The sequence below is a fragment of the Leptolyngbya sp. FACHB-321 genome (assembly GCF_014695975.1).
In the GTDB taxonomy this organism is placed as follows: Bacteria; Cyanobacteriota; Cyanobacteriia; order Leptolyngbyales; family Leptolyngbyaceae; genus Stenomitos.
This window is the reverse complement of the sequence record NZ_JACJPI010000042.1, coordinates 288357-345119: the sequence shown is the minus strand read 5'-3', so window position 1 is coordinate 345119 and position 56763 is coordinate 288357. Positions and strand designations below refer to the sequence as shown.

Sequence of the window (56763 nt, the reverse complement as noted above, 5' to 3'; positions counted from 1 at the left end):
GCCCCGCAGGATTACCAACTGCACGAGATTGAGTGCCGGATCATCGGCATTCAGCACGGATTGTCCATACAAGCCATAGAACAGAATGGGTGGACGGGCGATGCGAATTAACCGTGAGCCGCCGGATGGCTGCACTGAGTCGATAAAGAGCTGTACAGCATCTAAAAAGGCTGTAAACGGAGGAGCGGGAGGATTGACGGCTTTGTTGCCCACAATCACTAAACGACGTAGTTGTTCAATGTCAATTTGGAAGGTTGCCCCCAATTGTCGTAACCCCTCTGAACCACCCCGCCCTGCTCGTTGCAGCAGACTATCCATGACTCGTGCCAATTCTGTTTCTACTAACAGAGATCGCAAATCTCCCTGAGCATTTGTCTCTAAATATTTGTAGAACAAACGATAGGCATTGAGTCCCCGCTGCCACTCACTGGGGTCATACGCTTCCTGCACCGTACCTGTGAGGTTGCGTAAGGCGGCAATCACTGCATCTCGACGAGACTGTAAATCGCTGTAAGCAACCTGAAGCAAATAGCGACCACTATTAAACCCAATGCTGGAAATAGCTTCTCCCATTTTGACTAACATCACTGCCGCCACTTCATCCAGACTTTGAGCAAGTTTGCGATAGTTGATGTTGACAGTAGGAGTCAACGCCCCAATTAAACGAGCCACCCGCGCAAAATCTCCCAGTGTACGCCGGATACCAAAGGCTTTGTCACGCTGACGAGAATCGATCGCAAACTGAGCTGCATTTATACCTTCAGTAATGGCAGTACGAATGGCGGTTGCCCATCCTTGTAGCTCGGGCGTAATGTCCTTCAGGATGGCGTTGGTGGTGAGTTCTCGTAAATCTCGCTCCACATCATCGATCGCCTGCTGGAGTTCTGCTTGAGAAGACATACTCGCTTGAGCGATCGGGGTTGCACTACTAGATGTGGAAAGGGCAAACGGCACCCCCTCAGCTTCGCGAGCAATGGCTGCGGCTTTGGGTGTGTCTTTGTAGCGTGAGAGTAAGGCTTGGGCGATTTGCTGAGAGTCATTTGGGTCGCTGACCTTAAGCTCTCGCCGAATTAAGTTATCTAATGCCATGCGACCGCTGCTTGGTGGCACTGCGCCATTGTTTTGTGACATTGCGTGGCTCAAAGGATTGCTAGAGGGGGTTGCCATCGTTTTAACTCACTTCCAGAGCAAAATAGGTGAATCTTTATGCGACAGTCGAAATCGCTGTGCGAACCGCTGCCTGAGCCTCTGCTAACGTACTAGCAGAGCGCGTATTCAACCGAGTGAGATGGGTAATCACCCGTTGAGAGAGTTGACGAGGTGAGGTTTGCCCAGTTGCCAGCGCATAGCTAGAGGCACCAACCAGAAAGCGCGGCGGTAGATCGGTGGGCACTCTCCCTTGCACCAGTTGTCTGGCGCCCGCCTGAATTGCCCGCTCGTCGTCGCGGCTAAAGGGAATAATGTTCACCAGTGCTTTTTGTCCCAGGTTGCGCCGAGTTTGAAAGGCAATTTCATCCACAATTTGCGGAATTACAGTGTCGGCAGTCTGCAAGAGAGTGGCAGGAATGCGATGAGCGCGATTCGGGTTATACAGTGTTTGCCAAACTCGCTGGAGGCGATCGCCCTCCGCCCCAAACCCAATCTGCCGCAGCATCTCTGCCAGAATTAGAATCCGCAGATAGGCAGTGGGATGGGCACCCCCTGGTCGAAACGTCATTGTACGTGGAGCCGGATGGGCAAGAAACACCGCCATGCCCCAAGCAGCCGACGGACCACCTAACAAAATCGCTGCCAGATCAGCAAAGATTTCTTTATGCCAGGTTGCATACGTGCGAGTAACCGTTGGGTCGCCAGTAAACCGCAGAGTGCGTTCCAGCACAGCACGTCGATTTTCTTGCCAGATGCCCAAATCTGCCTGAAGATTATGCGCGACCTCGTGCAGAAAGACTGCCTGCCAGGGATTATCGCGATCCCACGGAATCCGAATGATGGGAAACGGATTTTGCTCTCCCAATAACCGATTCAACTGGATACCTCGCCGCATGGTTGCGGGAGAAAAGCCATGCTCCATGTAGCAAACTGGTTTCAGCAGGGGACCGCGAAAAAGAGCAGGAGCCGCTTGTCGAATTGGGGCATAGCAATCAACCGCAATGACATCGTGCGCTGCAAGAGCCGGGGCAAAGGTGGTGCCTCGTTGCCCAAAGACCTCAAAGAAGAGTCCGAAAGCACGCCGCGATCGATCCACTTCTCGCTCCACTAGCGCAATATCTCGCAAGACCCGATCAGGTGGAGCTGTCTTCCAGGTTTGCTTTACCTGCTCTAAACGGCGCTGTGTTTCCTGGTCAATTTTTGCCAGTCGACGATTAGCGGCTCGAAAGTGTGCGGGAGACGGCGCGTAAGGGATGTCTTGTGGACGAATGCCCACCGAGGCATAATCCACCTGCACCAGTCGGCGTGCCCGTGCTGCCAGTGCCAGAATTTTGGTATGTAGGAACAAACGCGTTTCCATCACAGCTTCCTCGCATAGGATTCCTGTTGACCAACAGCACGGTACCGCTTACATGGCACCACGACGGGCTGCTGCTGGGCGAGTACGACGACTGCCACAGGCAGCACAGATATGTTGACGAATCGCAGGGCTGGCGGAGCGAATCAGACGACGAATCATTTGAGGATTGCGGCTGAGACGCTGCCCCACTTGCTGAATAACCCGTGGTAAGGCTGTGGGAGGAACGCCCTGCTGGCGAGCAACTCGTTGGGCGGTTTGCACCACAGCAGGCAAGACTCGTACCGCTTGAGTTCCTTGCTGGCGGGCGATCGTGCGAGCCGTTTGAGTCGTTGCCCGGACAAGCTGTTGTCGGGTTGCTTGGGGCAGTCGTGCCGCTTGAGGCATAGTGCCATGAACCGCCATCGTGGCGATCGCGGGAGCCGCTGCATCCATCAAATCTTCTGCCTCTGCCAAATCTACCAGTGCGTCTACTGCTTCAAATTCATCAGCACCATCTGCTAACAAACGTCCGGCAACGCGGGCAACACGAGCAATTGCCTGTGCCTGTGGTAAGGGAATGGCACTGGCGATCGGTGCAACCACACGAGCAACACTGCCAATGCCGCGTCCAACCTGACGAGCCACTCTAGTGACACCCCGAATGCCACGCGCTACGCGCCGGAAAAACTCATCGCTATCTTCTGCTTCCAGGGCATCTGCCATCGCTTCTTCAAACGCATCGCCCTCATCGTAAGCATCATAAGCATCGTAACTATCATAAGCATCGTAACCATCGCCCTCATCAAACGCATCGAATGAATCGTCGTACGCATCATAGGCTTGGGCAGAACGGCGCGTTTGGGATGGACCTTCTGCCTCGTAGAACAAATCATCCATAACATCGGCTTCAAAGGCTTGATACATAGTTTCCCTCTCGATAATTGTAGAAAGACAGGATTAGTAGGACTTCTAGCCCTTAATTAATTCACACCGTTTCAAGCTGACTTAAAAGAATGTTGCAAAAGCATCAAAGCTACGCTGCCCTCTAGTGGGACGACGTTGTTGAGGATGGCTCTGGGGCGATCGTTGTCCTCTAGCTGGACGACCTTGTTGGGGACGGCTCTGAGGTGAGCGCTGTCCTCCAGTTGGACGTTGTTGCTGCGGAAGACCTTGCGGTGGACGCTGCCCTCCGGCTGGACGCTGTTGCTGCGGAAGACTCTGGGGCGATCGTTTTGCCCGTTGTTGTTGCGATGGCGAATGTCTTGGAGTGTGAACATCCTCCTCTCGCAGTGGTTCCGTACTCTGTGTTGTTCTTCTAGTAGTAGGATCGTAGACACGCTTCTCAACAAGTCGTCCCTCTCTAATTGGGCGGTTGTTCCCATCAAGTTGAGGCTGATGTATTAAAAGTACGCTACGTGCAGTTGGATCATTCTGTACTACCCGTTCAAATTGCCTGATTGCCGCTGCGCGGCTTTCCCTACGACGCTGAGGATTTAGAACCTCGACTTCAACATTTACGTGTTCTCCAGTTCTTAGATCGTTTGCTTGATGATCTGGCTGATTAGACGTTGTAGTCAGTGGTCCTTGATTTTTTGGATTCGGTCTTGTATTGGGAACTACCTGAGGCTGATGTGCCCGAATATCAGTAAGTCCCCATTGTCGCAATTGCCTATCCACCTGAGCATTTATTGTTGCTTGAATTGTGTCTCTAGACACTCCATCATTAGGTTCTGTTGGCGCAGTACCACCTCTAGCGTAGTCTACATCCTCATCCTCAAATCCATTCCACTCAGCAAGCCAATCGAATTCGTTTAAGCCCTCGAAGGCATCAAATTTGTTTGTATGGGAGTGAGTTTGTGGCGACACATAGTAGAACAAGTTATCCATCAAATCACTATCAAACGCCTGATACATCTTTTGTTCTCCCTAACGGCTTCTGATAGTGATTTCGACCGGACCGCGAATCACTAAGCGTTGTGGAATGCCTGTACTGCTTCCCGTCACATACCGACGGGTTACAGTTGAAGCGTGTTGGGTTGCCTGCGCTAACCGACTTACCAAGCGAGGGTTTCTAGCAACGCTGGCAGCGGCACGACGAATGGCTTGAGGAAGCTGTTGAGCAGGCATTTGGCGGCGTTGAGCAGTCCGTTGAACAGCTTGTACTACGCGGGGAACAGCTCTGACGGCTCGTGCCCCCTGACGACGAGCCAGAGTTTGCGTAGACTGACGCACACTATGAACCAGTTGCCGTCGTGCTGTTCGATTCAACCGAGCGGCACGGGGCATCATGGTACGAACAGTGAGTCCGGCAATGATGGGAGCAGCGGCATCTACCGCATCTTCTTCTTTGGCGAATGATAGTATTTCGTCCAGTGCCTCAAACTCATCGGCTCCATCTGCCAACAAGCGTCCAGCAATGTTGGCGATCGCCCCAATTGCTTGGGCTTGCGGCAGTGGAATCATGCTGGCAACAGGACCGACCACCCGTGCCACTTGACCAACACCTCGACCGACCTGACGAGCCACCTGTGCTGCCCGACGCACTCCCTGCACAGCACGACGTAAGAACTCGTCACTGTCTTCAGCTTCTAGGGCATCGGCGATCGCTGCTTCCATCGCATCCATGGCATTGATTGAGCCATCCTCAGCAAAAGCATCACCTGATGCAAACTCATCTTCAAAATTCTCCTCAAAGCCATCTTCAAATTCGTTCACTTCGTCGAAGAACGATTCATCTAAGAAGGAATTTTTGCGTGGTGGCCATGGTCCACGGTGTCCTGATGGTCTGCGGCGCGGCACCTGACGGCGATCGTCACCCCGCTCTCCCCCGCGATCCATCCCTCGGCGGCGTTGTCCCTGCTCATGTTGCGTTCGGTTAGACTCTCGCTGATTTGTGCGATGGGGGTTAAACTCGTCACCAGATGCCATCTGGTCATCCCACAGATCGCCCTCCAGATTGTCTCCGAAAGCATCTTCCTCAAAGGCAGCAGCACCCTCCGCTGCAAATTCATCCATACCATCGGTAAACGCATGATCATCACCAAAGGCATCAAAGCCTTCTTCCTCCATCGCGTCATACTCGTCAGCCGATGAAATGGGTGTCTCTGCCGACAGATCATCCATTACATCACTCTCAAAGGGTTGATCCATGGGATACCTTCCTTGCAAAGTTAGTACACTGCTACGGGCAGTAACGGGTAGAACTCACGCAGCAAAAGTGTTACATACTGATCACTTTCAATTAGCGCAGCACTTGCGGAAGCGATTGAAAGTCTTTGCATTTAAAGTACGCCGTTCCCAATCAAGTCACTAGTCACATAAACTAGGTCACTCAAATGAAGTAACTGGATCAAGGGAGGCGAATGCCCAAAGAAAAGCCATGTTGTGTTGCAGCTATTTTGTATGATTCCGTCTGCCACACTCTTTTTCGGAAGAAGGAACACTGGGCAAATGGTTCTAGCAGTTGGGTGCTCATTAATGCGTGTGAGCACCCTGAAGATGGCTGTTAGGCTTTGAACGCAGTCCTTTAGCTTTTAACTGACCGTTGCAGGCGAGGTGCCATTGGTAGAACCGTTTGTCGAAGCGGTTGGCACAGAACTTGTGGTTGAGGGCGTGGAAGGGCTGGCACTGCTAGTACGGCGGTTCACCTTCCGGCGAGAACCACCTGCCATTTCATATTCCTGACTGGTTTTACCGTAACGACTGCCAACACCCAGCAGCATTTTTTCGGACATTGCCATGACAAGTTGCTCGGCACTACTTACATCATCTGCCAGCTTGTCGATTGAAGATAGAGCCGTGTTATATGCGGCAAGTTTAGACCGCAAGCTATCAATGGTGCTGGTATAGGCTTTCAGAGTGAGCCCACTGCCAAAATCAAGCTCTGCGCTGATGGAACGCAAACTTTCAATGCGTCGATCGGCGCGTTCTAACACTTCAGAATTCCGTTTGCGACGTGCCATAATGCCCCCTGTAATTAGCTGTACAACCACACTGTAGACACGCGATCAAGTGTCTAACCTGAGCAAAAACCAGCAGGATTCAGACCAGGGAAAAGTGGTCGCCGTAGAAAAATAGGGATGTTTACGGAGGACAGTGCTTTGGTTGCAATCGCTGCCTTTGATACCAATGCCAAAAAACACCAGAGGCATACACCCCCGCAAAGACTTGTGAAGGAAATTGCAAGCATTGGTGTGAGCGCTTGCCAAAGCCGTTACATCAATCAGCCTATTTCAATCATTGTAGGCATGGCTTAAGCCCGGCTTATGAATGCTTGAACCGTTGTAACAACGGTTTAAATAATTGCTGCAACGACTTATATGTTTCTTGCAAACGCTTAATTCTTTCTTATACGAGTAGTAACCGTCGCTGCAAGGATTTGAATCGGAGTAACGGAGGCTTGAATCAGAGTAACGAAGACTTGAATCGGAGTAACAAAGATTCAAATCGTTCTAGCTTTGCAAGCAATGTTTGCTACAACGGTTCAAATTTGTCTAGCAGCGGCTATTTTCTCATCTACTGCACAATTCTCAGCTACTGCAAAATCTAGCGTGGCTGCGTCCTGGAGTGCATGGCAAATCATCTCCCCACTCAGCAGCGCCTAGAATGTTAGTCACCTCAAAGCTGTGTGGAAGCCAAAGCATACTGTTAGCTCAACACTCGATCGCTGCTTCGACCTCAACTCAAGTGCGGTATCAGACTCGTCTCTGTGTTTGTGCAAAACTAGGGCGTATGTCGCCTTTACGCCCTCCTCTAACCTCGTAGAGCGCTTGAGAGCAAGAGCAAGCTATGGTGAAGCTAGTTCTTCTAAATACCCATCATTGCCCCTTCCCATCCTGCTCGATCGCGCCAAAACCCCTCTTTCTTTTATCTTGCTGTGCCGATGATTCACTAGAAGTTGACTAACCATAATCATGGTCACATTGCCATCCGGTTTACTGCCATGCTCGATGCCCATTTAGACAATAGTGGCTGTATAACAGGCAATTCTGGCATTAAGGTGAATATTGTTGAAACCAATAACTATATGAGTTTAGCCATCAGGGTTTAAAGCCAAGCTAATCTAAAGTTTTCTGTGGAGGTATTATGTCAGCTTTAACCGATGCTCTGAACCGGATTATAGAATGGCTTCAACAAAATAGTCCTACTTGCGCATCAGGTTTCCTGCCAGGTCTATCATCCAGAGAAATTGAAGAAAAGCTTAGTGAGCTACCTTTTTGTGTCTCTCGTGAAGTCTACGAGCTGTATCAATGGCGTAATGGCATTAATAATGGGTGTGGTGTTTTTGTGTATCACTGCTTACTAAACCTAGAAACTGCTTTGAGAGATTCACAAGGTATTAACGATTCTTTTTGGCTCGAAGCTCGAGAAGAAGATGGAAACCCTAAATATCTCTTTCTAATCTTTGATTTTGATGGTGAGTATTTTGCTGTTCCAGGTAGTGATAGTCTAAATGACACCGCCCCCATCTTTCATGTAGATGGTGATGATGGTTCGTTAAGCTTTGCTTTCACAAATCTTACTCATATGATGTTGGCAATAGCTGAGTGCTATGAAACAGGAGTTTATTCAGTAACTTCAGATGGAAATGTAGAAGTTACAGATGAAGCTAAGTTTGGTGAGATTCGCCGCAAGCATAACCCTGGCTCTGTTGAGCAGCTATATGCTAACGGTTGGTAAAATAGATTGGCATCGGCTATCTAACAAGTCGATGAAGCGGACAAACGAGAAGTCTTGTGATGCCAAATTATTTGCAACCGCTTATCCTGGTCATTAGCCTAGGGAAAAGTTGTATAGCTAAAGAAATGTCAGTAGACTTAGATTTAATCAATCAGATTTCAGTTCATTAGATTCTACAAATTGACGAGCTAAATCTTATGCTGGGAATCTCTATACTTACACTTCTGCTAATTGCTGGAAGTATACTCTTTACTACAGCTATAATTTATAACGCTCTACATCCAATCTCTAAAATCAAGCAGATTAAACGGCAAGTTGTACTAGAGTTTGACCTTGTTGCCTTCATGAGCTTTCATAAATACTCATGGCACAATCTACCGTTAGGACAGCTAGGTATAGTAACTGAGAGATTTCAATTAGATTCTGTTTCTGGCTCTTATTACAATCTTTATAAAGCTGAGATCATCGTTCCAGTGCTGACTGATGATGGAGAGCTTAGACTGCACTCGACCAGTTATACCGTTGCTAGAGAGCCAACTGGCATTCCTAGACTTATTTTTTTGAAATGGCTGCAAAGAAGCCACATTAAGTTTGATCCTAATTGGTATGGCGAAAAAGATATTTACAAAGGCTCTCTTCCAGTTTCAACTAAATTAGATTCTACAGAAGAAGTAAGGTACAGAGTAGCCCAAGAACTAAGACCTTTAATTAAAGAACATCATGAACTGCAATTAGAAATAGTGCGCGTTGATTCTGAGCGTAGCAAAGCGAAAAGGCTACTTAATTTAACAACCAAGTCTGATGTTTATGCAAATCAACGAGATCGTTACGAGACAGTATATTCAGAAGTGAGCGGAGTACTAGCCAAGGTAAAAGAATTAGAGCAACTCTACAGGCACTTTATTAGAGAGTCATTAATCGGTGTTCAACTGGCGACGAGTCATCCTACTATGCTGTCGGGGAGCAATTTATCAATTAAAGCTATTGAGGCAGAGTGCGAAAAACAGAAAGAAGAGTATCAGTATATGAAGGATAAGGTTGCAGCTTATGTCAACTTGTTAGATGCCGAAACCTGACATCCCGCTACTGTTATGCTTGCCAAGCCGTCTATTACTCTGGTTTCCGACATCTTGAATCAGCCGGAAACCAGAAAATGAGAGATTCAAAATCACAGATTGAAATTCAGAGATCTAAATCAAGTCGAAGCTTAACGGCGATCGCCCTGGTTTACTGCCATAGGCACTGGCACAGACACAGGCGCTTCCGCATGGTCACCAGTTACCTCTTTAAGCGTAAAGGCATTTATAAACGCCACAATGAGCGCAACACAGCCCAACATTTGAAAAAATAGCTTGTCGCCAGCTACGCCCTGGGGCAAAAGGCTATAGACCGTTAGATAAATGACCGCGCCAACATTACCATAGGCTCCTACATTACCCGCGATCTGCCCAGTAATTCGGGCCTTTACTAGGGGAACGATCGCGTAAGTTGCGCCTTCCGCTGCCATTACAAAGAACGATGCCAACATAGTCATCAGCACCACAAAAATGATGGGTACGCCTTGACCGAACATACTAAACAATAGATAGCCAATGCCTGTGCCACCAATAGTTGCAGCAAGCGTCCATTTGCGGCTACCAATCTTGTCAGAAAGCCAGCCGCCACCTGGACGCGCCACGATGTTCATAAAGGCGTACATCCCTGCCACTGCCCCCGCCACTGCTGCCGTCAAGCCAAACCCGCGTTCAAAATAAGTGGGCAGCATAGAGACAACCGCAAGCTCTGACCCAAAACACGCAACATATGCCAGTTCAAGGTTGGCAACTTGAGCAAACTTATAGCGCTCCTCCGGTGCATAACGCTTTGCTCCCGTCATCAGTGGCTTGTTTGCCTGCCAGATGTTGTATGCCTGATAGAGATAAAGACCAACCAGAAAGACACCAATCAGCAAGAGTACTGTGTTGTCAATGAACTTCAATTTTGTCAAACGCCATGCAATTAAGCCTAAGACACCGACTAGCGGAACATTCATGACTAATAAAAACCAAAAATCGCGCTTGCTAGTAACTTCCATACCAGCGTTGCTAGGCGGACGTTGATACACCTTGCCAGGAGGAGTGTCAGTGACATTGAAGTAATAGATTACGCCATAGACTGCTGTTATCACACCTGTAAGGGCGATCGCCAACCGCCAGTTGAACTGTCCAGCCGCCAAAAAGCTTAACCCAGCAGCAATGGCAGGCAACGTAAAGGCAGCGCCTGCTGACCCAAAGTTGCCCCAACCCCCGTAAATGCCCTCTGCTAGACCAATATCTTTGGCAGTAAACCACTCTGCCACCATCCGAATGCCGATGACAAAACCACAGCCTACAATGCTCAAGGCGAGGCGAGCATAAACCATTTGCTCAAAGTTTTGTGCCAGCGCAAAAGCAAGGCAAGGAAACACCGCGTAGATCAGCAAGCAAGAGTAGGTAAGGCGAGGACCAAAGCGATCCAAAATCATGCCAACCACAATCCGGGCTGGCACTGTAAGTGCCACATTGCATATAGCGAGCGTTCGCAGTTGCGGATCGGTTAAACCTAACTCAGCCTTTGCGGCTGTTGCTAACGGTGCAAAGTTAAACCAAACAACAAAGGTGAGAAAAAAAGCAAACCACGTCATATGCAGGATTTTATACCTGCCCGTAAACGACCACAATCCAGCCATGACAGCTTTACTCCAAAATGCAGGTGTATGAATTTACTTCAATGCCTTGGAGCGCAACGAGACTGCAAACAATGTGCTGTTTGAAAGCCGTAGATGCTTTAGCAACCGAGCCTTAGCAATCTACCGTGTGGATGCAGATGCATTGAGTTCAAAGCGGGACAACGCTGGATAAGCGCAACCAATAGTTGACTCAAAACTATTCGTAAAACTGAGTGATTGAGTCATGAACTTCAGCAAAAAACAGGCTTGCAGTAAAACCCCTTGAGCTTAACCACATCAATCTGTTTTTGCCTGAATGCCACAAGCAGCAATATCACAGAGGCAAAAAGAGCTTGTAGAAAGGTTACCGATCTTCATAGCGTTACTCTGTGTAAACCATCACAAAAAATGAGGGCAAACAAGTTCTACGCCTTGAAGCGATGCTATTGTGGCAAGGCAGAACGGTTGATTGAAGCCTTGCACTTAGGGCTGCTCGAAGTTGCCATCTGCACAGCTTATTCAAAAAGAACAGATCGCACCTCTAGGCAAGATCGCGCTGTTTGATGGATTTTACCTTTCTGCCAAGCCAGCGATCGACAGCGACCAGCAACAAGCCCATGAGGATAAAGCCGATCGCCACGAAAACGCCATTGAGCAATGCCTGCGGATAGCCCAGCGTTGTTACATCAATAAACGGATAGGGATAGAACCCAAAGATTGCGCCCCAAAACAGCGCCCACAGCAAGTACACAAAAGGAAAGACTGCCCACCGAAAGGTATCGTGCCAGCGCAACTGTCCTTTAGGTGTGAAAAATAGCCATTCAACGCCATAGAGCACAGGCATCACGTAATGGAGCACCACATCTGCTAACCACCACAGACCAGTCGGAGTCCATGTCTGCCTTAGGAGCAAAAAGTAAACAATCCCCGTAATGAAGATGTAGACGCTTACGCCAGTCTTTACTTTAGGATGAGTGAAGAAACTACCAGCGTCACGTCGTTGTAACCATATTGCTGTAAAAACCGTGGCAACTAGAATGTTGCTGAGAATCGTGAAGTAATCGAAGAACTTCATCACCCCAACAATTCCAGGCAAGCCCTTTTCCATATTGCTGACAATCAGCAGGTAGAGTTGTAGTGCCAAAGCGCTCCAGCCTATGATCGCGCTAACAAAAACAAACGGTAACCTGGTCGTCATCACTGTCTCTACTATTTTCTCTGTAGATACAAATACCACGTGCAGGTTAACTTATAACGGGTAATTTATACTGCTAAAAGGTTTCCTGGTAGTGCTTGCAAAACTCGTTGAAAGGGAGCCGTATCGCCTAAGCCTTTCGCCAAAATAAGTGCGCCTTGAATTTGCAAAATGGCATCTTCAGCACGCTGTCGGGCGATCGCTGCCTCCACGCCTGCATCCATTGCCACGCCTGCCAGAGAATCGATCCAGCGATTCAGCGCCTGTTGAATTTGGGTTTGAAACAACCCATTGGCTTCACCCAGTGCCAACATTGCTAGCAAACAGGCTTGCTGACCATGATTGTAGTAAGTATCCACACTACGAGCCATTGCCTGAAGCCGTTCAGAAGGATCGCCCTCGCTACGTAGTGGTGCCAGCATTCCCGTTTCTAGCTTGTGTCGGAGATAGTCCAACACGGCTGCTGCCATTTCTTCTTTCCCGCCAGGAAAATGGTGATACAGGCTCGCTTTACCCAATCCCGTTGCGCTTGACAACCGCGCCAGCGTTGCCCCTTCGTAACCATACTGGCGAAAGACCTCAACCAGTTGGGCAACGGCATCCTCTCTCAACATTGCTTCAGCTTCATTGCAACTATTGACAGTATACCGAACGATCAGTACAGTGATTATGTACCGAACGATTGGTACAGACAAGAGGTACAAAGCAACCGAAGTACAAAGCAACCGCTGTTGAACGATCGCTCTATGCTGAAACTGTACGATTTTTTGCTATCTGGCAATTGCTATAAAGTGCGGCTACTGCTGTCTTTATTGGGGTTAGAGTACGAGTCGATCACCGTTGATTTAAAGGCAGGTGAACATAAGAAACCGCCGTTCTTAGAGTTAAATCCGTTTGGACAAGTGCCTGCTTTAACTGATGGGGAGGTCGTGCTGCGCGACTCGCAGGCAATTTTGGTTTACATTGCGCGTCGCTATGGGGGAACAGATTGGCTTCCCGAGGAGGCTGCGGCGTTAGGCAACGTGATGCAGTGGCTCTCAACCGCGTCGAAAGAGATTGCCAATACGGTGGCGACAGCACGACTGCACTATTTATTTGGGACAGCGATCGACATAACCACTGTAGAGAAACAGTCGTATGCGCTACTGCAAGTGATGGATCACCATTTGGCAACCCGGCACTGGTTGGCAAGCGATCGCCCTACGATCACAGACATCGCCTGTTTCCCCTACATTGGGCTAGCCGCCGATGGCAAGCTTTCGCTAGACGCATATCCTCACGTCGTGGCTTGGGTCGAGCGGATCAAGCAACTACCCGGTTACGTGGGGATGCCTGGTTTGTAGAACGCTGCGTCAAAGCCAGACAAGAAGTAACGCTACAAAGGAGGTTCTGATGACATCCTTTCATCCTGGAGAACAGGCAGTGCAGTCAAGGGTCGGTGTGCGGGCAGAAGCCGATCGCCTGGGTCATCTGCTGAACGCTACCATTAAGCCCGCTGCTCAGACATTTTTGCAGAGTCAGTCATGGGCGATCGCCAGCAGTGTTGATACCAATGGTCACGTGTGGGCATCACTATTAACGGGCGCACCGGGCTTCGTGCAGCCCATTACAAACCAAAGCATCCAGATTAACGCTATGCCGATCGCGGGTGATCCGCTGTGTGCTGCGTTGCAATCTGGTAACGCGATGGGTTTGCTAGTCATTGATTTAGCCACTCGACGACGCTTGAGGCTCAACGGCACCATTGCCATGCAGCCCGATGGAGCAATCCATCTCCATACCAAGCAGGTGTATTTCAACTGCCCTCAATACATTCAACTGCGCCAGCTTGAGGCTTCAGCGATCGCCCCAACCGGTCTGGCAGAGGCGATCGTCAGTTCAACACTGTCACCCTCTCAGCAGCAATGGCTTGCCCAGGTGGATACCTTTTTTATCGCCAGTAGCCATCCTGATGGTGCTGATGTATCCCATCGCGGCGGCAATCCAGGCTTTGTTCAGGTCGTAAAAGCGAACAAGTTGGTGTTTCCAGACTACGCTGGCAACAATATGTTCAACACATTAGGCAACCTGTTTCAACAGCCGCAGGCAGGCTTATTGTTCCTTGATTTTGAGCAGGGCAACACGCTGCAACTGACTGGCACCGCTCAGATTATCTGGGACTCTGAAGCCCTTGCAGCCTTTGCAGGTGCCCAACGGCTCATTGAGTTTGAGGTCAGTCAAGCGATCGCCACCACCAACGCCCTGCCATACCGCTGGCGCTTTGTCGAATATTCACCGTATAACCCGATCTAGCATGGAACCCAGCATGGAAACGAAACCACCTCTACCACCGTTCACCTTAGAAACTGCCAAAGCAAAAGTGCAGGCAGCTGAAGATGCCTGGAATACACGTGACCCCAAGCGTGTGGCAAGTGCCTACACACCAGATTCGCAATGGCGCAATCGCTCAGAATTTTTGAGCGGTCGTGAGGAAATCGCCCTCTTCTTGCAGCGCAAATGGGACAAAGAACTGGATTATCGCCTCAAGAAGGAACTATGGAGTTTCACCGAAAACCGCATCTCTGTGCGCTTTGAATATGAGTGGCATGATGAAGCGGGTCAATGGTATCGCTCTCACGGCAATGAGCAATGGGAGTTTGCCGACAACGGCTTGATGCAGCGTCGCGAAGCAAGTATTAACGATGTGCTGATTCAAGAATCAGAACGAAAGTTTCGCTGGGAACGGACGTGAAAGAGCGGTTAGCCGTCAGCAGTCAGTGGGCAGGCTCGCATTCATTGCTACTTGATCGCTAATTCATTGCTGATTGCTGATCACTAATTGCTGATCGCTAATTCATTGCCAAATCAGCGCTGAGAAAGTCAATAAATTGACGCGCACTGCGACCTGATCGCCCATTGTGCCGTGTTGCCCACTGAAGCGCCTGGTGTTCCAATGCCGCTGCATCCAGCGTAATGTGGGCTTGCTTAGCAAGATGGTGAATCATCTGCAAATAGGTTTTTTGGTCGGCAGGCTCAAAGGTGAGCGTCAAGCCAAACCGATCGCTAAACGATAGCTTTTCCTGCACCGTATCCCAGGCATGGATTTCATCGCCATCACTAGGACGAGGGCGATCGCCAAAAAACTCTCGAATCAAGTGTCGTCGATTGGACGTGGCGTACACAACGACATTTTGCGATCGGGCTGTCAGGTTGCCTTCCAACACAACCTTTAACGCTTTATAGGCATCTTCATCTTCCTCAAAGGACAAATCATCCACAAAAATGATGAACTTCTGGGGCAGATCCCGCAAGGTTTCTACGATCGCAGGCAAAGCAACCAGATCTGCTTTCGCAACTTCAATCAAACGCAACCCAGCCGCACCATAGCGATGCAGCAAACCCTTCACCAACGACGATTTGCCAGAGCCGCGACTGCCGTACAGCAAAACGTGTAGCGCTGGATAACCATTCAGCAAAAACGCTGTGTTCTTCAGCAAGGCTTCTTTTTGAGCCTCATAGCCAACTAAATCAGTTACCTGTATTGGATCGGGAGTGGCAATACCCACCAATTGTCCCGACTGCCACCGCAGCGCTTTGTAACGAGCCAACAAGCCCACACCATGCTGACGGTAGTGAGCAGCTAATGGCTCCAGTGCCTCGCCCCAGTGATCGACGACATCAAGGGTCGATCGTAGCCAGTGCAGATGAGGCGCAGCTTCCTGACCCCAAGCGACGGGCGCAACAGTAAGATGAGCCGCCACTTTAACGGACTGACTAAGCTGCTGGCTACTACACGCATACATTTGCTGTAACACCTGAAGATCATGCCGAGCCGCCGCTATTAAAGCAGGCGCTAAGTCACTCAGATCCGTGCGCTGTACCTGCTGAGTGAAAGGGTTCTCCGCATTCAACAACTGGGTCAGCAGATAGTCCTGCCAGCTTTGCTTGCAGTCTGCCAGGGCGCTAAACCAATCACCGTATGCCCGCAAACAGTCGATATTGTCGGCTGCTGTATTCCGTTCTGCATGACGAAGGGCTTGCAACAATGTCAGAAATGCCTGCCCCACATCGCCCTTAAGCACAGATTGATACACCAGCAGTGCAGCGGCTTGATGCAGGAGCGTTTGAACAGGGGCGATCGCAGGAGTACTCATTAAAAATAGATGAATGGAAATGTGAACATGACCCTGTTTTAGCTTTCAGCGTTCAGCCTTTAGCTTTCAGCCTTAAATCCTACACCGACCGCTAATTAGCAGCCTCACTAGCAGATTCAATGGCTTGACATTGAGTGCAAAGCCCAAAAAATTCCAGCATGTGATAGTAGATCTTGAACTGATACGACTGGTTCAACTGCGCCTCCAACTCATGCACCGGGCAAGCATCGATCGGAATTGAGCCTCCACACTGTAAGCACGTCAGGTGATGCTGATCTTCCTGCACTAAACTGTAAAGCGATTCACCACCCGCCATCGTCCGCGCCTGTACCGCACCCTCTAGCTTGAGAGACTCCAGGGCGCGGTACACCGTCGCCAGCCCCATTGCCTGGTCACGGTTCCGCAGCTCAACAAACAAATCCTGTGCTGAAATTGCCTGATCAAGGTTTTTGAGGATGCTGATAATCCGTTCCTGGCTGCGAGTACGACTGGCTTTCATAGGGGAGGAGAGGAGAGAGGAGTCAGGGGTGAGGAGTGTGGGAAAGTTTTGAGTTTTGAGTTTTGAATCGCATGTTGTGCCGCTGCGCTAAAGAATTTGAGTCAATTCTCCTTACTGATTACTAACTCCAACTTTGAGAGAACCTCCAACTTTCACAAAGCATTCTATCCAAAAGACTCCACAGCTAATGAGTCTTTTTGCCTTCTGCCCTTTGCCTTCTGCCTTTTGCCTTTTACCTTTTTTGCCTTCTGCCTTCTCCCTGCGGTAGCATCAGTAACGTCAAGACTATGACAGGAAGCAACTGTGACTCAGACGTATCAAGCTCAAATCTATGTTACTCTGCGATCGTCGGTTCTCGATCCAGCCGGAACGGCGGTGCAGTCTGGGTTAAAGCATCTAGGGTACGAGAATGTGGCACAGATCAGAATTGGCAAATATATCGAACTAACATTAGACGCAGCGAACGAAGAAGTGGCGCGTGAACAGATCGATCGCATCTGTGACCAACTACTGGCAAACCCAGTCATTGAGAATTATCGGTTCGATTTGCAGGTATCACCTAAACCTATGAACATAAGCGCATAGATTCTGATGCTGAGTATAGCTTGCTTCTGCCGTCGGTTCGCTGAAGCAGTCACTCATTCCCACCCTGTGGGTTCGTTAGCGTTGCGCGGTTGCAAAGTAGCAGTTTCAACATTAAAGGTGTTGCCCATCGTAGCAACGCGATCGCCCAGCACGAGCTTTCGCCCACGCCGTGTTTCGACTGCGCCGTTGACTTTCACTTCGCCTGCCTGGATCAGCAGCTTTGCCTGCCCCCCAGACTGCACCATCCCCACAACCTTCAAAAATTGGTCTAGCTTGATTGTGCCTGTCGCTATCATGCGCTGTCCTGTTGAATAACCAACCATCTTCTACCGTAACCCATCACGCTTTGTTGCTGCCAACGCTTCTGTAGTGCCTTAGACAGCGGTCAGCAGATAGTCGATCGCGGCTTGGGCAATTGTTTCATTGCCGTCAGTGAGGACGGGTTGCGATCGCGCAGGCTGCAACGGCTGGTGTAGAAAATCCCAGTTGCCTTCAAAAAACTCAGACGGCATGAGAATTTGCGAGGGCACATAGTCCTGAATGCCATCCAGCAAAATGGCGGCTTCAGCAAAATCATCACGGGTAATGGAGACGATCGGCGTACCCAACCGACACGCTTCAGCAAAAGTGCTGTAGCCCGGTTTAGAGAGCAGCCGTCCACATACAGGCATCAGATCAACGGGGCGATAGTGGTTGTCAGTAATTTTGATCAAGTTTGGTAAGTCTGGAGCGTTGCGATCGAAGGTCAGGAACTGCCAGTCAGCAAACTGCTGCAAATTTTGGTAGGGAATTTCATTTAGCCCTAAGCCGCCAAAGGTCATCAAAACCGTGCGGTCATGGCTTGCCGTTAGCCCAAACGTTTCTCGTAGTTGAGACACACTGTAGCGTGGTGAACCACCCGTTAAGCCCACATCCTGTATCACCGGAAACGCGCTCATCGGCTCATGCAGCGGTAGGCGAAACAGGCGATCGCACTTGCTGAAGCACTCGGCAATCCAGTCAGCCATATCGACAAACTCGCCGCCCCACGGTCGATAGATAAAATCCCAACCAAAGTTGCTCATCATCCAGCAGGGCACCTGAGCCGCCTTTGCCAGCAAGGTGGCGATCGGTGGAATATCTGCCAAAATTAGCCCCACCCGATTTTGCTTAATGAAGTTGACCTCAGAGGCAATCAGTTTGTTTTGCTGTGCCCGCAATTGCTGGAGCCGCTCTAGTGTCGCTGGTTTGTCCATCGTGACGCTATCGGCTTGCAGAATACCAACATCAAACGCCCTGGGACGATGGATGAAATCAGTTTGAATATAGGCTTCTAGCAGCCAGCGAGGTGCTGTTGTGACCAGAATCAGCAACACGTCGGGACAGAGCCGCTGAATGGCAGCCGCCACAGAAGCAGCACGAGTCGCGTGTCCAAACCCATGATTTGTGATCGCCAAGTAGAGAATCGGTCGGGGCATGAGTCAATGTTGGAGCGATCGCCCAAACGGGAACAATTAAGACTGAATGGTGCAGCTCTCGCTAGTTTAACGTCTCCTTAAAGGGTATTCAGCAATCCAGCCGAGAAAGTCGAGTCAACCAATAGAGTAAACACCACTTTTTCACCGGCACAATCATAATAGATAGAAGAAGCTTGCCAAGAAAAATTTACGGCTGGGTAGAGGTAGATTTTGCCAGACCCTTCATCAAACCGCAAACCTTTTTGTAGACTCTGCCCCTAAGGGTATTTTGTTTGCTAGAAATCTTCCAAGCTCATAGTCTCAAAAAATCTGCATCTGCCGCCTTGATAGACAACTGGCGTTGTTAAAGCCTAGCTTTGATGGCATTAAATCAGGGTATTCATAACCGTCACTGCTAGCGCTAACTTTACACAAACAATGACGTATGCGAACAGAAACTTTTTATGCAGATCTAGCACCTCTGAAGCAGTTTCTAGAGATTACTAAACCTGAAAACTTTCGCTCTGTGCCAGACGATTGGTATGTTGTAGTCACAGACATTGTTGAATCCACAAAAGCGATCGAAGAAGGGCGCTATAAAGACATTAATCTTTTAGGTGCTTGCTCAATTATTGCCGTCTTGAATATAGCGCGAAAAATTGAGATTCCCTTTGTTTTTGGTGGCGATGGTGCGTCAATTGTCATTCCACCAACGCTCTATGCAGGCACGAAGAAAGCCTTACTTTCACTCCAACAGCTTGCTCAATCAGAGTTTGATCTCAAATTGCGGGTTGGCATTGTGCCTGTTGCCGTGGTGACGGCAGCTAACTATGCTGTCAAAGCAGCAAAACTGAGAGTTTCAGAAAACTATAGCCAAGCCGTTTTTATAGGTGGCGGTATGACTTACGCCACTGAATTAGTCAAAGCGCCTGGTGAGGCAAATATTTATCGACTGCAACAGCCTGATGCCGTTCTTGATGTGGATTTGTCGGGTCTAGAGTGCCGTTGGCAAGATATTCCTACCAAGCATGAAGAGATTCTTAGCCTCATCATTATGGAGACAGGGCAGCATCTCGGTAAGGCTGGTGCCGCCTATCAAAATGTAATTAAGCAAATCGAAAAAGTTTACGGAAACGATTTAAGTTATCACCCAGTTGTCGCGAATGAGCCTAACCTAACGTTTCAAACAAAGCATTTAATTAAAGAAACGAAACTGCGATCGAAGTCAAATAGTTGGTTCCATCGTACTGCCTATTTATGGAAGATCAAACTGGAGAATTTTCTAGGACTGATCTTTATGAAGTTCAAGCTTAAAATTGGTGACATGGATTGGGGCGGCTACAAAAAGGTTTTGACAGAAGCCACCGACTATCGAAAGTTTGACGATATGCTGCGGATGGTAATATCGGGCACTAAGCTTCAACGAGAACAGCTGATCAACTATCTTGAAGAGCAATACAAAGCGGGGCATTTAGTCTACGGCACCCACGTCTCTGATCGTGCACTTATGACCTGTCTAGTGTTTGAACACAACGGTCCTCAAGTACATTTTATTGATGGTGCCGATGGTGGCTATACGTTAGCAGCAAAAGCCATGAAAGCCAGAATGCACCGTAAAGTGCTGAACTGGAGTTCGTATGTCTCGCTCAACAGACGGCAAAAAAGATCTGCCAGTAAAGCCCTTGATGGAAAGCTTAGGGCTGAATGACAGGAGTAGAACTCAAAACGTTACGCCCCACTTCTCTGCATAAACTGTCGAATCGCTTCTACTAGTTGATCGATTTCTGACTCCAGCGTGAGGTAGTGGATGCAGGCGCGCACACAGTCAGGGTTGAGGATCACGCGGAGCATGAAGCCGTTGGATTCTAAAAACGAGACTAGTTGATTGTGAGTCCTACCCGGTAGCTGAAACGAAACTAACCCTGCTTCGGGTGGGGTTGATCGCAAGCAGACGACACCCGGCAAGTCGGCTAACTGTTGCCAAAGCGCGTAACTCAAAGTTTGGAGGCGCTGATAACGAGCTTCAGCAGTGCCCCATTGGTGATGGAGCGCGATCGCAGCCCGCAGTCCGGCATACAACGGATAGGCTGAGGTTGCCAGTTCATAGCGTTGCCCGTTGGGTTTCCAGCCCGTTGGTTGTCCGTGGCTGTCTGCTGTAATGCCACGCCAGCCAATAAAGGTAGGGGGTAAACTTGCCAGCGCTTCAGGGCGAATGTACAGCCCACCCAAACCTTCGGGACCGCACCACCATTTGTGTCCTGTAAAGGCATAAAAATCTGCCTGAAGTTGATCAAGCTGCAATGGCAGCACGCCAACCGACTGAGCCGCATCGACCAGAACCTGAATGGGCTGATGGCTAGGATACTGATGGCAAACTGCAGTGATCGCTGCCAGGGGAAGCACTTGTCCCGTATTCCAAAGGATGTGACTGAGGACAACGAGACGGGTAGTGGGTCGCAGGTGTTGCTCTAACACTGCCACAGGATCGCCTACATTCAGCGTTTCTTGAAAGGGGCAGATAGAGACTTCAATACCAAACCGACGTTGAAGTTCTCGCACAGCGGCAATAATGCCGGGATGTTCGCAGTCAGATAGTAAGAGGTGATCGCCCGATCGCCAGTTGATGCCCCAGAGCGCAATGTTGCAACCTGCCGATACATTCTCAGTCAGGGTAATCGCTTGAGAGGTAGTGCCGAGTTCTGCTGCGATCGCGCGTCTGGTCAGTTCTGCCTCATTTACAATCCAGGTGTTGCTCTGGTTGGAGAATGGACCCAACTGCTGAATCTGGACATAAGACTGTTGGATGGCTTCGAGCGCCACTTCTGGCAGTGGTCCTTGTCCACCGTAGTTAAAATACGCTTTGTTGGCTAAACCAGGAAATTGTTGCCGATACGTGAGCAAGGACGCTTGTGAAGTAGAACTTTGAGAAGTAAAAATGCCTGTCATGGTAACGTACTGGTAGAGACAAAGCGCTAGCATTCTAGCAGGTGAATTTAGCTTTTGCTGAGCTGTCAGGAGTCAGAAGTTATCAGTAACTCAGGGCGCAAACGATTCAAAACTTAGAGTCAATTTGAACATTTCCTGTTAGCTTACAAGAATGTTACTTACTGCCGAACTGTTACTTAACTATCAGCGCTGTAGCCGACGAGCGTTCTTAGACTTGTATGGGGATCGCAGCCAACGTGATCCACCCAGCGATTACCTGCTGAAGCTGCTGCAAGACAGTCAAACGAACCAGCGATCACTACTTGCCGATCAGGATGCCCGTCAGCCCAGCTACGCGCCGAGAGACTGGAAGGCTGGAGCAGTGGCAACGCTAGCGATGATGGAGCAGGGTGTAGAACGCATCTATCAGGGTGTCTTAATTGCAGAAGGCACAAATGGCGTAACGCTGGTAAGCAATCCTGATCTACTGGTGAAGCAACCAGGGCAGTCTCATTTTGGCGACTGGTTGTATGCACCTACTGAGATTAAATTAGGCAAACGTCCCAAGCTGGAATATCAGATTATAACGGCGTTTCATATGCTGGTGCTGGCGCAAGTGCAGGGAGCATGGCCCGAAACAGCATGGCTGCTGCTGCGAGAACGAGGCGCTTACTCAGTCGATCTATGGGAAATGCTGCCTCGTATGCAGGCGATCGTTGACGAATGCATTCAGGTAATGCTTCAAACAGAAGCGCCAGAGGTATTTATTGCCCGAAACCGGTGCAGTTTATGCCATTGGTTTGGGCACTGCTACGCGATCGCCAAAGCCGAACAGCACCTTTCTCTTCTACCTGGCGTGACACCCAGCCGCTACCTCCAGCTTCAGGCGTTGAATGTGACAACGGTAAAAGGGGTTGCGGAAATGAATGCGGCACGCCTTGCACCACTACCAGGCTTTGGCAGTGAAACAGCCCACAAATTAGTGCGCCAGGCGCGATCGACTCTACATAACCGAGCCCTGTTGATTGAGCCGTTAGCCAGTACCATGCTAGCGGAGCTGCCAACTGCACCAGTGGAACTTTATTTTGACATTGAAGCCGAGCCAGCGCTGAATTTAGTCTATCTACATGGCGTGCTGGTGGTCGATCGCCAGTCCCAAACCGAACGCTTCTACCCGTTATTGGCAGAACGCCCTGAAGATGAAGGGCTTGTGTGGGAGCAGTTTCTCGATTTGGTCTGGCAATATCCCACTGCTCCCGTCTATCACTTTTGCCCGTTTGAAGTGCAGACGGTCGAGCGACTCGCCAAACTCTACGGCACTTCGCCACAACGCATACGCCCCTTATTAGCCCGCTTCGTCGATCTGCACGAGCGGGTTACACGTATGGTGACGCTGCCTGTTGAAAGCTATGCGTTGAAGCCGATCGCCCGATGGCTCGGTTTTGACTGGCGTGACCCCAGCGCCAACGGTGCCCAATCGATTTACTGGTATGCTCAGTGGCTTTCAACAGGCGATCGCGCTTATCTCGACGCAATCCTTACCTATAACGAAGACGATTGCCGTGCCACTTATCATGCGAAAGATTGGCTGGTGAATTTTTTACAGGAGAGCTATCAGGCAGAGCTTGCTTAAGCCTTACTAGGCTCACAGCATTACTAAGCGATAGACAATGCAATTGCACTCTTGAACAAGACGCTCGCCACAACACTCGATGTTAAGCGCAATACGGTTAGATGCCGCTTCACAGTATTCACGCAAAGCGCTGTATCACAGATTTTTAATGTCTTACATCCTTGCTAGAGAACTGATCTTGGCAAGCTTGTCTTGACTTAGCCCTTCTAGCTCACTCAGGTGAAGCCAGCCTTCCTTGACTAACCCAGCAAAGACAAAGGGCAAAGCGGAATATTCGTAGTCGTACTTACCCTCAACCTGGTGCCTTTTAGCGCTCAAAAAGTCATGTAAACGCCAGAGTTCACCTAGCTCTGTGAGTGTACTGGTTTCTTCTTGAACTTGTTTTAGTAGCGCCTCAACTTCTCGCTTATAAGCTTGATCAAAAGCCGTTCGAGCGATCGTTTTTTCAATGTCAGTCCACTCAGCTTCACTTGCTTGCATGACTCAATCTAAAACCTGTGTGATCGTTAAAGGGGCTGGAATAATTACGTTTGTTAAGTCGGTCTCAGCACTGCTGTTTAAAGAGCGCTCTCTGCAATAGTTGGAAGGATTGAAGCAAAGGAAACCTGAGGAAATCCCTTCCTCAGGTTCTTTAAGTCACGATCCTTAGGAATGAGAATTGATTGCTTGGAATGACGTAGAGCGCAGGCTTAGAGCAAAAATCCCTGAGCTGGTTGCAGGAACTTACCTGCCCAAGACTACGCCCGTACAAGTCCATAGCCAATAGGCTTGCAGTCGCTCGATCGCTCACGCTTGACAGCGATCGCTCGTTTACTTAACGAACCAGATTCAAAAGTTCCTTTGGAGACGCTAACAAGTCAATCGCTACGAAGAAGATTTTACCGTTGGGGTTGAGCAAGAACCGCCAAGCCATATTCATGCCTACGGCTGCACCAAACCAGGGGGTCTGAACCTTGCCTGTCACTTTCACCTGAAGATAGCCATCATCTGCGGGTTCAGCAACGCCGCGCTCTGGCAGTAGGTTGAGGTTCTGGCATTCTTCCCGGAAAAACCGCATGATCGCTTCTTTGCCAACGATCGGTCGTTGAAAGGGAGGTTGTAAAGCGCCATCTTCGACAAAGAGCGTAATGAGTTGATCAAAGTCATTGGCATTCAAGTTATTCATGTAGCTCAACACGGTTACGTTGTCGAGACCTTGAATGGTCACTTGAGTCCGCTGAGAGGCTTCCTTAGGCACAACCACAGGTTCAGAAACTCTGGTGTAGCTGCCTAATTTACTGGCATCAAAACCCATATCTACAACAGAGTTCCGTAAGACAGTAATCTGTTGCCCTTGATCCAGGGTTTTAAGGGTTTCCAGAACAGCGGTGGCGTTAGCTGAAAGTTTGTAGCCAGCCGGAATCGGCGCGACAGTGCCTTGCTCCATCCATTCCCCAAGCTGATTCCAGAAGCCGAGCTTGATATTAGGTGACCAAGTGGCGTAGGTGCGGCAGATAGGGGTATCTGCATGATTTGCTAAATCACACATGACCTGAGTCTGTTCCTCAAAGGTCATCTGCTTAATTTGGTTCAGGGTTCCCTCAGCAAACTGCATACTGGCTGCACCGGGAGCTGCTACTGTGACGGTTTTGCCCATTTCTAGAAAAGCAAACCATGTCCATGCCAGTTGATCTTCGGCACTTAGTTGATTAAACCGTGCAGTTAAAGCAGGCACGGCATCAGCCGATAATGTACCGGGAAAAATACTACGGGCGGAATCGATCGTAATTGCCATCGGAGGTCTACCCCACTAAGTTTGTAATTGACCGAAGGTGAAGCAATAGTCTCCGGAGATACAGATTTACTCTCCACTCGTTAAATTATCACGAAATGTTACAGAAAATTAAGTTATGTTGCGATTAAGTTAAAAAATTGGCTATGGCAGTGGCTGTAGTGCTTGGGGAGTAAGCACTACAGCACATGATTATTTTTGAGCTAAAAGTTCTTTAAGCGTTGATGCGTTTTCTAGGAAGCTGTTGGGCAATCGCTCCTTACCCATCTAGTTGAGATCGCCCGCTCACTTCCGACTCCACAGCACCCAGTGCTTTCAACGAGGATTTTTGGGCTTCTGTAAGTCCAGTGACGCCTGTAATATCCATGCCCTCATAGATGCGATCGAACTTAAGTTGGCGTAACCGACTGCACTTCTGCACATCCCAAAGCTGCACCGAGCCATCTTCGCTACCACTGACTAGCAACGTACTATCAGGGCTAAAGGCAACTGACCGAATAGCAGCGGTATGTCCCCAGCGAAGTGTATCTAAGCAAGCTCCTGTAGAGACATCCCATAGCTTTACAGTGGCATCGCCGCTGCCGCTGGCAAGCAGGCGACCATTGGGGCTAAAGGCGATCGCGTACACCTGTTTGGTATGGTCTTTGAGCGTCTGGATGCTGTTACCAGTAGCAACGTCCCACAGTTTGATGGTCTGATCTTCGCTACCGCTAGCGATGGTGCAACCATCCGGGTTAAAGGCAACCGCCCAAACAATCTCTTCATGGTCTGCCAGCGTTTTCACACACTGTCCTGTTGTCACATTCCACAGCTTTACTTTGCTATCAGCACCACCACTGGCAAGGGTTTGCCCATCCGGGCTAAATGCTACTGTCCAAACCCAGTGAGTATGTCCTTCCAGTGTTTTGAGACATTGCCCAGTGGTTATATCCCACAGACGAATGGTGCGGTCTTCACTGCTGCTGGCAAGCAAGCGACCATCAGGGCTAAAGGAGACAGTCCAAATCCAGTTAGTGTGTCCCTCTAAGGTCTGACAGCGCTGGCTTTGGCGATCGCTCAGGTCCCATAGCCGAATGATGTTGTCGCTACCTCCCGTAGCAAGTATGGGTTCAATGGGATTGAAGGCGATTGATCGCAGTCGTCCTCTGCTTTTAGGTTCTTGTAGCGTGCCATGCTGATCATGATGAATATTCCAGAGCCGCACAATATTGTCATCACCAGCACTAGCAGCGGTTTGACCATCTGCACTAAAGGCAACCGCATATACACCTCGCAAGTATCCTTGCAACACATTAAGCAGCTTGCCATTGGTGACATCCCATAACCGTACTGCCTGATCATCGCTGCTGCTCAAAAGCGTGCGGCTATCCGGGCTAAAGGAAATCGACCAGACCTGGCTAACGTGCCCTGTTAATACTTTCAGGCATTCGCTACTTTGGCTATTCCAGAGCCTAATAGTGCGATCTTCGCCACTGCTAGCAAGAGTTTTGCCGTCAGGACTAAACCGCACAGCGTAGACTTTTTTGCTGTGCCCTTTAAGGGTTTCAAAGCACTGCCCGGTGTGAATATCCCAGAGTTTAACGGTCTGGTCTTCGCTGCTACTGGCAAGGATTTGCCCATTGGGACTAAAACGGACTGAGTAAACCTGGCTAGTGTGACCAAGCAGCGTTTTGAGGCATTTTCCCTGGCTGTCCCATAGCTTAATGCTGCCATCAGCACTGCCGCTTACCAAGCGATGCGGGTTGATCGGGTCAAAGGCGACTGACCATACCCAGCCAGTATGTTCTTTAAGCGTGGCGCGACAGTCACCACTAGCTGCATCCCAGAGTTTAATCGTTTGATCTTCGCTGGCGCTAGCGATCGTCTTTCCGTCTGGGCTAAAGGCAACGCTATACACCTTACTGCCGTGCTGGTTGAGCGTATGCAGACAGACACCTGTTTGCACATCCCAGATTTTGATCGTGTAGTCGGCACTGCCGCTGACCAGTCGCTTACTGTCAGGGCTGAAGGCGAGTGCCCACACCCACGCTGTATGCCCTTTGTAAAGCTGAATTTGCTTGTTGTCCGCTGCCTGCCAAAGCCGAATTTCGCCATCACCAACCCCTGTGGCAAAAAAATTGCCATCGGGACTGTACTGAACAGAGACCAAACTGGCTAAGCCTAAGATTTCGGCAAAGACTGAACCGCTGAGATCGGCATTTGTGAAGCTAGTGTCCTGAAGTTTGACGTTTTTTAAGTAAGCACGCCAGATCGTTAAGGCAGAAAAATCGCGCCCGCTGAGATCAGACTGAGGGTAACTGCTTTGAATTTGACAGAGTAAATTGATAAGATTGCCGACTGCATAGCCCTTTTTGGCAAATGGCTGACCGCGCAGGCGATCGAAACTACGACGAATCGAGGCTTCGAGATCCGCTTCATACAAATCAAGCAATTTTGTCTTGATTGGTGCAAGAATCTCTTTCTCTTGTGCTTTACGAATATGATCCAGCGCTTCTGCTTTTACGAGAGCGTAGCTGTTGAGAAAGCGCAGCTTTTTCCAGCTTAAAACTGCCTCTTCTGTTTGTTCGAGCAATTGCTCAATTTCAGTTGTAATTTGCTCTATTAGCTGTTCGGTGATGTACTCCATAATCACAGGCAGTTGACCAAGTTTGCCTGAATCAGATTGTCCCGTAATCAGCGATCGACGTGACAATGATTCCACAGCTTCTAGCAAGCGCATGGACGATTCTGGAATGGGAATATCTTGCCTTAAAGCGGCTAAGGAAACAGGGTTACGGTTGATCGCCAACCAATACATCACCCGTTTTTCTAAATTGGAGAGACGCTCAAACTGTTGATCTAGAAGGGCGCGAATGTCTCCATAAACGGCAGTCTCTTGTTTAATTTGCGCTAAAAAGTCAGCGACCGTATTGTTGAAGAGATCATAAATTGTGGTGGCGACAATTTTAAGCGCCAGGGGATTGCCAGAGTAACGATCGACCAGCTCACCAAGTTCGGCATCAGAGCCATCCAACCCTTTATCTTTAAAGATCAAACGTGCTTCTGCCTGGTTCAGTCCATCCAGTTGCAGCACCTTTACAGGAAGATTTTTTCCTTCTAACGCAGCGGCATCCTTTGGCTTTTCGCGACTGGTCAATAGCAAACAGCTTTGATGAGCGGCTTCACCCAGTTTTTTGAACAGGTAGCCATACATTTCGTACCCATCTTTGTACTCGCCTGCGTGATCGTAATCTTTACCTTCACCACTCCGCAGAATGGATTCCACATTATCGAGAATAATCAGGCAACGATGCTCTCGCAACACTTGCAATAAACGTAAGATGCGGCTGTTTTCGTCGTCTGGCAAGTCATCAGAGCCACTAGGTAAAAACTTCAGCAGTTCTGCCAGGGTATCGGTAAGGGGTGGCGCGTTGCGGAGCGATCGCCAGATCAAGTATTTGAAATCGTACTGCACTCGTTGGGCGATGCGGGCAGCAAGTGTAGTTTTGCCGATCCCACCAATGCCTAACACAACAACTAACCGGCAGCGATTGGCAGCGCGATTGCTACCAATGGCATCACCGACAATCCACTCATCTAACTCAGTAAGCTCTGCTTCGCGTCCACAAAAATCTTCTACATCGACCGCTTCACCCCAATCCTGATAAATTTCAGACTGAGCAGGTTGCTGCGCTTCGTACTCAACCAGTAGCTTTTGCTTGAGATGGGTCAGTTTCTTGTTGCCACCGACTTCAATGCGAAATTTCTTGTAGCTCTCTCCGAGGCGCTTGCGGACTGCCGCTTCACTAATTTCAAGAGTTTTTGCAATCTCGGCACCAGGGTGATCAGCAAGCGCTAGCACAAGTGCCTCTAGCTCTGTATGGGTCACTCCATGCCGGGTTGCCACCTCGGCAATAAAGGTATCAGGGAGAGTGAGCATGAAATCGTACACTCCTAAGGCACACGCTTGCCTGTCAGCTATCTCTATGTGATGTCAACTATCTTTGTGTGAGATGCCCGTTATAGCATGAGGGCTAACGTTACTTATACCGAGGCAAAAAGGTTTTATCATTCTCTCAAAATCAGCACTGCAATCTTTATAAACTGACACAAGTAAATCGTGTCAAGCTTCTTTATAGGTTGCATGGTACGCCGATTCTGCATAGATGCTTACAAAACTAGATAGATTAAAAAACGCTTACTGCTAGAAATTAGACATAAAAGCAGCCTTGCTCACTCACGTAAGAAGTTTCTGGACAATTTCAGCGCCACTTTAAGATCTTTGTAACTTTTACTACAAAATGAGTTTTATAGGTTTGTGAGAATGAAGTTATAGCAAAAAAAAATGAGTCATAATCTAAAATATCTCAGTCTGAGAAAGGCTTTTCGCAACTGAGAAATCTGGACTCTTATCTTTTTATTATAGCTTGGTTAACGTTGTGTGAGAGTGACGATGCCGTTTCAAACTTGTCTGAAGTCAGGAGCCGTACCACAAATGTGGAGGTTGCTCCAGTTAACTCGATTCTGCCCTCTATCGACATTAAGGACTCTGCTATGCCCCCAACGATTGCAAAATTTTTGACTGGCGCGGATGCAATTCAACTCTTTGTCGGACTTGCGCCACAGCCTCTAACGTCGGAACAGAACGATCGCCGCTCACTAACGAAACCGACCGCGCACTCAACGCTGGTTGCCTTACCGTTTGTTTTTTCTCACACAACCTTCCGTCTGATCGAAATGCTGTCTGTAACCCAGCATGGCGAATTCTTAACCAGTAGCCGAAAGGGCAAGTTTCAAACGCTTGTAGAGGTAGGGGGACACGTTTGCCAGCGGCAATGTCTCAGCGATACGGAATTACAAGCGGTACAGCAACTCTATCAACAGATCGAACGACAACTAGGGCACTGGCGATCGCACTAGCATCCCTCAGTGTTTGCAGTTAAGAAAACCCTTTCTGGCGCGATTATACAGGCTAGAACCCCTGCGTGCTAAAAGACAACAACCCATTTACGCAACCATTGCGTCTGGCTCTAAGCGGCTTGAAGTCCACAGTCAGCGAAGTGACGATCACTTGCTGGCTTTTTTTGGTTTAAAAAAATCGATTAGGAGAGCAACGGTCATGAATCTCGATGCCTTTCGACCCAAACCCATCCGACATTTACCACAACGAGTTGCCGCCCGACTGGAAGTCTGTGATACAGGGCTATTGCGAGTCGCCTACGGCGGTACGTCTTGGCGTTTCAAGCTTCTGGTCTCAGTCGGGCAGGTCATTCAGCTAACACCTGGTCAGACAGTCACAATCATTGGTGTAGAAGACACCTTAACCTTGATTGTTGAGGTTTGAGGGACTTCCATGCCTCCTTTGTTTGCTTAGATCCCCGGCTTTGTTAAAAAGTCAGGGATCTGGGTAATCGAGTAAACTTTGGTGAAAGTGCGGTTTATAAGGATAGAAGCCAGCTATGACGGAAATCTTTTTGGCAGGAGCAAGCCGAGGCGTAGGGCGCGAAATTGCAAAAAGCCTTATCGCCCAAGGAAACCATGTTGTTGCACTGCTGCGATCAGAGTCTGCCCGTCCAGATTTGGAAGCACTGAGTATTACCGTGGCAATTGGCGATGCACTGGATGCTGACGCGATCGCGTCTCTGGTAGCTAAACAGCCTTTTGATGCGATCATCAGCACCTTGGGCGGCAAGCCAACGGACGGCGAGCGGGCTGACTTTAAAGGCAACCGCAATTTAATTGATGCCGCTGTTAAGGCTGGCGTGAAGCGGTTTATTCTAGTGTCGTCAATTGGCACAGGCGACAGTGCTGCGGCCTTACCACCACAGGCGCTCGAAACCTTGGGTGCTGTCCTGGCAGAAAAAGAACAGGCAGAAAACCACCTTACTGCCAGTGGCTTAACTTATACAATCATTCGTCCCGGTGGGTTGAAATCGGAGCCACCCAAAGGGAGTGCGGTGCTAACCGAAAATCCTAATATTGCTGGCTCCATTCATCGTACGGATGTCGCGCATCTTGTTGTTAGTGCTCTCACATCTGATCGCGCCAACAACAAGATTTTGTCAGCCGTCGATCGTACGATGCTGTTTGGTCAGCCAGAATTTGAAGACTTTGCGCTGTAAGAGATTGAGCACTCATCTGCTTCATCGCTTGTTGGAGTTGAGTGCCCCAAAGGGCTTCAGCCACCCGTCGGCAAGGGCGCTATCTAGCACAAGACGAGTCCCTGCAAACAGTAAGAGGCTTTCTGCGCCCAGGAGAACTAGCGGCAGCAGAGCACTTGGTAAAAGGGCGATCGACTCATGCAGCGTCCCTTCCATCAGTGCCAGTCCACGCACCAGCCCAAACGCTAGCACAGCACCAGATTTGAGGTGTGGATTCTGGTCTTGTCGGATGATATAGCGGTAGGTAATACCAAAGAGGAAGCCAGAGAGAGCCGCGATCGCGCCACCAATCAGCAGCCTTAAGCTATCTGCGCTAGGCGACCATGCTGCAAACTGGGCAAAACGGAGCGACAACCACCCCTGCGCCAGTACCAGCGCACCAAAAATCACACTAGCTGTCAGCGCTCCTATCAGTCCGGCTTTGACCGATTCTAGCCGTTCAGCCAGCGGAGTTTCGGTTGACACAGAGGTAGTGGCGCTTAAGGGCGCGATCGCTGTTTCGGTTAATTCATCGCGTTCCATCCGTGCAGTCATGGGGCAGCTTTGCAAGTTCCAGAAATTTGATTCTAAAGCGAAACGTCCACCCCTGTCTGTTGCCCATCAGCTAATATGTCTCTGCTACACCGTGCCTAGAGGTACCCCTTTGCACTATGATCAGCGTTGACGTTGTTTTGTAGTGCTACGGTCATGGATATTGTGACGTTGGGTTGGGTTTCTTTGTTGGTAGTATTTACATTCTCTATCTCGCTCGTCGTCTGGGGTCGCAACGGCTTCTAGTGTGACGTTGTTAGTATGGCAGAACGATAGGTTGGTAACTCGAGCGTGGAAACTACTGCTTTTAATGTTCTCGTTCTAATAACCTTTGGGCTGCTGGTCATTATCAGTGGTGGTGTTGGTTATCTCACTTTTGCAGAATGGCGCGATCGCCGTCGTCGTGAACAGGATCTTCGTGGCGATCGACCCATTCGCAGCAGCACAAATAAAGTGGATAGTGCGCGCAGTGCTGATTCAGCTCGCAAAGTGAAAAGTAGCAAAACCAAAAGTAGCGCCAAGAAGAGTAGCGCTAAGAAGTAATTTGTGAATCCAAGTAATGACCACTAGCGATCGCTGCTTTGAAAGCGGGAGCAAGTTTTTCATAGGATTTCATAGGATACAATCCGTGGCTTAAATCTTTTCTAAACTAAGGAAACCTTGGCAGGTAACAAGCGTTCTGACATCAAGATAGAGAACGGTTACAGGTCAATTTAAGATACCTTAGAAAAACGTCAGCTCTAGTCAGACTGCATGAATACTGAATCGGAGAAACAATTTCCCTGGGTTTCCTTTGGCTTACTGCTTGTTGCCTATGCTTCGCTCGGTTGGTTATTAGCAAGTCCAGACCTGACTAGTCCAGCATGGCTAGCCTCAGCTTGCTACCAAACGTTTGATCTTGCTAGGGGTACGCTGTCGGCAACAGTGCAGCCGCGAAGTATTTGCCGTCTAATAGTCAAGGAAAATCTTTTCGGGGCAGCACTAGCGTTTGCTTGGATTATTGTTGCGTCGATCGCGTTTCGATCGCCGTTAACCAGCTTTAGCCGTTTCATTGTCCGCTGGTTCAAATCCGATACAGTGGCTTTTTTGTCTCTATGCGTTATTGCAGGAATGCTAACGCTTATTCTATTCTGGCTGAAGCTTTTTCTCCACATTACAACGATTTTGGCAAGTGAAGCGCTGGCAAGAATTGACCTGCAAACATTAGGGTTCAGCACAGCTCAAGCTTTCTGGATTCTCGTAATTCTTTCATCCATGGGTTTAGGTCTTGGATGGGTTATGCGTTTAGCTATTTGAAGTCGCGCTAACGCATAAAAAAAGCAGCCGTTTGGCTGCTTAAAGAAATGCATGAGGATACAGCAATCGTAAAGCGGTTTAGCCCAAAGCCAAGTGCAGTTACGGTATTTGCAACGCCTCAAGAACCAGCATGACTTGAGAGGGCATTATGTGAGGGACACTGTAGAAACCGTCACATTCAATCTCATGCTCATCCTCAAAGCCCCTGAGACTGTCCATAAGCGTTTAACTGTCTCCGTTGCCCTTCAGCACTACACCTGGGGGGCAATTTATTTTTTGCAGCAATTTTGTTTGTTGATGCTACCCGTTCAGTGTTCTAGCCAAAACTGTAAAAGTCATTAAAGCAGCCGGAAAATGAACGGATAACGGAATGCTTGGTCAGGCTTGTTAAGGCTGTGAGAGATTGCCCAGAGCGTCAGACCCCAATGCACTAGCCACCAAATGCCCCCAGCTAAACCAAGGGTAATAAACGAGAGCGGCACAAGAATCAAGCCATACAACCACACATTGAAGTGAAAGTTAATGGCTTCTTTAGCGTTGTCCTTCACCACAGGATCATCAGAGACAAACAAAACAGCGATCGGGATGGCTATAGAGATCACTAAGCCACTTAGAAAAATTGACCCATGACTTAGAGCCGACAGCAGCTTACGTTTATCGGGATCGAATACTCCAGGACTTTGCATCTTAACCGTCTCCCGCTAAAGGATATTTGCTTACAATTGACAATATACAGTGATTAAAGTCCACTGAAGTTAGTGAGAACACTACTGAGACAGATGAGATTACCGAAGTGACTGTGTCTGTACCGTTATTTTCTATCTCTTACCTCAACTGCAACCTGTGAGCGCTTTAGTGATCAAAGATGGCTGCTATGGGGCATTCTGACAAGAAGAGCTAGTTAAGCAATACGCATAACGGTAAGCGTCAGTACACACATTCTTATGCCATAGTGCCAGAATCATCCTAGATTTAGAGTGCAGATTATGCAGGCTAAAGTAGTTTTAAGGTCAACCTGCGTGACCACTACATTAGCCCTTTGACTGCGGCATTGGCACATAGTCCTTTTAGAGGCTTGTACTTGTATAGACGCTTTGACTCTCAATCCTTAGTTGGTGCTTATGAACGCTAGATCGCCGCATCTGCCTGATCCCAATCCTGGGGACATCACGATTGACGTTGCACACCGAGAGGTGGAAATTGTCTCAATGACGCCCGATGCGCTTAACAAAAGCGTCACTAGCCGTCAAGCAGGTAGCGATCGCAGCCGCGTTGAAGCTGCTCAGGTCGAATCAGTGTATGCCGAACCTGCGCCGCATCGTGGCAACCATTCATTAGAGCTATTAGAAACAGGACAGAAACACTCACCAGGAGGGTCACTTGTCACAGGTAAGCGTAGCTTTGGTGCTTTTCTAGCTCCTCTGACAAAGGACAGATTTAAAGAAGTAGTTAACGATGTCGAGCAAAAGCTCCAGGTCGTACATCAAACCCTGTCCATGCTGGACAATTTGCTTGATGCACAAGGGTTTGACGCGATTTTAGAGGAGATGCTGCGCTCTATTACGCTCAAAACGAGTGAGCTACTGAACGCTGATCGCGCCACGATTTATTTGCTCGACGAAGACAAAAACGAGCTTTGGGCGATCGTGGCAAAAGACGAACGGGGCAACAATCTAGAGCTACGACTTCCTGCCACAGTAGGGATCGCTGGTGAAGTCGCCACCAAGTTGGAAGTTGTGAATATCCCCTACGACTTCTACGACGATCATCGTTCTGAAGCAGCGCGGAGGTTTGATGAAAAGAACCACTACCGCACCTACACAATGCTAGCAATGCCGTTGTTGGATGAGACTGGTAAGCTGGTTGCGGTCGTGCAGTTGATCAACAAGCTGAAGCAAGACCTTGATCCCTATGCATCGTTGGATGAAAAAATCGATCGCGATGGTTTTACCTACAAAGACGAGCAGGTGTTTGAAGAATTTGCGCCTTCGATTCGGCTGATTATTGAATCATCGCGCTCGTTCTACAAAGCGACACAGCAACAACGTGCAGCTTCCGCCTTAATGAAGGCAACCAAATCTCTTAGCCAGAGCAGTCTCGATCTGCAGGAAACTTTGAAAAAGGTGATGGATGAAGCGCAAGAGCTGATGCAGGCAGACCGCAGTACTCTATGGCTCATAGACCGCGATCGTGACCAGCTCTGGACGAAAATCCCGATTAACGGTGTGCTTCAGGAACTCCGTATTCCTATGGGTGCAGGTTTTGCTGGACAGGTGGCAACTACAGGTGAGCCTGTCATTATCCCCTTCGACCTGTACGATGATCCCAACTCCCAAACGTCGAAAGATACTGACAAAAAAACAGGCTACCGAACGTGCAGTATCCTCTGTATGCCCGTCTTTAACGCTAATAGTGAACTAATTGGCGTAACGCAGCTTATTAACAAGAAAAAGCAGGGCGACTATCCTGCCTATGACCCTGCCAATTACCCCGAAGCACCAGACTGCTGGCGAGCAAGCTTTAACCGTAACGATCAGGAGTTTATGCAGGCATTTAACATCCAGGCGGGTGTCGCTCTGCAAAATGCCAAATTGTTTGAGACGGTCAAGCAGCAAGAGCAGATGCAGCGAGACATTCTGCGATCGCTCAGCAACGGGGTCATCTCGACCGACAAAAAGGGCAACATTATCGCCGCGAATGAAAGTGCCAAAAAACTACTTGGACTCAGCGATGGCGACACCCTTGAAGGCAAAGTCGTTAGTGACCTTATTAAGCTCGATAAAGCTGACTTTACCAAATGGTTTGCGACGGGGTTGAGTGGCAAAGACGAAAAGAGCCGTCAGCAATACTACCCTGACCAGCTTTTGCATCCTTACAAGGGTGACGAGCAACACAGCATTAATATCTCGATCAACACGATCGCTGATGCCAAAGATGCGGCGACGGTATCGGGTGCGTTGGTGGTGATGGATGACATTAGCGATGAAAAACGGCTCAAAAGCACGATGTATCGCTACATGACTCAAGAGCTAGCCGAACAGCTTCTCGAAAATCCTGATGCAGCAAAAATGGGCGGCGATCGCAAAGATGTCACTGTCCTCTTTTCCGACATCCGCAGCTACACCACTCTGACTGAAACGTTGGAAGCCGAAGCTGTGGTCGAAATGCTCAACAAGTACTTCGAGTCGATGGTGGATGCAGTCTTTCAACACAAGGGTACCCTCGACAAATACATTGGCGATGCCATTATGGCTGTGTTTGGCTCACCGCTACCGCTGGATGACCATGCCTGGATGGCAGTACAAACTGCGATCGAAATGCGTCGTCGCCTGACACTCTTCAATGCCGATCGTATTGCTGAGAATCAACCACCGATCAAAATCGGCATTGGTATCAATTCTGATAGCGTCATCAGTGGCAATATTGGCTCTAGTAAGCGGATGGAGTTCACCGCGATCGGCGATGGTGTTAACTTGGGCTCGCGGCTTGAAAGCGCCAGTAAGCAATATGGCATTGATATTGTAATTAGCGAGAACACATTCAAACCCTGTGCCGATCGCATCTGGACGCGCGAACTTGATTACATCAAAGTCAAAGGCAAAAATCGCCCTGTCGCCGTCTACGAATTAGTAGGGCTACAATCAGAGCCTATCCCTGACGCTAAAAAACGTATTATTGAGTATTACGGCACTGGGCTAAAGCACTACCGCGATCGCAAATTCCCCCTGGCAATGGGTGCCTTTGGTATGGTGCTGGAGATCGACAAAGACGACAAATCTGCCAACCTGCATCTGGAACGCTGCCAGCACTGGCTCAAAAACCCGCCACCAGAGGAGTGGGATGGGTCGTGGATGATGACAGAGAAGTGAGGATGAGGTCTAAAGGATGAAGAATGAGGCGTGTTGAGTTTTACCCTACTCCCGATTCCTCACTCTCTACTCCCGAGGCTTTAAATGGTTTCGTCGCTGTAACTGCTAATCCCGCTAGGCGCAGATTATGTCAGTGACCGCTACAACATTTGAGCAGGCAGATGCGATCGCTGCTCGTCTCACTGAGCGTAAGGATCGCTGGTTGCACGTTAGTATTCCTGATCGTATTCTCTGTCTACAACGCTGTCTGGAGGATGTGAAGGCAGTTGCACCAGAGTGGGCGGCAGCAGCGTGCCGTGCCAAAGGTATTGATCCAGCAGCAATGTTAGCTGGAGAAGAATGGTTTGTTGGACCGATCGCAATGATGGCGTATCTACGCTCGCTGATGACGGCTCTAAAGGCAAACGGGCAACCGCCACCCGTTCAGCAACACTTGCAAAACGGGCAATGGGTCGCGCAGGTCTTTCCCGACAATGTGATCGATCGTTTGCTGTGGCTTGGCTTTAGGGGAGAGGTATGGCTGCAACCGGGACAACTGCCAACACAAGGATTAGTGTATCGGCAAAAGCCCATTGCTGGCACCCTGGCGCTGGTACTGGGAGCAGGCAATGTATCATCAATCGCGCCGCTTGATGCCCTTTACAAGCTGTTTGCTGAAGATGCTGTCGTCTTACTCAAGATGAATCCTGTGAACGAGTACATGGGAGCCATTCTGGAAACGGCGTTTCAATCATTGCGGCAGGATGGTTTCCTTGAAATTGTTTATGGAGGAGCCGAGCTAGGTCGTCATCTTTGTCAGCATCCGCTGGTTCAAACCATTCATATTACAGGGTCACACCACACCCATGACGCGATCGTCTGGGGCACGACACCTGTTGAGCAGTCACAGCGCAAGGCAGCACAACAACCGTTACTGACGAAACCGATCACCTCTGAACTGGGTTGTGTCACTCCGGTAATCGTCGTTCCGGGTACCTGGTCAGAGGCAGATCTGACGTTTCAAACCCGACATATAGCCGGTATGGTGACTCACAACGCTAGCTTCAACTGTGCTGCAGCAAAAGTCGTTATCACAGCCAGCGGCTGGGCACAACGAGACGCTTTTTGGTCGCAGTTGCGGCAAGAGTTAGCTCAAACGCCAACACGAGTGGCTTACTATCCCGGTGCACAAGAGCGTTATCAAGCGTTTTTAGCACAGTATCCGCAGGCGATCGTGCTTAAGCCTTCGGACGAGCCGATGGACAACGCTGTTATTCCATGGACGGTCATTCCAGGGATACCAGCTAATGCCGGGGAGTATGCGCTTACCCAAGAGGCGTTTTGTGGAGTGCTGGCAGACGTAAGCCTGGATGCCGCCAACACAGGAGTCTTCTTGACGCAGGCAGTTGACTTTGTGAATAAGCAGGTCTGGGGCAATTTGTCCTGCACGCTGCTAGTCGATTCGCAAACGCAGGCGAAGTGGAGTACTGAAGTTGAGACGGCGATCGACCGACTACGCTATGGCGCGATTGGGGTCAATGTCTGGTCTGGCGTTATTTTTTCGCTGGGTGCCTTGCCGTGGGGGGCGTTTCCAGAAAACTCAGTAGAGACCATTGCGTCCGGACGTGGAGTCGTACACAATGCGTACCTGTTTGAGCAACCACAAAAAGCAGTGCTACGAGCACCATTTCGGCTTAGACCACTACCACTTTGGTTTCCCCGCCACCCAAATTTATTGCGGCTGGCACAGCATTTTACAAATTTACAAGCAACCCTTTCCTGGCGGCACTTTCTCAGAGTTGTACTAGCAGCAGTGCGGGCTAGGGGCTAGTAGAGACGACTCAGAACATAGTCTGCCAGTTTTACCAAAACCTGCCGTGATTCGGATGGTGGAAGGTTAGACAAATGCTCAATCGCGCTGCGTGTATGCTGAGTTGCTAGCGCTCGCGATTGCTCAATACCCTGACTATCGCGTACCAGCAGTAACGCTTGCTCTAAGTCACCTGCTTGGGCAAATTCGCGCTCAATCAAGGCTTCTAAATAGGGTTTCTCTTTAAGAGCATAAAGGACGGGCGCTGTTAAGTTACCGCTTTTCAGGTCAGAGCCGGCTGGCTTGCCTAGCGCGTCTGTCGAACCTGTAAAGTCCAGAATGTCATCAATAATTTGAAAGGCTAGCCCAATATGGCGACCATAGTGAAATAAATCCTCTGCAAGCGCTGGGGGAGCCTCACTCAAAGTCGCAGCAGCTTTAGCGCTGTTGGCAAGCAAACTAGCCGTTTTGTAGTAGCTTTTCTCCAAATACTCATCGATTGACAGGCTGGTCGCAAAGCGATTCAGTCCCTGCTGAATTTCACCTTCTGCTAGATCCATAATGACCTGTGACAGCAGTTTGACCACTTCAAGGTTGTCCAGATTTGCCAGATACCAGGATGATTGAGCAAATAAGAAATCGCCTGCTAGCACAGCAATCCGGTTGCCAAAGCTACTATGAACGGTTGGCACACCGCGACGCAGTTCTGATTCATCTACAACATCATCATGAACCAGGCTTGCTGTGTGGATCATCTCGGTGATTTCAGCTAACCGCCGATGGCGAAGCGTAATCTCCTGGTCGAGCATAGTGGCACGCGAAACGAGAAACACGATCGCGGGTCTGACTCGCTTTCCCTTCGCTCCGAAGAGATGCTCGGCGGCGGCGTACAAAACCGGATGGCGTGCCCCGATGAGGTTCTTGAGGTTGTCCGTTAACGCCTGCAAATCTGCTTCGACAGGAGAAAATAAGGAAGTAGCTGAGGTCATGGATGTCCGACTCAGGCGAGATGATAAGATTACGAAACTTTAACTATTCTCCATCTATCTTAAGCTAAACTACCGACCTCTAGAACATAAAACTTCCTTTTTGTCGCGTTTGAGCAAGCTTGTCAGTATGCGTAAACGCTGCTCTCGCAAAAAGCAACCATTTGTCAAAGGGCTTGTGCAGAGCGTCCAACATCGTGCCAGCATGGGTTACAAGCATTTTGCAGATTAAGCTTTTAGCAGTGCGGCTCAGCCAACGTTCAGTTCCATTCTGGATTACTTGCACTGAAGAAAAACTCGAAGTGCTGTCTCTAACATGGGTAGTTCTCTCATTTTTGAAGTGAGTGTGATTGCTTTGAAAGCTATGCCTCATTCCCAATACAACGAGGCGATGACAGGTAAGCGGTTTACGGTTGCACAGCACGATCACTTATCACGCCCACTTAGTAGAGGTTGAACACATTGCCGATGCTGTTTTGAAGCAGTTAGCATTGGCGCGGAAGGTTGCTCATTCAGCGATCGCAAAGGGTTTAATCAATGGCTTCTAAAATAGGCGCTTGAGCAATCCACTGAGCCGGAACGATTGATTCGACGATCGGCGTATAGCCTAACCAGGGTGCTGCCAGTTGGCTAAATGTCTGTGGGGAACCGCTGACACAAAAGCGAGTGGGTGTCGGCAGGCGGAGATTTCTGAGCGCGAGTAAATCTAGCTCTTGAGCAGCAGCAGCAACGACTGAAACGGCAGGATCAACTAGTTTGACGCTGGCTGGCAAGAGCTGACGCAGGATGGGCGCTAAGTAAGGATAGTGGGTACAGCCGTAGACGAGAGTGTCAATTTGCTGCTGAAGGAGTGGTTCGAGGTACGCTTGGGCGATCGCAGTCGTATACGGGTCATGCAGTCGATCAGCTTCGATCAACGGTACAAATTCAGGGCAGCCTACTTCCCACACCTCGGTGTCTGCGTCGATTTCAAGAATGGCGCGGCTATAGGCTCGGCTGGCAGCAGTGGCAGGGGTAGCAATGACACCAATGCGGCAACCCTGTTGCACGGCGGCTCTAGCCCCTGGCAAAATCAGCCCTAACACAGGGACACTAAACTCAGAACGCACCGCTTCCAGCGCCAGTGCAGAACTGGTGTTGCACGCCATAATGACCATTTTGGTGCCCTGTTGCTCCATCCAGGTCAGGATTTCCCGGACGTACTGCAAGATTTCGGAGGGAGATCGCTTCCCATAAGGCAACCGCGCTGTATCGCCGAAGTAAATGACTGACTCAGAGGGCAACTGACGATACACTTCGCGCAGCACTGTTAGACCACCGACACCGCTATCAAACAACCCGATAGGGGCAGAACTTTGACCTATGCTGGCTTGGCTACCTGCGAAACGTTGACTTGACACTCCACACACCTCCTACTCATACAAACACTTTAATTGCGGCTAAGCTGGCTAGCTTTTAGTTATTACTCGAAGGCTGCGAGGTAATCCAATTACTAAAGCAGTCACTTATTACGCGCCAAGCCCCAAATTCTCACAAATTCTGTTTTTTGCAAAGTTTAGGAACTACGCCCCAGATACCGCAAGATGCCACGGGCGATCGCCCCTGCCATCTGGTTGCGAAAGTTTGGATCAGCCAGTCTAGCAGCATCATTTCGTCCGGTGACAAAGCCAACTTCTACCAACACAGACGGCATCGAAGTGCGGCGCAGCACGTAGAAGCGAGATGATCGCACACCCCGGTCTGGGACACCTGTGCCTTCCAACACGCTTTGGTGGATCGAGCGTGCTAGATCCAAACCGCTCTGATAGTAGTAGGTTTCCAGACCGTTAACATCTGGTCGACTCAAGCTAATGGCATTGGCATGGATACTGACAAACGCTGTGGCATCAACTCGTTGCGCCAGTTGCACACGAGGCTCCAGGTCAAGATCGCGATCGTCGCTGCGTGTCATGACGACTTGTACGCCCTGCTGTTCAAGAATAGTGGCGACCTTCTGACTAATATCTAGCACAACGCCTTTTTCTTGCAGCCCACCCACGCCGATCGCGCCTGGGTCAGGTCCCCCATGCCCCGGATCGATCACGATAACGGGTCGCCCATTCGTTGCTCTGGGAATGACGGGATTAGGAGGACTTGTTCGGGGCGGTAAGGGGTTAGTGCGGGGCGGCGTAGGGACAGGAATGCTGGCAGTAGAGGGATTGGGCAATGGGGCAACAGACGGGCGATTACGCTGAAGTTGTAGCGCTAACGTTTGCTGGCTCGGCTGATTCAGGTCGCTAATCTGCACGCCAGACGCAGGTGTGATCAGAATAACAGCCGTATTCGCGGTTTCCTGGCGCAGCCGCAGTTGGAGTACAGGGCTAGAGGCTTGAAGCTGCGGTCCCTTAACATTTTTGGCTAGCTGGGCGGCATTAATCGTGACGCGATACGCACCCGTGGTTCGATCCCATCCGGTGGTGTATCGTAACGGCTGGTTAGCACGGACGATTAGCTGGGTGTCATTGTTTTCTAGCGCGACGGATTCGATCGTTGCCAATGTACCCGGACGAGCCGCAGCAGGAAGATTGGTTGACGGACGACTAACGCCACCGGCTGCAACAGGACCGGACGGCAGCAGCACTACACCACCAGCACTGCTGACGGACGCTTGCCAGTCAGGGCTAGAGCGATCGACACTGAGCGTAATGCGGGCAACAGGCGGTGAGGCTTGCTGTTGGTTAAGCGTAATGCGGTTAACGCCCAGACGGTTGACCAGCAAATCGCGTGTCGCAGCCAGGGCGATGGTTGCGCCCTCTACATCCACTGTAATTTGACCGCGATCGCTGCTCCGGCGCACATCCAGCTTTGGTGAGCCACCATTTGTACGCACGAAAATACCATCTTGCGTGACCCGTACACTCTGTATTTGAGTGCTGCCCGGTATTTGAGTGCTGCCCGTCTGGTTAGTACTGCCAGGCAAGCGACCAATTGGGGGAGTGGCTACGCCTGTAGATACCAGTTGGGGCGCTGGTAGCTGCACTGTCCACTGACGCGCTGTAATACCTCGAAAACGTACCTGATTGGGGTCGATCGTATAACCAGGTGCCAGTTCTACTACCAGCCGTGCCGAACTACGATCGAACTGCCCCAAACGCACCGAGCGAATAGCACCGCCATAGGACTGCGTAGAGGCTGGACGACCGAGGATAACCCCTGGCAAGTCAATCACCAGACGGGTAGGATCAGAAATTAGCTGTGCTTTAGGCTGCACATCTTCATCAGTCGTGAATTCTAACTGATTGTTGGTCGAGTCAAATCGCCAGGATTCTAGCCGCGAGGCTTGCGCTGGAGCCGCAAGGAGCAAGAGAGAAGTAGCAGTGAGCAGAAAATGGGGAAGATGTTTCACGGTGTATCGTCAATTTCTCAAAGAGCTGAACATCAGCCAAGGATTCTTTTCTAACCAATTCTCCTCACACGGGACGATCGCTTAAATGGGTGCCGATCTCACCTTCAAGGCGGCTGAACAACCAGCAGTCGCGACCTAGCATTAGGTGACAGTATTTCTACCCAATGAGAGTCAACGACTATCAGCACTGTTCTCGAGCAGTGGCTGATGTTAAGAGCCTTCTATTCAACCATTCCGCTATGCCAAACAACTAATCCGGTTGTTTTTAAGTGGAACCACCTTACTGCCGTTAGTGGCTAAGCGACGCGTACAGATGCCTGACGCGACGGCAGCGATTTAGTTTCATGTCTGAGGTTTTTCCATTTATTGAGATCCACCAGGCATACCATGACAGTGCGTTGCCATCACACAGTGACACGATCGCCAGTCGTAACCTCCGTTCTGAATGCTCCACGATGAACAGTTGCGTTTCAAGGCAGTGATCTAAGTTTGTCAACGAAAGTGCCAGCATTTAGCCTTATGGGCGCGAAAAGCTGTCATCACTAAGCGTTCTGAGCGGTCAGTGATGGGTAGCGGTAACATCTACGACACGAAACGTCTGTAAGAATATAACCGATGTGTGAATTGTGCGATCGGATTTTCTACGCTACTCCGATTTTGGCTCTACATTCTCTAAATCGACCAAACCTGGATTTAAGGTGACAGACGGATTTGTTTGCACTCCTAGAGCTGTAGCAGTAGCCTGATCGGATTGGCTAAACACAACACGCAGCAACGGTGGAGCCATGAAGGTAGTCAAAATCACCATCACAATCACGGCAGCTTCTAAGGGCTTGGAGAGGACACCGCTTTCAGACCCTACTGCGGCAAACACCAGACCCACTTCACCACGAGGAATCATGCCAACGCCGATCGCCAACCGATTGATGCCTGGCATCCCAAAAACGCTGAACCCCGTGATCACCTTCCCAAAAATGGCAACCGCCAGCAAAAAGGTAGCAATGATTAACCCGGCGCGGTTTTCGGGCACCAGCGGATTCAGTACGCTCAAGTCAGTGCGAGCGCCAACAACAACAAAAAAGACGGGCACTAGCATATCGGCGATCGGGAGAACTTTTTCCTCTAGCTCTCGCTGTTTCTCCGTTTCCGCCAATACCAGTCCTGCTGCAAAGGCACCTAAAATCGCTTCTAGCTGAATGACTGCGGCAATATACGCAAGGATGAACGCAAAAATCAGGGAAACCAGTAACAAATGCCCCCGTGTCTTCATCCCATTTACTAACGCCACAAAAAACGGGCTGAGGAAGCGACCGACTAAAATTGAGCCGACTAAAAAGACACCCGCGCTAAAAATCAGGTAAGCCACATTGGCTGGCTCCACCTTGCCATCTCTTGCAAGGCTGGCGACCACTGCTAAAACAATGATGCCCAGCACATCATCCATCACTGCCGCACCGATGATGATCTGACCTTCGGGGGTACTTAGACGCTGCATTTCTGCTAGCACTTTGGCTGTAATGCCGATGCTCGTAGCTGTCAAGGCGGCTCCAGCAAAAATGGCAGGCACGGTTGGAATGCCAAAAATCACAATCAGTCCGGCTGTTCCTAGAGCAAACGGAGCCGTAACGCCAACGACTGCCACAACGGTTGCCTGGGGTCCGACCCGCAGCAATTCCTTCAAATCAGACTGCAAGCCAATCTCGAACAGCAGAATGATCACCCCCACTTCTGACAGAACGGAGATGACCTCACTCTGCGCCTCAAACACAGACGTTAATGCGGCTGGGCTGAGGTGTGCCGTCATCTGCATCAGGCTCATAATCAGCGAGTGGCTGCCGTCTTCGCCCCCCTCTGGAAACACCAGCAGATTTAGTACCGACACCCCAACCACTACACCGCCTACTAGCTCTCCCAGCACAGGCGGCAGGTCAATGCGGTTGCACAGTTCCCCACCGATTTTGCTTGCCAAAAAGATGACAACCAGGCTTAACAGCACTCCAGCTAAAACCAGAGAGCCGTTACTCGCCTCCACTTTGCTGGCAACAGCACCCGCCTCCGCTGCTGCCAGCAACGGTGTGCCAAACCAGCTAGCCTGGACGGTTGCGGCTGGAACCATTAACCAAGTCATGCAATCTACCATTGGCTCTGGAAATAATTTTTCCCTCCCAATGTACAGTTTCTATGGCAGAAGGTTAAGTGGTGTAAGTGGCGAAAGGGACGTTGTTTAGTTCGTAAGCCGTTGCCTGGACGGTAGTAGACAAGCGTTTTACGCTTACATCTTCCGCAACACGGCTAACCTCTAGAGGAAGACCCGATGCTGCAAAGAGGGCATTTGACGACGGACTTGTTCTAACCGGGAGGGTTCGATCGCCGCGATTGCCACGCCCGGTTCATTCCCAGCATCGGCTAGCACCATGCCCCAGGGGTCGATCACCATTGCATGTCCGTGGGTTTGGCGCATGGCATAGTGTCGTCCCGTTTGAGCGGGAGCCAGGACGTAACACGTGTTTTCGATCGCCCGTGCTTGTAGTAGCACCTGCCAATGATCCTTGCCTGTAAACGCCGTAAAGGCAGCAGGAACAAACAACACTTCTGCACCCATTTGCGCGAGATGACGATAAAGCTCTGGAAAGCGCACATCGTAACAAACTGATAGCCCCAGGTTGCCGAGTTCCTTAGACGGATGCATAGGTGGTAGTTGTATACCTGCCAGCACGGTGCCTGATTCCTGATACGTGTTGCCGTCGGGGACGTTGACATCAAACAGATGCACTTTTTCGTATCGCGCCAATTCTGCTCCGCTGGGGTCAATGAGCAACGCTGTGTTGTAAACCTTGCCGTTACCGACGGGCACTGGAAAACCGCCGCCCAGTAACGTCACCTGAAAGCGCTGCGCCATCGTTTTGAGAAATTTTTCGCTGGCAGCGGCGATCGTCTCTGCTTGAGCCAGTTTTTCGTGTTCGTCACCCAGAAACGAGAAGTTTTCTGGCAAAGCAACCAGTTCAGCGCCCCGACGCACCGCCAGGTCAATTAATTCTTCTGCCTGAATTAGATTTTTTTCGAGATTAGGCAGGCTGGTCATTTGCACAGCAGCCGCCAGATAGGACTTCATAGGCTCAACTCAAATCGCAGCTAGAAAATGATCGGTTTAAAGCTTACTGGAGTGTAACCGCGTTTGGTCGCGGACGGCTCCAACTGGCACAAAAACCCTACTACTATTTAAAACCAGGTTTGACACAGAATGCTTAGAACTGCCACCTGCACATATCTCTTTACGCGATCGCGCTCTGCCTGCGTCGGGAATTGCTCTGACACCTGTTGAAGCAGCCTGTTGCCACCACACAGTGTCATCATTCTGCCAACGTCTATGTCAACGTCTATCAATCGCTTTGGGCTTTACACCGCTCTGGCTGGTCTAGCTAGTGTTACCGTCCTCAGTCAGGCAACCCAACTGGCTGCAAACACGTTACTATCAGCGCCTTGGCAGAGCCTCTTTGAGGGAGAATCGCTTATTGCCCAACAACCCGATTGCAACAACCCTTCAACCCAGACAGTGATGAACCTCTGTACTGACTTGAGATATGAAGCAGCCGATCGCGCCTTAAATCGCGCTTATCAAGCGCTAATGCCTAATCTTTCCGCCATGCGCCGCCAAAAGCTGACCGATGCTCAACTGCGCTGGATTAAATTTCGCGATATGGAATGCACCTTTGTGGGTAGTCTGGTAGAAGGCGGCTCGATGCAACCCATGATCGTCTCAGGCTGTAAAGGGCATGTGACACAACAGCGCACCACTGATTTGAAAGCCTATCTGTCCGGACGGCAGCGTACGAGTGGTGTCAGCTATAAAATAGCCGATCGTCAGCTTAATCAGCTTTACCAAAAACTCAGGCAAGGGTTAGAACCCGATCGCAAACGCAAACTAGCAACCGCCCAATTTGCCTGGATTGCTTTTCGTGACTCTGCCTGTGGCTTTGAGGCAAGCGGCGGTGGCAACGCAGCACGTAATCAATGCTTAACGCGACTCACCAATCAACGCAATCAGCAGTTACAGACATATTTGACGGTTGATCGCTAACAGTTTAGTAAAGTAGCTAGCGGTTCCCTTCAACCAACTCTAGCTGATGTCCATCTGGATCAGAGACCACAGCCCGTAACCCCCACTGGCTCTCCTGCATTGGCGATACAATCACGCCGTTAATCGCCTGCAAACGTGCGATCGTCGTCACCAAAGATTTGACCCGAAAGCCAAGACGAACTCCTACCGTTTTGTTTGCACTACCCTGTGGATAAATTTCTAGCACAAGCGTACCGATCGTAGCGGCTAGATGTTCTGGTCCAGAGCCATGCTGCTCACGAGACAACGCTATCCCCAATGCTGCATAGAAACGGAGTGCTCTTTCTAGATCAACAGAACGAAGCACGACCAAATTCAGGTCTATGTCTGTGCTTAGAGACTCCATACCACTTAACGCAACCTTGAAGCACTACAGCACTTTGCTGACGGCATCTTTCCAGTAGGCGTAGCTACGCGAATCGATTGCATCAGGTGCAGTCTTGTAAATCTGAGTGAGACATTGGAAAAAGGCTTGCGCGTAAGCGTCCAACCCTAGCAGTCGTAAGCTAGTCAAAATTCTAGTGATGCGAAGATGATTGTGGTTGCCCCAGTTCAACCAGTTCTCTCGTCGCGCTGGAAACGTTTCAGCCGTTGTAACGCTAATTGCACCATTGTCTTCAGCATACTGCAAGCCGTAAAACCGCAATAGATGCTTGAATGACTTGAGCAAACGGTTTTTGAGGTCGTCACTCGCGTTAAATGTCTCAATATCGACCTTAGTTAGCACAGGAGCGTCTGGATTAAAGCGGCTCTTTTCAGTAAGCGGGAAGAGCCACTGAATATAGGTATGCTCGTGTTCCAGCCACATATCATCCCACGCCCAAATGCTCTCGATTTTGCGCCCTTCTATATCAGGACACTGCCCTAAGTAAAAGTTTACAAGTTGTGAGTTGGTCATTGTACTTAGGTTTCGTGTAGGTCAAGATCTGCGCGGCAGTGTAGGCTAGTGTAGGAAAGCCTGTTTACCGCCAGCGGTCCTGTTCAACTAGCACTTTACCTGCAATTCTTTCTACTCTAGCCGTCTACTAGTCTATTTGCCTGCTAAAGGTTTTTGCCATACTGCGTCGCGAACTTTTCGACAATGTCGTTCAAATGTCGATCGAGTCGAGCGATCGTTTCCTGCGCGATCGCCGCTGGGACATTGCCATAAAAGGCTTCAGCGATGCCGCCCGTAATGCAGGTGAGTGTATCGGTATCGCCCCCCAAAGACACTGCATTGCGAATCGCGTCCTCAAAATCAGTAGAGTCTAGAAAGGCAACGATCGCTTCTGGTACGGTTTCCTGGCAAGACTCATTGAAGCGATACGTTGGGCGAATCGTATCGACCGTTCGATCCAGGTCATAGCCAAACTGCGTCTCAATATAGGCTTTGATGCCCGCTTTGCCATGTCCAGTACGACCCAAAAAGATCGCGGCTGCCGTTGCCTGTGCCCCTTTGATGCCCTCCGGGTGGTTGTGGGTCACTTCAGCCGTGTCTTTTGCCACTTGCAACACGGTTTCCAAATCATTGAAGGCAAAGCCAACGGGGCTGACTCGCATCGCAGAACCATTGCCCCAACTGTTATAGGGTTCTAAGGCAGCCGAGGTTGCCCAGGCAGAAAATCTGCCGCCATAGCTGCCCATCGGATTGGGGTAGCGGCGGACGTATGCTTGCAAGGTCTGACGATAATCGCCGTTGTGCAGGATGGCATCTGCGATCGCCACCGTCAGAATGGAATCATCTGTAAAGGCGCTGCGATCGCTAAACAGCGGAAAGTCCTTTGTCTTGACGTTCGCAAATTCGTAAATGGAACCGATGATGTCGCCTGCGATCGCCCCTAGCATAAGCTGTCCTTCTCATTGCTGCTGCGCCAATTGATATGTGATAGACAGACAGCTAAGAAGCCTCAACTGCAATCAACGGACGCATGATCAAAAAGTATTGAGGGCGTGAAGCCTTGTTTAGTAGGTATATCAACTTTCCGAAAAAGCTGAAACCACCTCTGTGTATAAATTTCAAGAACGGAGAGAGAGGGATTCGAACCCTCGTTAAGTTGCCCTAAACAGCATTTCCAGTGCTGCGCCTTCAACCACTCGGCCATCTCTCCACATCGCTGTGCTGTGTCATCAGTCACAGAATTATTATCCTAGCAGAACCAGGTAAACTTTAGACATGGGATTGGTAAGAGAAGGGGAACGTTCAAAGCTATGGCTTGCTTCTCCAAAAAAGTCGAGTCAAAGCTGCAAGCTAACGTGCGTTCACTCGGCTTCTAAGACCAATCATTGATCAGCAGCAATTTTAACGCTTAAGCTATGGCGCATTTCTACACTGTCCGTATTCGCGATCGTCGCACCAATCAACTCCACAGCGTGCAGGTACCGGACGATCGCTACATTTTGCACACAGCGGAAGCACAAGGTGTAGAACTGCCCTTTGCCTGCCGCAACGGTGCCTGCACTACCTGCGCAGTACGCGTCATCACTGGAGAGCTTTATCAGCCAGAAGCAATGGGGTTATCGCCCAAGCTCCAGAAACAAGGCTATGCGCTGCTGTGTGTCAGCTATGCTCGCTCTGACCTTGAGGTCGAAACTCAAGATGAAGATGAAGTTTACGAGCTTCAGTTTGGTCGCTACTTTGGCAAGGGCAAAATAAAAGCAGGACTGCCGCTAGATGAAGACTAGAGTATGGACAATGCAAAAGGGGTTGCTTGGGCACACTGGAAAAGTTTAATTTTTAAGCTTGCCGTTTTAATCTTCCTTACTAGCTGCCAGCCTGCGGCTTCGTCACAAGGTTTTCATGCTGAAGTCAAGCAAATCTTGAATGGACGAGAGTTTGAAGTGACAGGCGTACCGACCCAACCTGACCTGACCGAGCGCATTCGGTTAGAAGGAATCGATGTGCCTGATGTTGGGCAACAACCCTGGGGCACAGCAGCAAAAGCTCAGTTAGAAAAACGCCTGCTTCACCAGACAGTGCGGTTAGAAACCGATGCTGAACCACGTGATGCGATCGGGCGTCGACTGGCTTACGTTTGGCAAGGCAGCGTACTACTCAACGAAGCGTTAGTCGCGGATGGCTACGCGTTAGCGACACCGCATCTGCCCAATAGTAAGTATGATCAACGGCTTGCCCGTGCCCAAGAGCGCGCTAGAGTTTTAGGTTTGGGCATCTGGAATGCCGATCAGCCCATGCGAATCAGCCCAGCAGAGTTTCGCAGCCAGCGGCGGCGGTAGCGGAGAAGAGTGAGAAAGTGAGAAGCTAAAGCATCTTTATTGGTTACGAAAAGAGACAATAAGCAGTAGGCAGTTGGAAAAAAGCTGAAAGCCGAATGAACGTAACCCTCTACTCCTCATCTGCCATATGATTTCTGATTCTAATCAGCTCCAAATTTTTCTTGATGTTGCTACAGAAGCCGCGCTGGCAGCGGGTGCCATTTTGCAAGATTACTGGGGGAACCTGGAGGCGATCGAAGAGAAGGGTCGCCCCGGCGATCTAGTGACAGAAGCAGATAAAGCAGCCGAAGCCGCGATTTTGCAGATTTTGCATCGTCATGTACCTGATCACAAAATCCTGGCGGAAGAATCAGGCTCGTTGGGCAATCAAGAGAGTGCTTATCTGTGGGCGATCGACCCGCTCGATGGCACCACTAACTATGCTCACCAGTACCCTGCTTCAGCCGTTTCGGTCGGACTGCTCATTGACGGCATACCGCAAGTAGGGGCAATCTTTGATCCGTTTCGGGAGGAGTTGTTTCGCGCTGCCAAAGGGCTGGGAGCCACACGCAACCGTCGTCCCATCCGCGTGTCAGACACGGCTGCACTGGAAAAAAGTTTGTTGGTCACGGGCTTTGCCTACGATCGTCGCCAAACTACTGACAACAACTACGCTGAATTTTGCCACTTAACCCATCTCACCCAGGGCGTACGGCGCAGCGGTTCCGCTGCCCTGGATTTGGCATACGTCGCCTGCGGTCGCCTCGATGGCTACTGGGAACGTGGTCTATCGCCCTGGGATATGGCAGCCGGGATCGTGCTGGTCGAAGAAGCCGGGGGCACCGTGACAGCATACGATCGCAGCCCGCTTAACATTAGTTCTGGACGTATCCTGGCAACCAACGGACCGCTTCATATCAGTTTGAGCCAGGCATTGCAGGATGTGCCGCCGTTAGCAGCGTGGAGAGTAGGGAGTAGGTAGTAGGGAGCAGGAATGGGTTTTACCGCCCACCATATTTTTTATAAACAAAAAATTAAATTGGTATCAAAACAGCAGACCTAGCTTTTCTTTCTCGTCAGTTTGGTACGCTACGCTAGCATTCAGCTTGCCCAGTGAGTATTACACTAGAAGGAATTTCTCACGGCAGGCAAGCGGGTTGCACCATGTCTTTCCAAATAGAGCGCGGACTATTTCTTCTAGACTTCACAGACAATCACGCCATCTTGGGAGTAGCTGTGGATGCCGAAATTAAAGACATTCGTAAGCGATACCTCAAAATTGCTCGACGACTACACCCAGACAGTGCGGCTTCTGAAACGGAAGCAGCACGGCAGCAGGCAAGTGAGCTGTTGTCGAAGCTGGTCAACCCTGCCTGGGAAAAACTTTCGCAGGAGCGCGATCGCAGTGAATACATGATCATGCTGAAGCTCAAAGGGCAGCAAGGGCTAAGACAGCAAAGTGAGCTAGAACTCGGCAACCTGGCGAAACAGCTCTCTACCACTGCCAACCCTGATCACTTCTATGCAACATCACTTAAAGATCTGGCATCCAGGCAGTATGAGGAATTAGACCAGATGCTGGAAATAACGGCTCAGTTGAGCGAGTTAAATCTGGTTTATCTGATGCGTAAAGAGTCAACAGGTGAACTCAAAACAGGGGAGAAAAAAGTACTGTACACAGGCAGCAATATCCCTGATTCCGGTGTGGGAGTACGATCGTCGCAGGCTTCTGCCCCTGCCCCACCACCACCGCGCGAATCGCAGGCTGACCAATACTATCGTCGCGCCGAGTCATATGTTGCCAAGAGTAATTTCGCTCAGGCAACCCTGGAATTACGCGATGCGCTTCAAGCTGACCCTAATAACAGTCGTTGTCATAGCTTAATGGGTATGATTTACCTGAAGCAAAATCAAGGGACAATGGCAAAGATTCACTTCAATAAAGCATTGCAGCTCGACCCGGAAGATCCAATGGCGCAGCAAGGCAAACAGCAGTTAGAGGGTGCTCAAAATCCGGCTAGCAAAGGAGCTGGCACGGCTGCAAAGGCTAAGGCATCTCCACCAAAAGCAACGTCAGCAAAGAAGGATGACAAGTCAGGTGGTGGTCTATTTGGTCTGTTTGGCGGGAAGAAAAAGTAATGGTATATCAACCCCCAGCGGGTGCCAGAGATTTACTACCTCTGGATGTAGCTCAAAAGCGTTGGATTGAAGACCGCCTCCAGCAGGTGTTTCAGCGCTGGGGCTATCACCGCATCATCACTTCGACGTTAGAACGGCTGGATACTCTCATGGCAGGCGGAGCTATCCAACGATCGACCGTTCTCCAACTCCAAGAGGCAGACGATGAGCAGCTCGGTCTGCGTCCAGAGCTGACGGCATCGATCGCCCGTACCGCCGTTACCCGGATGGCAGGCTCTACCCATCCCCTGCGGCTCTACTACAATGCCAACGTGTTTCGACGAGCGTCAGAAGGCGGCTATAGTCGGCAGCAGGAGTTTTATCAGGCAGGTGTAGAGCTGGTTGGTGCGGGTGGGCTGCTGGCAGATGCAGAAGTGTTGCTGCTAGTGCTGGACTGTCTTCGCAACTTAGGCTTGCAGCAGTGGTCAGTGATTCTGGGCGAAGCCGGACTCACCCGATCGCTCCTTTCAATCTTTCCTACTGCCCTACGCGACAAAGTTAGACAGGCAATTGCCAGGCTCGATCGACTCATGCTGGAAGCACTCCCCATGTCGCCAGCCCTGCGCGAACGGGCAATGCTGCTGCTTGACCTGCGTGGACGACCCTCTGACGTGCTGCAACGCCTCGCTACGATCGATTTGGATGCCTCCCAACAGGAAGCCGTCAACAACTTAAAATCATTGGTGGACTTGCTCCAAACGAGCGATCGGCCTGATCCCGCCGTTCCCCCAGCCGACAACCTTATCCTCGACCTCAGCCTCATCCGTACCCTGGACTATTACACAGGCGTTGTCTTTGAAGTTGTCAGCACCAGCACAACAGGACAACAAGTGCTAGGGCAAGGCGGTCGCTACGATCAGCTTTTGGGTCTGTATCATCCTGAAGGACAGACTCATCCTGGTATTGGTTTTGCCCTACAGATTGAGCATCTGCATCAAGTTCTGTTGCCGACAGGGCAGTTACCCCAGCAAACTACCACCAGTGACTGGCTCATTGTGCCCGATAGCCCACAGGCTTACACGGCGGCTCTCGCCCATGCTCAAACGTTGCGCGACTCTCCCACTGCTCCGACCGTCGAATTAGACCTGGGCGGTCGCGATGCCGCTGCTATTCACGAGTATGCCCGTCGTCGTCGCATTGCTCAGGTTGCCTGGGTGAAGCCCGATGGCAAAACTGTGATTGAAACCGTTAGCCAGCAATTGCAGAGTGACTAACCATTGGTTGTGAATGTCTTTCTTTCCCACAATCAACGACCGAAAACCCCCAACTTTTAGAGAGAACACTGTGTCGCATACGATCGTTACAAATATCTGCGAGGGCGTTGCCGACTGCGTGGATGCCTGCCCTGTTGCCTGCATCCATCCTGGTCCTGGTAAAAATACTAAAGGCACTGATTGGTACTGGATTGACTTTGCAACCTGCATTGATTGCGGCATTTGTTTGCAGGTCTGTCCTGTGGAGGGAGCGATCGTCCCCGAAGAACGCCCTAGCTTGCAAGAAACACCAGAATAAAGTTTTGAGTTACGGTCAATAGCCAAAACTTTCTTCCCCTGCTTCCCCTACTCCCCCTGCTTCCCCTACGCCTCCCTCACCCTCTCATGCCTGCCCCCCATCCCTTGCTCGAAGTTCAAAATGTCTTTGCTGGCTACATCAAAGATCTGGACATCCTGCAAGGGGTAAATTTCAAGCTTTATCCTGGTGAATTGGTCGCTGTCATTGGTCCGAATGGCGCAGGCAAATCGACTCTGGCAAAAACGATTTTTGGGCTACTGGCTCCGCATACGGGTAGCTTGATCTTCAAAGGCAAAAGCATTGCAGGGCTGAAGCCTGACCAGATTGTGCAGCTTGGCATGGGCTACATTCCCCAGATTGCCAACGTGTTTCGATCGCTCACGGTAGAAGAAAACCTGGAAATGGGGGCTTTTGTACATAAGGTGCCGCTGCAAACCCTCAAAGATGAAATTTTCACCACGTTTCCAGCGCTGGCAAGTCGTCGTCGTCAGCGGGCAGGCACGCTTTCAGGTGGTGAACGGCAAATGCTAGCAATGGGCAAAGCGCTCATGCTCAAACCAAGCCTGCTGTTGCTGGATGAACCATCGGCAGCATTGTCACCGATTCTGGTTAACAGTGTCTTTGAGCAGATTAAACGTATTAATCAGAGCGGCACTGCAATCGTCCTTGTAGAGCAAAATGCCCGTAAGGCGTTGGAGATGGCAGACCGGGGCTACGTTTTAGAAGCAGGGCGCGATCGCTTTGAGGGACGCGGCATCGACCTGCTGAATGACCCGAAAGTTGGCGAACTCTACTTGGGCGCAACAACTGCACACTAAGAACGAGCCAAGCTTGGATGTCATTAACAGCCTTTACTGCTTATGACATCGCAACGGGTTGATAATCAGTGCAGCCATCGCACGGTCCACTAGGCTTAACAGCACACCGAAGCAGTGCCGAGTGAGCGTTATACCGACAAGAGCGATCGCCGATCCCCCCTTGCCCATCGTTAAAGCTTTCCTCTGCTAATGCCTCAAACGTCTGGACATAAAGCGCGATTTTATGCAGATGGTAGCGCCCCGACTGAAGTTGATAGCGATGTCTACGCTCTAGGATCAAGTAGGTCTGCCCCTCCCACTCCAGACAGGCTCCGGGTTGGGGATTATAGTCTAAATACAAATGCCCCAGCGTTGAGCAGGAGTGGCTCAAAATAACTTCTGTGGGCAGAGAAGACAAACCCATAGCAAACCTATAGCGACAAACTGCCGAAAAATTGGATCATCACACACTAAAAAGTCCTGCGCGATGTCGGGCTGATAGCAAAACTGCTAGGTAGAGTAAATTGAAAGCGTTGCAAGACTATCCCCCGTCTTCATCACCCTGATTTAGAGCGAACGAACGGGGGAAGTAATACTGAGAGAATGGATTAAGGCTACTGGTACATGCGGTCGCGCAAACGGCGCACAAGACTCTAGACGCACCCGGTTAAAACAAAAACAGCATTAAGGAACCAGAAGCTAGACAGGCTCAATCATCCTGATTTCTAGCTTCTGACTCCTGCTTATCCCTCTTACATCAAAGGTATACCGTCAACACTACGAAGCAGCAGCTTGACGTTCTTTTGCCTCCTTAATGACCACTTCAGCAATGTTGCTTGGGCATGGAGAGTAATGAGAGAACGACATAGAGAACTGACCCCGCCCAGAGGTCATCGTACGCAGGTCGCCAATGTAGCCAAACATTTCGCTCAACGGCACATCTGCTTTAATACGGGCACCCGTTGCGCCAGTTTCCTGCGATTTCATCATGCCACGACGACGATTGAGATCGCCGATGACATCACCCATGTAGGTATCTGGCGTAAACACATCCACATTCATAATCGGCTCAAGCAACTGCGGGGCAGCCTTAGGAATAGATTGCCGATACGCAGCTTTGGCAGCGATTTCAAACGCCATTGCTGACGAGTCAACTGGGTGGAACCCGCCTTCTGTCAGCGTGAACTTCAAGTCCAGGCAGGGGAAGCCAGCCAGAACACCTTTTTCGATACAGCTTTCAAAGCCTTTTTCGACAGCGGGCCAGTATTCTCTTGGAACGCTGCCTCCTGTCACCTTTGACTCAAACTGGAAGCCACTGCCCGGTTCGCCAGGTTCAATGATGTAGTTGATCTTGGCATACTGACCTGAACCACCAGATTGCTTCTTGTGGATGTAGCCATCTTCGAGGCGCTTGGTGATCGACTCGCGGTAGGCAACCTGTGGTTTACCCACTTCGACTTCAACGCCATGAGTGCGCTTAAGAATGTCAACTTTGATGTCTAAATGCAGTTCACCCATGCCTTTAAGGATGGTTTCGCCGCTTTCTTCATCCGTCATCATGTGGAACGAAGGATCTTCCTGCACCATCTTGCTGAGGGCAATCCCCATTTTTTCTTCGCCACCTTTGGTCTTAGGTTTGACCGCGATCGAAATCACAGGTTCAGGGAAGACCATTGGCTCTAAAGTCGCAGGATTTTTGGGATCGCAGAGAGTGTGCCCAGTTTGGACATTCTTCATACCGACGATCGCAATAATGTCGCCTGCTTGAGCCGAGTCGATTTCTTCACGCGAATTAGCGTGCATCTCCACCAGTCGGCTAACCCGCTCGGTTTTACCCGTAAAGGTATTGAGGATAGTGTCACCCTTGGTGATCTTGCCGGAGTAGAGCCGCGTGAAGGTCAGGGCACCAAAGCGATCGTCCATGATTTTGAACGCAAGTGC

General features: G+C 50.0%; 56 protein-coding genes, 1 tRNA gene and 1 pseudogene (2 of these 58 running past the window's edge). 27 read left to right on the top strand and 31 right to left on the bottom strand.

The window, feature by feature from the left end; all coding sequences use genetic code 11:
- The 6 genes from H6F76_RS07315 to H6F76_RS07290 all read right to left on the bottom strand — a co-directional run.
- Positions 1-1167 carry the 5' portion of a hypothetical protein gene (locus tag H6F76_RS07315; protein WP_190507060.1) on the bottom strand. It extends 729 nt beyond the left edge of the window, so 1167 of the gene's 1896 nt are visible here — the first part of the coding sequence; the start codon lies at positions 1165-1167; its stop codon lies off the left edge, out of view.
- A 37-nt stretch (positions 1168-1204) separates the two neighbouring features.
- Positions 1205-2509 carry a hypothetical protein gene (locus H6F76_RS07310; RefSeq protein WP_190507058.1) on the bottom strand — a complete coding sequence of 435 codons (1305 nt, stop codon included), beginning with the start codon at positions 2507-2509 and terminating at the stop codon, positions 1205-1207.
- 48 nt (positions 2510-2557) lie between these two features.
- On the bottom strand, positions 2558-3412 hold the full coding sequence (locus H6F76_RS07305; protein ID WP_190507057.1) for a hypothetical protein: 855 nt from the start codon (positions 3410-3412) through the stop codon (positions 2558-2560).
- Between the two features lie 81 nt (positions 3413-3493).
- Positions 3494-4402, bottom strand: coding sequence for a hypothetical protein (locus H6F76_RS07300; protein WP_190450309.1), 909 nt, complete (start codon positions 4400-4402; stop codon positions 3494-3496).
- 12 nt (positions 4403-4414) lie between these two features.
- Positions 4415-5638, bottom strand: a complete 1224-nt coding sequence (locus tag H6F76_RS07295) for a hypothetical protein (RefSeq protein WP_190507056.1) — start codon at positions 5636-5638, stop codon at positions 4415-4417.
- A 383-nt stretch (positions 5639-6021) separates the two neighbouring features.
- Complete coding sequence (locus tag H6F76_RS07290; protein ID WP_190507055.1) at positions 6022-6450, bottom strand: hypothetical protein; 429 nt, start codon at positions 6448-6450, stop codon at positions 6022-6024.
- A 138-nt stretch (positions 6451-6588) separates the two neighbouring features.
- On the opposite strand from H6F76_RS07290, the gene H6F76_RS29980 reads away from it, so the two are divergent.
- The 4 genes and pseudogenes from H6F76_RS29980 to H6F76_RS07275 all read left to right on the top strand — a co-directional run bounded on the left by H6F76_RS29980 (position 6589) and on the right by H6F76_RS07275 (position 9243).
- A complete protein-coding gene (locus H6F76_RS29980; protein WP_206754337.1) occupies positions 6589-6744 on the top strand; it encodes a hypothetical protein in 156 nt (51 codons plus the stop codon).
- A 653-nt stretch (positions 6745-7397) separates the two neighbouring features.
- Positions 7398-7514 (top strand): annotated as a pseudogene (locus tag H6F76_RS07285) (Uma2 family endonuclease); the annotation flags it as partial.
- Positions 7515-7573: 59 nt separating this feature from the next.
- Positions 7574-8167, top strand: coding sequence for an SMI1/KNR4 family protein (locus tag H6F76_RS07280; protein WP_190507054.1), 594 nt, complete (start codon positions 7574-7576; stop codon positions 8165-8167).
- A 197-nt stretch (positions 8168-8364) separates the two neighbouring features.
- Entirely contained in the window at positions 8365-9243 is an 879-nt protein-coding gene (locus tag H6F76_RS07275; RefSeq protein WP_190507053.1) for a hypothetical protein, read from the top strand.
- A gap of 131 nt (positions 9244-9374) precedes the next feature.
- On the opposite strand, the gene H6F76_RS07270 is transcribed toward H6F76_RS07275, so the two are convergent.
- From H6F76_RS07270 to H6F76_RS07260, 3 genes are all read right to left on the bottom strand, one after another.
- Positions 9375-10874 (bottom strand): NarK family nitrate/nitrite MFS transporter, encoded by a 1500-nt coding sequence (locus H6F76_RS07270; RefSeq protein WP_190507052.1) that lies wholly within the window; start codon positions 10872-10874, stop codon positions 9375-9377.
- Between the two features lie 520 nt (positions 10875-11394).
- Entirely contained in the window at positions 11395-12051 is a 657-nt protein-coding gene (locus H6F76_RS07265; protein WP_190507051.1) for a Pr6Pr family membrane protein, read from the bottom strand.
- Between the two features lie 65 nt (positions 12052-12116).
- The gene (locus H6F76_RS07260) at positions 12117-12662 is read right to left on the bottom strand and encodes a TetR/AcrR family transcriptional regulator (protein ID WP_190507050.1); all 546 of its coding nucleotides are present in this window, start codon (positions 12660-12662) and stop codon (positions 12117-12119) included.
- A 132-nt stretch (positions 12663-12794) separates the two neighbouring features.
- On the opposite strand from H6F76_RS07260, the gene H6F76_RS07255 reads away from it, so the two are divergent.
- Genes H6F76_RS07255 through H6F76_RS07245 form a run of 3 tightly spaced genes read left to right on the top strand, consistent with a single transcriptional unit; the run spans position 12795 to position 14779 of the window.
- Positions 12795-13391 carry a glutathione S-transferase gene (locus H6F76_RS07255; RefSeq protein WP_190507049.1) on the top strand — a complete coding sequence of 199 codons (597 nt, stop codon included), beginning with the start codon at positions 12795-12797 and terminating at the stop codon, positions 13389-13391.
- Between the two features lie 49 nt (positions 13392-13440).
- On the top strand, positions 13441-14340 hold the full coding sequence (locus H6F76_RS07250; RefSeq protein WP_190507047.1) for a pyridoxamine 5'-phosphate oxidase family protein: 900 nt from the start codon (positions 13441-13443) through the stop codon (positions 14338-14340).
- Between the two features lie 13 nt (positions 14341-14353).
- Positions 14354-14779 carry a nuclear transport factor 2 family protein gene (locus H6F76_RS07245; protein ID WP_190450320.1) on the top strand — a complete coding sequence of 142 codons (426 nt, stop codon included), beginning with the start codon at positions 14354-14356 and terminating at the stop codon, positions 14777-14779.
- 97 nt (positions 14780-14876) lie between these two features.
- Here H6F76_RS07245 and H6F76_RS07240 read toward each other — a convergent pair whose 3' ends face one another.
- Both H6F76_RS07240 and H6F76_RS07235 read right to left on the bottom strand, forming a co-directional pair.
- Positions 14877-16181 carry an ATP-binding protein gene (locus H6F76_RS07240; protein WP_190507045.1) on the bottom strand — a complete coding sequence of 435 codons (1305 nt, stop codon included), beginning with the start codon at positions 16179-16181 and terminating at the stop codon, positions 14877-14879.
- A 91-nt stretch (positions 16182-16272) separates the two neighbouring features.
- Positions 16273-16680, bottom strand: coding sequence for a Fur family transcriptional regulator (locus tag H6F76_RS07235; RefSeq protein WP_190450322.1), 408 nt, complete (start codon positions 16678-16680; stop codon positions 16273-16275).
- 303 nt (positions 16681-16983) lie between these two features.
- Here H6F76_RS07235 and purS point away from each other — a divergent pair, with 303 nt between their 5' ends.
- Complete coding sequence (gene purS, locus H6F76_RS07230) at positions 16984-17265, top strand: phosphoribosylformylglycinamidine synthase subunit PurS (RefSeq protein ID WP_190450323.1); 282 nt, start codon at positions 16984-16986, stop codon at positions 17263-17265.
- Between the two features lie 53 nt (positions 17266-17318).
- Here purS and H6F76_RS07225 read toward each other — a convergent pair whose 3' ends face one another.
- Positions 17319-17561 carry an RNA-binding S4 domain-containing protein gene (locus tag H6F76_RS07225; RefSeq protein WP_190451023.1) on the bottom strand — a complete coding sequence of 81 codons (243 nt, stop codon included), beginning with the start codon at positions 17559-17561 and terminating at the stop codon, positions 17319-17321.
- 78 nt (positions 17562-17639) lie between these two features.
- Positions 17640-18722 (bottom strand): glycosyl transferase, encoded by a 1083-nt coding sequence (locus H6F76_RS07220; RefSeq protein WP_190507042.1) that lies wholly within the window; start codon positions 18720-18722, stop codon positions 17640-17642.
- A 424-nt stretch (positions 18723-19146) separates the two neighbouring features.
- Between H6F76_RS07220 and H6F76_RS07215 the strand changes: the two genes are divergently transcribed.
- The gene (locus H6F76_RS07215) at positions 19147-20409 is read left to right on the top strand and encodes a DUF3095 domain-containing protein (protein WP_190507041.1); all 1263 of its coding nucleotides are present in this window, start codon (positions 19147-19149) and stop codon (positions 20407-20409) included.
- A gap of 20 nt (positions 20410-20429) precedes the next feature.
- Here the strand turns inward: H6F76_RS07215 and H6F76_RS07210 are convergent, their stop codons facing one another.
- Positions 20430-21647, bottom strand: coding sequence for an aminotransferase class V-fold PLP-dependent enzyme (locus H6F76_RS07210; protein ID WP_190507039.1), 1218 nt, complete (start codon positions 21645-21647; stop codon positions 20430-20432).
- Positions 21648-21798: 151 nt separating this feature from the next.
- Between H6F76_RS07210 and H6F76_RS07205 the strand changes: the two genes are divergently transcribed.
- Positions 21799-23259, top strand: a complete 1461-nt coding sequence (locus tag H6F76_RS07205; RefSeq protein ID WP_190507037.1) for a TM0106 family RecB-like putative nuclease — start codon at positions 21799-21801, stop codon at positions 23257-23259.
- A gap of 153 nt (positions 23260-23412) precedes the next feature.
- On the opposite strand, the gene H6F76_RS07200 is transcribed toward H6F76_RS07205, so the two are convergent.
- From H6F76_RS07200 to H6F76_RS07190, 3 genes are all read right to left on the bottom strand, one after another.
- Positions 23413-23739, bottom strand: a complete 327-nt coding sequence (locus H6F76_RS07200) for a hypothetical protein (protein ID WP_190450328.1) — start codon at positions 23737-23739, stop codon at positions 23413-23415.
- A 334-nt stretch (positions 23740-24073) separates the two neighbouring features.
- Positions 24074-25033, bottom strand: coding sequence for an orange carotenoid-binding protein (locus H6F76_RS07195; protein ID WP_190507035.1), 960 nt, complete (start codon positions 25031-25033; stop codon positions 24074-24076).
- 256 nt (positions 25034-25289) lie between these two features.
- On the bottom strand, positions 25290-28949 hold the full coding sequence (locus H6F76_RS07190; protein ID WP_190507033.1) for an NB-ARC domain-containing protein: 3660 nt from the start codon (positions 28947-28949) through the stop codon (positions 25290-25292).
- Between the two features lie 614 nt (positions 28950-29563).
- Here H6F76_RS07190 and H6F76_RS07185 point away from each other — a divergent pair.
- The 3 genes from H6F76_RS07185 (at position 29564) to H6F76_RS07175 (ending at position 31131) form a co-directional block, all read left to right on the top strand.
- On the top strand, positions 29564-29929 hold the full coding sequence (locus H6F76_RS07185) for a hypothetical protein (RefSeq protein ID WP_190507031.1): 366 nt from the start codon (positions 29564-29566) through the stop codon (positions 29927-29929).
- Between the two features lie 199 nt (positions 29930-30128).
- The gene (locus H6F76_RS07180) at positions 30129-30353 is read left to right on the top strand and encodes a hypothetical protein (RefSeq protein ID WP_190450332.1); all 225 of its coding nucleotides are present in this window, start codon (positions 30129-30131) and stop codon (positions 30351-30353) included.
- A gap of 115 nt (positions 30354-30468) precedes the next feature.
- The gene (locus tag H6F76_RS07175) at positions 30469-31131 is read left to right on the top strand and encodes an SDR family oxidoreductase (RefSeq protein WP_190507029.1); all 663 of its coding nucleotides are present in this window, start codon (positions 30469-30471) and stop codon (positions 31129-31131) included.
- A gap of 21 nt (positions 31132-31152) precedes the next feature.
- On the opposite strand, the gene H6F76_RS07170 is transcribed toward H6F76_RS07175, so the two are convergent.
- Positions 31153-31704, bottom strand: coding sequence for a hypothetical protein (locus H6F76_RS07170; protein ID WP_242033601.1), 552 nt, complete (start codon positions 31702-31704; stop codon positions 31153-31155).
- Between the two features lie 153 nt (positions 31705-31857).
- Here H6F76_RS07170 and petN point away from each other — a divergent pair, with 153 nt between their 5' ends.
- The 4 genes from petN to H6F76_RS07150 all read left to right on the top strand — a co-directional run bounded on the left by petN (position 31858) and on the right by H6F76_RS07150 (position 33339).
- Positions 31858-31947: a cytochrome b6-f complex subunit PetN gene (gene petN, locus H6F76_RS30945; protein WP_190450334.1), complete on the top strand. Its 90-nt coding sequence runs from the start codon at positions 31858-31860 to the stop codon at positions 31945-31947.
- Between the two features lie 45 nt (positions 31948-31992).
- Positions 31993-32244, top strand: a complete 252-nt coding sequence (locus H6F76_RS07160; RefSeq protein WP_190451106.1) for a hypothetical protein — start codon at positions 31993-31995, stop codon at positions 32242-32244.
- Between the two features lie 210 nt (positions 32245-32454).
- Positions 32455-32997: a hypothetical protein gene (locus tag H6F76_RS07155; RefSeq protein WP_190450335.1), complete on the top strand. Its 543-nt coding sequence runs from the start codon at positions 32455-32457 to the stop codon at positions 32995-32997.
- A gap of 93 nt (positions 32998-33090) precedes the next feature.
- Positions 33091-33339, top strand: a complete 249-nt coding sequence (locus H6F76_RS07150) for a hypothetical protein (protein ID WP_190507027.1) — start codon at positions 33091-33093, stop codon at positions 33337-33339.
- Here H6F76_RS07150 and H6F76_RS07145 read toward each other — a convergent pair.
- Positions 33336-33683, bottom strand: coding sequence for a DUF4870 domain-containing protein (locus tag H6F76_RS07145; RefSeq protein ID WP_190450336.1), 348 nt, complete (start codon positions 33681-33683; stop codon positions 33336-33338). The genes H6F76_RS07150 and H6F76_RS07145 overlap by 4 nt on opposite strands.
- 435 nt (positions 33684-34118) lie before the next feature.
- On the opposite strand from H6F76_RS07145, the gene H6F76_RS07140 reads away from it, so the two are divergent.
- Both H6F76_RS07140 and H6F76_RS07135 read left to right on the top strand, forming a co-directional pair.
- On the top strand, positions 34119-36866 hold the full coding sequence (locus H6F76_RS07140) for an adenylate/guanylate cyclase domain-containing protein (protein ID WP_242036558.1): 2748 nt from the start codon (positions 34119-34121) through the stop codon (positions 36864-36866).
- 127 nt (positions 36867-36993) lie between these two features.
- A complete protein-coding gene (locus tag H6F76_RS07135) occupies positions 36994-38676 on the top strand; it encodes an aldehyde dehydrogenase family protein (RefSeq protein WP_190507025.1) in 1683 nt (560 codons plus the stop codon).
- On the opposite strand, the gene sds is transcribed toward H6F76_RS07135, so the two are convergent.
- The 6 genes from sds to H6F76_RS30940 form a co-directional block, all read right to left on the bottom strand.
- The gene (sds, locus tag H6F76_RS07130) at positions 38673-39644 is read right to left on the bottom strand and encodes a solanesyl diphosphate synthase (protein ID WP_190450339.1); all 972 of its coding nucleotides are present in this window, start codon (positions 39642-39644) and stop codon (positions 38673-38675) included. The two genes, H6F76_RS07135 and sds, sit on opposite strands and share 4 nt — an antisense overlap.
- 527 nt (positions 39645-40171) lie before the next feature.
- Positions 40172-41041 (bottom strand): glutamate racemase, encoded by an 870-nt coding sequence (murI, locus tag H6F76_RS07125; protein ID WP_347275984.1) that lies wholly within the window; start codon positions 41039-41041, stop codon positions 40172-40174.
- A gap of 155 nt (positions 41042-41196) precedes the next feature.
- Complete coding sequence (locus H6F76_RS07120) at positions 41197-43026, bottom strand: N-acetylmuramoyl-L-alanine amidase (protein WP_190507022.1); 1830 nt, start codon at positions 43024-43026, stop codon at positions 41197-41199.
- Positions 43027-43672: 646 nt separating this feature from the next.
- On the bottom strand, positions 43673-45154 hold the full coding sequence (locus H6F76_RS07115; protein WP_190507021.1) for a cation:proton antiporter: 1482 nt from the start codon (positions 45152-45154) through the stop codon (positions 43673-43675).
- Positions 45155-45325: 171 nt separating this feature from the next.
- A complete protein-coding gene (locus H6F76_RS07110) occupies positions 45326-46138 on the bottom strand; it encodes a carbon-nitrogen hydrolase family protein (protein WP_190450342.1) in 813 nt (270 codons plus the stop codon).
- Between the two features lie 107 nt (positions 46139-46245).
- Positions 46246-46380, bottom strand: a complete 135-nt coding sequence (locus tag H6F76_RS30940) for a hypothetical protein (RefSeq protein ID WP_277881195.1) — start codon at positions 46378-46380, stop codon at positions 46246-46248.
- Between the two features lie 13 nt (positions 46381-46393).
- Between H6F76_RS30940 and H6F76_RS07105 the strand changes: the two genes are divergently transcribed.
- Positions 46394-47104 (top strand): lysozyme inhibitor LprI family protein, encoded by a 711-nt coding sequence (locus tag H6F76_RS07105; protein ID WP_190507020.1) that lies wholly within the window; start codon positions 46394-46396, stop codon positions 47102-47104.
- A gap of 16 nt (positions 47105-47120) precedes the next feature.
- On the opposite strand, the gene H6F76_RS07100 is transcribed toward H6F76_RS07105, so the two are convergent.
- From H6F76_RS07100 to H6F76_RS07085, 4 genes are all read right to left on the bottom strand, one after another.
- Entirely contained in the window at positions 47121-47489 is a 369-nt protein-coding gene (locus H6F76_RS07100; RefSeq protein WP_190507019.1) for a VOC family protein, read from the bottom strand.
- 24 nt (positions 47490-47513) lie between these two features.
- Positions 47514-48041, bottom strand: a complete 528-nt coding sequence (locus H6F76_RS07095; protein WP_190507018.1) for an opioid growth factor receptor-related protein — start codon at positions 48039-48041, stop codon at positions 47514-47516.
- A gap of 143 nt (positions 48042-48184) precedes the next feature.
- A complete protein-coding gene (locus H6F76_RS07090) occupies positions 48185-48967 on the bottom strand; it encodes an ADP-ribosylglycohydrolase family protein (RefSeq protein ID WP_190507017.1) in 783 nt (260 codons plus the stop codon).
- Positions 48968-49145: 178 nt separating this feature from the next.
- Positions 49146-49230, bottom strand: a tRNA-Ser gene (locus H6F76_RS07085).
- A gap of 205 nt (positions 49231-49435) precedes the next feature.
- Here H6F76_RS07085 and H6F76_RS07080 point away from each other — a divergent pair.
- From H6F76_RS07080 to H6F76_RS07050, 7 genes are all read left to right on the top strand, one after another.
- Positions 49436-49804 carry a 2Fe-2S iron-sulfur cluster-binding protein gene (locus tag H6F76_RS07080; protein ID WP_190507015.1) on the top strand — a complete coding sequence of 123 codons (369 nt, stop codon included), beginning with the start codon at positions 49436-49438 and terminating at the stop codon, positions 49802-49804.
- Positions 49805-49807: 3 nt separating this feature from the next.
- Positions 49808-50356: a thermonuclease family protein gene (locus H6F76_RS07075; protein WP_190507013.1), complete on the top strand. Its 549-nt coding sequence runs from the start codon at positions 49808-49810 to the stop codon at positions 50354-50356.
- 127 nt (positions 50357-50483) lie between these two features.
- The gene (locus H6F76_RS07070) at positions 50484-51317 is read left to right on the top strand and encodes an inositol monophosphatase family protein (protein ID WP_190507011.1); all 834 of its coding nucleotides are present in this window, start codon (positions 50484-50486) and stop codon (positions 51315-51317) included.
- A gap of 182 nt (positions 51318-51499) precedes the next feature.
- Entirely contained in the window at positions 51500-52474 is a 975-nt protein-coding gene (locus H6F76_RS07065) for a DnaJ domain-containing protein (protein WP_190450350.1), read from the top strand.
- A complete protein-coding gene (locus tag H6F76_RS07060; RefSeq protein WP_190507009.1) occupies positions 52474-53727 on the top strand; it encodes an ATP phosphoribosyltransferase regulatory subunit in 1254 nt (417 codons plus the stop codon). Before H6F76_RS07065 ends, H6F76_RS07060 begins: the two co-directional genes overlap by 1 nt.
- Before the next feature lie 70 nt (positions 53728-53797).
- Positions 53798-54025, top strand: coding sequence for a 4Fe-4S dicluster domain-containing protein (locus H6F76_RS07055; RefSeq protein ID WP_190507007.1), 228 nt, complete (start codon positions 53798-53800; stop codon positions 54023-54025).
- 86 nt (positions 54026-54111) lie between these two features.
- Positions 54112-54843, top strand: coding sequence for an ABC transporter ATP-binding protein (locus tag H6F76_RS07050; RefSeq protein WP_190507004.1), 732 nt, complete (start codon positions 54112-54114; stop codon positions 54841-54843).
- 40 nt (positions 54844-54883) lie between these two features.
- On the opposite strand, the gene H6F76_RS07045 is transcribed toward H6F76_RS07050, so the two are convergent.
- Entirely contained in the window at positions 54884-55246 is a 363-nt protein-coding gene (locus H6F76_RS07045; RefSeq protein ID WP_190507003.1) for a DUF6464 family protein, read from the bottom strand.
- 353 nt (positions 55247-55599) lie between these two features.
- Positions 55600-56763: the 3' portion of an elongation factor G gene (gene fusA, locus H6F76_RS07040; protein WP_190450355.1), read on the bottom strand. Its footprint extends 924 nt past the window's final position; only the last 1164 of its 2088 coding nucleotides appear in the window; its start codon lies off the right edge, out of view — the gene reads right to left on this strand; the stop codon is at positions 55600-55602.

What these genes read in the sequence shown, in the direction of transcription:
- H6F76_RS07310 (WP_190507058.1), bottom strand. Translation starts at nt 2,509, where the DNA reads ATGGAAACGCGTTTGTTCCTACATACCAAAATTCTGGCACTGGCAGCA.
- H6F76_RS07305 (WP_190507057.1), bottom strand. Translation starts at nt 3,412, where the DNA reads ATGTATCAAGCCTTTGAAGCCGATGTTATGGATGATTTGTTCTACGAG.
- H6F76_RS07300 (WP_190450309.1), bottom strand. Translation starts at nt 4,402, where the DNA reads ATGTATCAGGCGTTTGATAGTGATTTGATGGATAACTTGTTCTACTAT.
- H6F76_RS07295 (WP_190507056.1), bottom strand. Translation starts at nt 5,638, where the DNA reads ATGGATCAACCCTTTGAGAGTGATGTAATGGATGATCTGTCGGCAGAG.
- H6F76_RS07290 (WP_190507055.1), bottom strand. Translation starts at nt 6,450, where the DNA reads ATGGCACGTCGCAAACGGAATTCTGAAGTGTTAGAACGCGCCGATCGA.
- H6F76_RS07280 (WP_190507054.1), top strand. Translation starts at nt 7,574, where the DNA reads ATGTCAGCTTTAACCGATGCTCTGAACCGGATTATAGAATGGCTTCAA.
- H6F76_RS07275 (WP_190507053.1), top strand. Translation starts at nt 8,365, where the DNA reads ATGCTGGGAATCTCTATACTTACACTTCTGCTAATTGCTGGAAGTATA.
- H6F76_RS07270 (WP_190507052.1), bottom strand. Translation starts at nt 10,874, where the DNA reads ATGGCTGGATTGTGGTCGTTTACGGGCAGGTATAAAATCCTGCATATG.
- H6F76_RS07265 (WP_190507051.1), bottom strand. Translation starts at nt 12,051, where the DNA reads ATGACGACCAGGTTACCGTTTGTTTTTGTTAGCGCGATCATAGGCTGG.
- H6F76_RS07260 (WP_190507050.1), bottom strand. Translation starts at nt 12,662, where the DNA reads ATGTTGAGAGAGGATGCCGTTGCCCAACTGGTTGAGGTCTTTCGCCAG.
- H6F76_RS07255 (WP_190507049.1), top strand. Translation starts at nt 12,795, where the DNA reads ATGCTGAAACTGTACGATTTTTTGCTATCTGGCAATTGCTATAAAGTG.
- H6F76_RS07250 (WP_190507047.1), top strand. Translation starts at nt 13,441, where the DNA reads ATGACATCCTTTCATCCTGGAGAACAGGCAGTGCAGTCAAGGGTCGGT.
- H6F76_RS07245 (WP_190450320.1), top strand. Translation starts at nt 14,354, where the DNA reads ATGGAAACGAAACCACCTCTACCACCGTTCACCTTAGAAACTGCCAAA.
- H6F76_RS07240 (WP_190507045.1), bottom strand. Translation starts at nt 16,181, where the DNA reads ATGAGTACTCCTGCGATCGCCCCTGTTCAAACGCTCCTGCATCAAGCC.
- H6F76_RS07235 (WP_190450322.1), bottom strand. Translation starts at nt 16,680, where the DNA reads ATGAAAGCCAGTCGTACTCGCAGCCAGGAACGGATTATCAGCATCCTC.
- H6F76_RS07225 (WP_190451023.1), bottom strand. Translation starts at nt 17,561, where the DNA reads ATGATAGCGACAGGCACAATCAAGCTAGACCAATTTTTGAAGGTTGTG.
- H6F76_RS07220 (WP_190507042.1), bottom strand. Translation starts at nt 18,722, where the DNA reads ATGCCCCGACCGATTCTCTACTTGGCGATCACAAATCATGGGTTTGGA.
- H6F76_RS07215 (WP_190507041.1), top strand. Translation starts at nt 19,147, where the DNA reads ATGCGAACAGAAACTTTTTATGCAGATCTAGCACCTCTGAAGCAGTTT.
- H6F76_RS07210 (WP_190507039.1), bottom strand. Translation starts at nt 21,647, where the DNA reads ATGACAGGCATTTTTACTTCTCAAAGTTCTACTTCACAAGCGTCCTTG.
- H6F76_RS07205 (WP_190507037.1), top strand. Translation starts at nt 21,799, where the DNA reads ATGTTACTTACTGCCGAACTGTTACTTAACTATCAGCGCTGTAGCCGA.
- H6F76_RS07200 (WP_190450328.1), bottom strand. Translation starts at nt 23,739, where the DNA reads ATGCAAGCAAGTGAAGCTGAGTGGACTGACATTGAAAAAACGATCGCT.
- H6F76_RS07195 (WP_190507035.1), bottom strand. Translation starts at nt 25,033, where the DNA reads ATGGCAATTACGATCGATTCCGCCCGTAGTATTTTTCCCGGTACATTA.
- H6F76_RS07190 (WP_190507033.1), bottom strand. Translation starts at nt 28,949, where the DNA reads ATGCTCACTCTCCCTGATACCTTTATTGCCGAGGTGGCAACCCGGCAT.
- H6F76_RS07185 (WP_190507031.1), top strand. Translation starts at nt 29,564, where the DNA reads ATGCCCCCAACGATTGCAAAATTTTTGACTGGCGCGGATGCAATTCAA.
- H6F76_RS07180 (WP_190450332.1), top strand. Translation starts at nt 30,129, where the DNA reads ATGAATCTCGATGCCTTTCGACCCAAACCCATCCGACATTTACCACAA.
- H6F76_RS07175 (WP_190507029.1), top strand. Translation starts at nt 30,469, where the DNA reads ATGACGGAAATCTTTTTGGCAGGAGCAAGCCGAGGCGTAGGGCGCGAA.
- H6F76_RS07170 (WP_242033601.1), bottom strand. Translation starts at nt 31,704, where the DNA reads ATGACTGCACGGATGGAACGCGATGAATTAACCGAAACAGCGATCGCG.
- petN (WP_190450334.1), top strand. Translation starts at nt 31,858, where the DNA reads ATGGATATTGTGACGTTGGGTTGGGTTTCTTTGTTGGTAGTATTTACA.
- H6F76_RS07155 (WP_190450335.1), top strand. Translation starts at nt 32,455, where the DNA reads ATGAATACTGAATCGGAGAAACAATTTCCCTGGGTTTCCTTTGGCTTA.
- H6F76_RS07145 (WP_190450336.1), bottom strand. Translation starts at nt 33,683, where the DNA reads ATGCAAAGTCCTGGAGTATTCGATCCCGATAAACGTAAGCTGCTGTCG.
- H6F76_RS07140 (WP_242036558.1), top strand. Translation starts at nt 34,119, where the DNA reads ATGAACGCTAGATCGCCGCATCTGCCTGATCCCAATCCTGGGGACATC.
- H6F76_RS07135 (WP_190507025.1), top strand. Translation starts at nt 36,994, where the DNA reads ATGTCAGTGACCGCTACAACATTTGAGCAGGCAGATGCGATCGCTGCT.
- sds (WP_190450339.1), bottom strand. Translation starts at nt 39,644, where the DNA reads ATGACCTCAGCTACTTCCTTATTTTCTCCTGTCGAAGCAGATTTGCAG.
- H6F76_RS07115 (WP_190507021.1), bottom strand. Translation starts at nt 45,154, where the DNA reads ATGACTTGGTTAATGGTTCCAGCCGCAACCGTCCAGGCTAGCTGGTTT.
- H6F76_RS07110 (WP_190450342.1), bottom strand. Translation starts at nt 46,138, where the DNA reads ATGAAGTCCTATCTGGCGGCTGCTGTGCAAATGACCAGCCTGCCTAAT.
- H6F76_RS30940 (WP_277881195.1), bottom strand. Translation starts at nt 46,380, where the DNA reads ATGATGACACTGTGTGGTGGCAACAGGCTGCTTCAACAGGTGTCAGAG.
- H6F76_RS07105 (WP_190507020.1), top strand. Translation starts at nt 46,394, where the DNA reads ATGTCAACGTCTATCAATCGCTTTGGGCTTTACACCGCTCTGGCTGGT.
- H6F76_RS07100 (WP_190507019.1), bottom strand. Translation starts at nt 47,489, where the DNA reads ATGGAGTCTCTAAGCACAGACATAGACCTGAATTTGGTCGTGCTTCGT.
- H6F76_RS07095 (WP_190507018.1), bottom strand. Translation starts at nt 48,041, where the DNA reads ATGACCAACTCACAACTTGTAAACTTTTACTTAGGGCAGTGTCCTGAT.
- H6F76_RS07090 (WP_190507017.1), bottom strand. Translation starts at nt 48,967, where the DNA reads ATGCTAGGGGCGATCGCAGGCGACATCATCGGTTCCATTTACGAATTT.
- H6F76_RS07080 (WP_190507015.1), top strand. Translation starts at nt 49,436, where the DNA reads ATGGCGCATTTCTACACTGTCCGTATTCGCGATCGTCGCACCAATCAA.
- H6F76_RS07075 (WP_190507013.1), top strand. Translation starts at nt 49,808, where the DNA reads ATGGACAATGCAAAAGGGGTTGCTTGGGCACACTGGAAAAGTTTAATT.
- H6F76_RS07070 (WP_190507011.1), top strand. Translation starts at nt 50,484, where the DNA reads ATGATTTCTGATTCTAATCAGCTCCAAATTTTTCTTGATGTTGCTACA.
- H6F76_RS07065 (WP_190450350.1), top strand. Translation starts at nt 51,500, where the DNA reads ATGTCTTTCCAAATAGAGCGCGGACTATTTCTTCTAGACTTCACAGAC.
- H6F76_RS07060 (WP_190507009.1), top strand. Translation starts at nt 52,474, where the DNA reads ATGGTATATCAACCCCCAGCGGGTGCCAGAGATTTACTACCTCTGGAT.
- H6F76_RS07050 (WP_190507004.1), top strand. Translation starts at nt 54,112, where the DNA reads ATGCCTGCCCCCCATCCCTTGCTCGAAGTTCAAAATGTCTTTGCTGGC.
- H6F76_RS07045 (WP_190507003.1), bottom strand. Translation starts at nt 55,246, where the DNA reads ATGGGTTTGTCTTCTCTGCCCACAGAAGTTATTTTGAGCCACTCCTGC.